A 57,671-nucleotide genomic window follows, 5' to 3' on the forward strand; every position below is an offset into this window, starting at 1 on the left:
AACTCCTTGGCGACCTGCGCCGGCGTGCGGAATGAGTCACCGGCGGGACGGATGGCCTCATGGGCTTCCTGTGCGTTCTTCGCCTTGCCCTTGTAGACGCGGCGGGAATCAGGAACGTACTCGGCGCCGTACAGCTCGGAAGCCTGGCGCCGTGCAGCGTTGATGGCCTGGTCACTCAGCGACGGCGAATCCGTACGCATATAGGTGATGTAGCCGTTCTCATACAGGCGCTGTGCCACCTGCATGGCGACGCGCGAGGAGAAGCGCAGCTTGCGTGCTGCTTCCTGCTGCAGCGTCGACGTGGTGAACGGCGCGGCCGGACGGCGCGTGTAGGGCTTGGTGTCAACGGACCGGACCTGGAAATCCGCCTGCTGGAGTGCCGCAGCCAGCGAGGTAGCAGCCTCCTGACTCAGGAGGGCGACGCTCTGCGATTTCAGCTGGCCGAGGTCGGTGAAGTCCTTGCCGGTCGCGACCCGGGTGCCGTCGAGCGAGACGAGCTTGGCATTGAAGGACTCGCCCTTGGACGCGTCCTCCGGCGAGAAGGTGCCAGTGAGGTCCCAGTACGACGCCGCGCGGAACGCCATGCGCTCACGCTCGCGTTCGACAACGAGGCGGGTTGCCACCGACTGCACGCGTCCGGCGGACAGACCGCGCGCCACTTTGCGCCACAGGACCGGGGAAATCTCGTAACCGTAGAGGCGGTCGAGGATGCGGCGGGTTTCCTGCGCGTCCACCATGGGAATGTCCAGGTCACGCAATTCATGCATTGCACGCTGGATGGCTTCGCGGGTGATTTCCGGGAAGGTGAGCCGGTACACGGGCACCTTCGGTTTGAGCACTTCGAGAAGGTGCCAGGCAATGGCCTCGCCCTCCCTGTCACCGTCAGTTGCCAGGTATAGTTCGGTGGCATCCTTGAGCGCGGCCTTCAATTCGGCGACGCGCTTCTTCTTGTCGGCCGAGACAACGTAATAGGGCTCGAAATCCTTATCGAGGTCCACTGCAAACTTGCCGAGTGAGGTCTTCTTCAGCTCCGGCGGCAGATCCGAGGGCTGCGGCAGGTCGCGGATATGGCCCATGGAAGCGGTGACTTCGAAGCCCTCGCCGAGGTAGCCCGCAATGGTCTTGCTCTTGGCCGGAGACTCGACAATGACGAGCTTCTTGCCGGCCTTCTTTTCCGTTGCCTTAGCTGGCACTTCTCTCCTCGGTACAGGTGACTCTTTAAATAGCAGGACAAGCTCACTTGCACATTGGTTTGGGCGTCCTGCCCTTCACAGTATGCGGTATGCCCACCTGCACTAGGGTAACGGCTGCTGCGGACGGCGGGCTTTTGCTGGTGCGCAGTTGTGCACAACGGGTCGACGACGGCGGTTGGTTGCGCCTCCGTCAGGCCTGATCCGCCGGAACCAGGAAACCCTCCTCGACGAGGTTGCGGACGTCTGCGAGGAGCCCTGCGCGGAAGCCGTCGTCGTCCCTGTCCAGCAGGGCGGCAAGGGCGCCGATGATCTGCCCGGCGGTGAGGTCGCCGTCGCACGCTGAAACGAAGCCCGCCAGCTCCGTACTGAGCAGCGTGGTGCGGCGAAGGCCCGCGCCCTGGCGCAGGAGGATGACGCCGGGATGCTCGGCGCCCGGCCGCTGGTGCCGCTCCTCCGTGACGTCCTCGGGGATCAGCAGGTGCACTGACTCAAGCGATGCGCCATCATTCAGCCAGTCATGGCGTGTGATGGCCGCGTTGATGTGCGGGCCGACCGGTTGTTCGAGTTCGTACGTGACTTCCTCGAGCCGATGAAGGCTTGCCGGCCCGCCGGCGTTCCGGAGCCAGACCATGCCGAAGCCGATTCCATCCACGTTGCGGGATGCGAAGTCCTGCAGATAATCATTGAACCGGTCCGCGAACTGGGCTGGTTCGCGGTTTTGGGCTGCGTCCCTCAGCCAGGTCTCGGCGTAATGCGTAGGCGAGAGCTGTTCGCGCTGGATGACCCACGCATCGGCCGTCGCGGGCACCCAGCTCCCCACGCGCTGGGCCCAGGTGCCGCCGCTCTGGATCTCCCAGTTGCCCAGCAGTTGCGCCGTGCCGCCTGGCACCAGCACCGAGGGGATCGCACGGACCAGGGTGGAGACAATGTCATCGCCCGGCAGGCCACCGTCCCGGTAGGTGAACTGCTCCCCGGTTGATTCTTCGGGGGTGCGCGGGGTGATGACGAACGGCGGGTTCGAGACCACCTGGTCGAAGCTCTCCCCCGCCACCGGCTCCAGGAGGCTGCCGAGCCGAAGGGAAACGCGGGCTTCAGGATCATCCGGGTCGATCCCGAGGACGCGCGCATTAAGCAGCAGGTTGAACCTCGTGACGGCGAGCGCCCGCTCGGAGATGTCCGTTGCAGTGACGTGCCTGGCATGGGCAAGCAGGTGGAAGGTCTGGATACCGCAACCGGTGCCGAGGTCAAGCGCCCTCTCCACGGGCCCGCGCGCCGCGAACTGGGCGAGGGTCAGCGACGCCTGCCCGATTCCGAGCACGTGGTCCGCACGCAGCACGCCGGGGCGCACGTGGGAACCGAGATCGGAGGCAACCCACAGGTCACCGCCGGCGTCCGATGAGTACGGGCGGAGGTCCAGTGCGGCGCGAAGGTGAGTGCCGTCGTCGTCGTACTCCACCAGTCCCAGCGCCTCCAGCCCTGCCGCGCCGGTGAGCGGCAACGCAGCGTCCAGCTGTTCGCGGGCGGTACTTTGCCCGAGCAGGAAGACGAGAACGACGACGGCGCGCGCGGCCGCGGGGGTGTCGGCTTCGCCTTTGCTACTCGCGGCGCGGGCGGCCAGCAATGCCGGAACCACCTGGTCGCGGCTGAGCGCGGCGTAAGCGTCCGGGCCGACCAGGTCAGCGACACCGTCCACGCTGTACGTGACACCGCGCAGGTCGGAGGCGAGGCGGTCCAGCGCTTCCTGCTGGGTGCTGCGCGGGGCGTCGGGCACGGTATCGAAGTTCATCACGGGGGCAAGTCTATTTGCGCAGTTCCGAGTACCATTGACGCATGCTCTCCAGCCAGCGATTTATCAGCCCCCGGCCGCTTCCCGGCCGTGAGGGCTCCGCGCTGCGCAACTGACTCCAGCTAAGTCCACACGGTGTCTGCGGCCGAGGGTTCCCTCCCGAACCCTCCCGACACAGCACAAGGACCAGCTCATGTATCTCACCATTTCCGAACTCAGTACTGCCCTGTCCGTCCGCGATCTCAGCGACCCGGCACATGGCCCGCACGCCATACAGGCCCTGCTCGCCGCCGTCGTTGATCGGCTGACGTCGGTCTGGGCGGTGCAGGCCACCGCGCACCGCACTACTCCGCTGGTGTCGACGGCTGACAACTACGACCGCCTCGGTTACGCGCCCGATGACGTCACCCGCGACACCCGCTACTCCCGCCATGTCAGCCCCACGGTGATGCTGCGGAGCCATACCTCGGCGGGGATTCCAGCGGTGCTGGATTCGCTTCGCGCGGTCGAGGACTCCTATGACCACCTGCATGTACTGCCCGGGCTCGTCTACCGGCGGGACGCAGTCGACCGCACGCATGTGGGGACGCCCCATCAGGCCGACCTCTGGCGCTTGAAGGCCCGGGGGCTGCTGACGGATCGCGACCTGCTGGACTCAGCTGGCGCCGTCGTCGACGCCGTCCTGCCCGGTGCCCGTTGGCGGGCGGTTCCGGCGAAGCACTCCTATACCTCGCACGGACTGCAGATTGACGTCGAAACTCCCGCCGGGTGGCTGGAACTCGCCGAGTGCGGTCTGGTGGGCGCCGGGGTCCTTCGCGGTTCGGGGCTGGACCCCCGACGCTGGGGCGGACTGGCACTCGGGATGGGCTTGGACCGGGCGCTCATGCTGCGCAAAGGGATTGACGACATCCGGCTCCTCCGGTCGGCGGATCCGCGCATCGCCGGGCAGTTGCTGGATCTGGAGCCATGGCGGCCGGTGTCGCTGATGCCCGCCGTGCGTCGCGACCTGTCGATCCTGTGCGGCGCCGACGACGACGAGGAGACGCTCGGCGACCTCGCCCGCGAAGCGCTGGGTCCAGATGCCGAGGTGCTCGAATCGCTGGTGATCCGGGCCCGGACGCCGGTTGAGCAGCTGCCGCCTGCCGCCCGGGTCCGCCTGCAGCCCGCGCCGGGGCAGGAGAACCTGCTGATTAGGCTGACTCTGCAGGCGCTGGACCGTACGCTCACTGACAGTGAGGCGAACACGCTGCGGGACCGGGTATACGTAGCACTTCATGAGGGTCCCGTGCTGGAACTGACTTAGGTACCGGTCAGATCCCGCCGACCGCGGTGGCCTCAGCTTCTTCCGACTCGCAACCCTGCGGACAGCGCAGGGTTGCCGGACTGGCCGCGCAATCCGCACAGTAGAGGGTGAGGTTACGGCAGCTCAGGTTCGAGCAGTTTTCGAACTTGTTGGTGGGCGATGAGCAGCGCACGCATTTGCCGATGGTCTTCGCGTCTTTCGAGAACTCCACGTGCATGCGCTTGTCGAAGACGTACAGTGAGCCCTCCCACAGCCCGGCGTCCCCGTAGGTCTCGCCGTAGCGGACAATCCCGCCCTGCAACTGGTAGACCTCGTTGAACCCGCGGTTCATCATTAGGCTGGACAGCACCTCACAGCGGATGCCACCGGTGCAGTAGGTGACAACGGGCTTGTCCTTAAGGTGGTCGTACTTGCCTGAATCGAGTTCACGGACGAAATCGTGGGTGGTGTTCACATCCGGCACCACGGCATTCCTGAACCGGCCAATCTGCGCCTCCATGGCATTGCGGCCGTCGAAGAACACGACGTCGTCGCCGCGTTCATCCACCAGCTGGTGCAATTGCTCCGGCTTGAGGTGGGTTCCACCGCCGACGACGCCGTTCCCGTCCACCTTCAGTTCGCCGGGTGCACCAAAAGAAACGATTTCCTCGCGGACCTTGACGCTCAGGCGCGGGAAGTCCTCCGCACCGCCATCGGACCACTTCACATCGAGCTTCCTGAACGCTGGATGCTCGCGGGTGGTCTTCACGTACTGCTTGACCGCGTTCAGCTCACCACCGACGGTCCCGTTAATACCGTCCTTGGAGATCAGGATCCTGCCGCGCAGCCCGAACTTCTCACACAGCGCGCGCTGCCACAGCCGGACGGCCTCGGGATCGGGCAGCGGCGTAAACGCGTAATAGAGCACAATGCGGTTCATTGACACCCATCAAGGTTACCGGCGCAAGTACGTCAGGTATCAATACGGCAACCTCCCCTCCTGGCTATGTTCAAGCGGACCCCCGCGCCACTATCGTTCATTCATGAGCGCCACTCCCTCCGAAGAACTCGTCAGGACCTGGATTGACGGCTGGGCCGCATGCCGCGGTTACGAGCCCCAGGATCATGGCCGTTGGACATCTGTTCTGCTCACCGATCAGCAGAACCATCTCGAAGACATCGTCTACGAACCCACCATCGGCGAGTTCCTCGAGCTCGCGCAGGAGACCAGGACGGACCACTACAGGGTGCTCACCGTCGTCACGAACCGGATGCAGGACCTCATCGACGCCGCTGCGCCGCTCGGCATGCGTGTATCTGACCGGCAGCAGGCCCTGATGTGCTTATCCATGGATGGGCAGGACGTTGAGGATCCAAGGCCGCCCGACGAGGAATTCCACCTGGAGCACAGCCGCGAAGGCGCCTGCAGGCGGGTGTCAGTGACCGCAAACGGGGAGGAAGCTGCCCGCGGGTCAGTGGCGAAGCAGGGCGAGTACGCCGTTTATGACCGGATCGTGACGAATGAACATTACCGGCGTCGGGGACTTGGCAGCTTTGTCATGCGCGCCTTGACGGCGGCCGTGCTGGAGGACGACGTCGAGACCGGGCTTCTGATGGCATCGGCTGACGGCCGGCACCTGTACCAGTACCTCGGCTGGACCCACCTGGCGGACGTGTTCGTTATTCGGCGCTGACGGAAGCAGCCGCGAACCCACTCAGGCCGCACACTCAGGCACCCCTGCCTCTTCGCGCTCAGCCAAAGCGCCACCGTTCCAGAGCTCGGGGTGTCAGACTTACTTGGTGCCCGCCCATGATTCCCTGCTACCGCTGCTCGGCGGGGTGGATCCTGAGCAACTGGTACACGTACGGCACCTGCCTGCACGCGAAGCTCAATACGCGCCCTGGCCCGGCTGGGTGCACCCAGATGTGGTCTCCGCTTACCAGGCTCTGGGTATTGCTGAACCCTGGACGCATCAGAGCGAAGCGGCAGATGCCGCGCATGCTGGTTCCCACGTTGTCATTGCCACCGGAACCGCGTCGGGGAAATCGCTGAGTTATCAGCTTCCGGTCCTCGACGCGATCCACCGTTCGGCGCTCACCGATCAGGTATCACTTGAGCCCACCGGTGCCGTGGCGCTCTATCTTTCCCCGACCAAGGCGCTTGCGGCGGACCAACTCTCGGCGATCAACTCGCTGGGTCTTTCCACAGTTCGGGCGGACACCTACGACGGCGACACAGACCCTGGCGCGCGGCGCTGGATCCGCGATCATGCCAACCTGGTCCTTGCGAATCCGGACATGCTGCACTATGGGATCCTGCCGAACCACGCCTGGTGGGCGCGGTACTTCCGCCGGCTCTCCTATGTAATCGTGGATGAAGCGCACAGTTACAGGGGCGTGTTTGGTTCCCACGTGGCGAACCTGTTGCGAAGACTGCGGCGGGTGTGCGCATCATATGGCGCCTCCCCCGTGTTTATCGGCGCCTCTGCAACCTCCGCCGCCCCCGCGGAGTCATTTGGAAAGTTGATCGGCGCCCAGGTGACCGCCTTTACCGAGGATGCTTCACCGCACGGCTCCACCACCGTGGCGTTCTGGGAACCTCAACTGACTGATCTTCGCGGGGAAAATGGTGCACGTCAGCGGAGAACGGTTATCGCTGAGACCTCGGACCTTCTGACCAACCTGGTTTCGAGCCAGGTCCGGACCATCGCGTTCATCAAGTCCCGCCGCGGAGCAGAATCCATCGCTGCCAACACCAAGCGTTTGCTCAGTGAGGTGGACGGAAGCCTACCTTCCCGCGTTGCGGCCTACCGATCGGGCTACCTGCCGGAGGAGCGGCGTGAGCTGGAAGCGGCGTTGCGCTCCGGCCGGCTGCTGGGCGTGGCGAGCACCTCCGCACTGGAGTTGGGGATCGACATATCCGGCCTGGACGCGGTGCTGGTGGCCGGATGGCCCGGGACCAGGGCGTCACTCCTCCAGCAGATCGGGCGCGCCGGGCGGTCCGGACAGGACGCGCTGGCTGCGTTTGTTGCCAGCGATGATCCGCTGGATACTTTCCTGGTGCACCACCCCGAGGCGGTCTTTGACGTGGGCGTGGAAGCGACTGTTTTCGACCCCTCCAACCCCTACGTGTTGGGACCGCATCTCTGTGCCGCCGCTGCGGAGATTCCGCTTACGTCAGAAGACCTTGACCTGTTCGGGGAATCGGCGCGCGGCCTGTGTGACCAGCTGGTTGATCAGGGGTTGCTGCGCCAACGCCCGGCGGGCTGGTTCTGGACGCACCCGCAAAGCGCCGCAGGAATGGTGAACCTCCGGGCGGATGGCGGTGGACCCATCAACATCATCGAATCATCCACCGGCACGGTGCTGGGGACCATGGACTCGCCGCAGAGCCATTATCAGGCCCACACCGGCGCTATCTACGTCCATCAGGGCCAGAGCTACGTTGTCGATGAACTGAATGAACAGGACCATTGCGCCATGGTCACCCGGTCCAATCCCGACTACTACACCCAGGCCCGGGATGTGACACAGATCGAGGTCATTTCTGAACACCGCAGCGTTCCCTGGGGCCCAATCCGGGTCTGTTTCGGCGAGGTCAAGGTCACCACTCAGGTGGTTTCCTTCCAACGCAAAGCCTTCGTATCAAATGAGATCCTCGGCGAAGAGCTCCTTGAACTTGGTGCCAGGGATCTGTTCACGAAGAGTGTGTGGTTCGAGTGCGACACCCGCCTGCTCGAGAGCTCCGGCATCACCCCAGCCGATCTTCCGGGTGCGCTCCACGCTGCGGAACATGCTGCCATTGGACTCCTTCCGTTGGTCGCTTCGAGTGACCGATGGGACATTGGTGGCGTCTCGACGGCGTTGCATGCGGATACCGGACTGCCGACTATTTTCGTCTATGACGGGCATCCCGGCGGAGCCGGCTTCGCTGAGCGTGGTTTCGAGGCGGCAGCTCTCTGGCTTGGGGCTACGGCGCAGGCAATAAGGTCCTGCGGGTGCGACGACGGCTGCCCCTCGTGCGTCCAGTCCCCGAAGTGCGGTAACAGGAACAACCCCCTGAGTAAGCAGGGCGCCCTGACACTGCTGGAAATGCTGTTGGCGCAGGCCCGCCTCGTTGAGCCCACGCCAGACAGTGTTTCCTGAGCACGCTCACTGACGCAGGAAGGCTGATCCTTACCCGGAGCCGTCCGATGGCACCGGCGGAGGGCCGGCTCTTGCGTGGCCCTGTGCAGCGGGTAGGGCCGGCACTGACGCGACCTCCGTGCTGACGGAGACTATGTGGCCGGCAGGCCCTTGAACATTGCAGTCCGTCAGGATTGCCTGATTCTGCGTTGCTACTTCTTCGGCGACCACGCAAGGATTCCCGTCCCGGAGCCCCCTCGCCGCGTCCGCCGCCGCGAGGGCCGCCAGATCCGCAGCAGTGGCTGCCCTGGACGCTGCCACTGACGCCTGTGCAAACAGGATGACGATCAGCAACAACAGCAGCGCGCTTAAGGCCACTCCGGCCATCAAGGCTGTTCCGGCGCCGGCTTCCCCTCCCTTTGGGCGAAGCCGGCTGAACCGGGACAGCCGTGTTCGGGTTGCCGGGGTACGGCTCATGGGAACTCCGGTGTGGCAACGGCTTGAGCTGACAGATCAAGCTCGAACAGGTCCAGTCCCGGCAGATCCACGCCGGTGGATACGACGACCGTGGAAGTGATTCCACCAGCCTGAACGGAGATCACCGCACCGTCTCCGGCTATCCGCCGGACCGTAGCGTTAACGCTCTCCGGTGATTCGCCGCGCATGATCTCGCGGGCACCGGCGCGTGCTGCCTCTTCGATCCGGAGCTGGGTCATGCCCACGGTGGCCGCTGCCAGCACCACCGCAAGCAGGGCCACCACAGCCGGGAGCGCCACCGCCACTTCCGCCGTCACAGCGCCACCCTCACGGACGGAGTGGCCGGTGCGCCAGCTTCGAGCCCCCAACACCGACGGATCAGCCGAAGCTCAGGGCGGAGGAGATCAAGGACATGAGCATGCCCCTGATCTCACCACTGGAAAGGACGGCCACGAGCAGCGCCGCGAAACCTACGGCCGCGAGCGTGGCAATCGCATACTCTGCCGTCGCCAGGCCCGCGTCCGAACGCATCAGCGCCCGACGCCGGCTCGGCTGGGGCGCTGCCTGCAGGTCCGCCCGTATGGGGGTGACCGAGGCGCACCCCGGCGATTCAGAACTCGCCTCGACCGGCTCATGGGCTCGGCTGGCTTCGAACTGGGGAAATGACATGTTGACTCCTTGTCCTGGTGATCGGGTAATTCGCCGGGCTTCCACTCGGTTACCTTCCGAGGAGACGCCCATCAGGCGGGCCACCGAAGCGGCTGATTCGAGTCTGGTCCGGGCGGTGCTTCAACGGGTCGCCCAACCGCGCTAAGTGGATAACTTCAGCAGCTTCGGGCCACCTGTGGAGCACTGGACGGATCATCCCTACTTGAAGGAGGGGAAAAGACCTACAAGTATGGGAATCACGCCGAGGCAGACGAACGCAGGCAGGGAGCACAGGCCAAGGGGAACCACCAACCGCACCCCCAAAGCGGCTGCCCGCCGCTCCGCCTCCCGGTTACGGCGCCGCCTGAACTGCGCGGCATGGGCGCTGACGATCGTTGCCGATGGAGCGCCGGTGGTACCGGCGAACCGGAGGGCGCGGCCCAGTTCGGCGACTGAACCGGCGCCGGACGTCCCAGCAGCTGACCAGGCGACGTCCCAGGAAGCACCCACCGCAAGTGCCGTTTCGACTGGGACAAGTACGTTCCCGGTAGCCGCTGACGCCGAACGACGAAGGACCGACAGACCGCGCTCGACCGATGTTCCCGACGCGAGCATCGCAGCCATCAGATCCATCATCAGTGCCGGGTCATCCAGTCCAACGCCCTGACCCGCCTTGGCAACGCCAGCCCGAACAAGAATCAGCTGGCGCGACACGGGGGGCGAACGGTGGAGAAGCCAGCACCCCAGCCACAGGATGCAGCCGACGAGTATCCCGGTCATCTGGGTTCCTCCTCGGCTGCCCGCACCAGCCTGCTGGACCACAGCCGTCCGGAGACCAACAGCAGGATCCCCGTCATCAAAGCGGCCATCCCCGGTGGAGAACCAAGAAGTACCGCCAACGGATCCACACCAATCAAATAGGCCAACAGGAGCCCGAACAGCGGGAGCCACGAGAGCAGGCGGACGGTCGCTTTGGGGCCGGCGAGTGCGGTGTTCCGTGCTGCGTCGGAGTCGAGCTGGGATTCACGTTGGGCGGCGTACCTTGCAAGCACGCCGGCCAGCGGGGCGCCGCTGCGCTCCGAGACCTCGATGCACGCAGCAAGGTCCACCCACAGCCCCCGCAGCGCAGCGTCAGGTGACCGCGCTGCTGCCTCGCGGAGTACCTCCGGAACGCTGATTCCGAGTGTGGCCGCCTGGCGGGCAGATTCGAGGACTGGGCGAGCGGAAGCTGAGAATCCGGAGTTCGGTGAATCCTGATGGACTTCGAGGATGTCCTCCCACAACTGAAGTGGGGACCGCCCAGCCTGGAGCAGACCCGCCAACTGGTGAACGAACAACGGGAATTCATGTGGATCCGCTCTCCTGCGGCCACGCCTGAATTTGCTGGGGCGATTGGAAGACGGGCCAGGCTCGGTGCCCAGCGTCAGCTTCGGCGCTGCTCGAAGCGGCAACTGGGTCAGCCAGAATGCCGTCAGGAGTAGCGCTCCGATCAGGACTCCAGCCATCAGCGCCTCCGTTCCAGTTTGGCGGCCAGTTCCTCCCAGGCGGGTCCCCGGGTGCAGGTTGGAGTTTGACCAGAGTCAGTACTGCCGCGATGAAGCGCAGAGCGGACCAGCAAGTTGCCATCGGGTCCCAGGCTGAACAGACCAATCTCAGAGACCGTACGGCCGGTCGCTTCACGGGAAACATGGATCACCACGTCCAGGGCATTTGCCACCTGTTGGGCGAGTGACCGCGCTTCCATGCCCGCCAGCGCGCCGAGGGCACTGAGCCGGGCGGGAACGCTCGACGCGGAGTTGGCGTGGATGGTTCCACCCGCGCCGTCGTGTCCTGTATTCATTGCCGCAAGCAGTTCCCTGACTTCCGCCCCACGGCACTCCCCGACCACCAGACGATCAGGGCGCATCCTCAGCGCCTGTCGAACCAGTTCCGCCAGATCCACGGCTCCGCTTCCCTCGAGGTTGCCGTGCCGGCTTTGCAGTCCGATGGCGTGCGGATGGGCAGGGCTCAGTTCAGCGGAATCCTCAACGGTCACCAATCGTTCGTCGGGGCTACTGAGGGAAAGCATCGCCGAAAGCAGGGTTGTCTTGCCGGTACCCGTTGCCCCGCTGACCAGGAAGTTGAGGCGGTTCTCAACGATGCGGCGCAGGACGGCACTCATCTGGGGGTCGACCGCCCCCGCCGTGACAAGTTCCTCCAGCGAGAAGTTGCGCTGGCGCTTGATGCGGATGGACAGCAGGGTCCCGGTGGTGGACAACGGAGGTAAAACCGCGTGGACTCGGAACCGGTCCAGGCGCACGTCCACGCAGGGATTGCCGTCGTCGAGCCGCCTCCCGCCCGCGGCAATGAGGCGCGATGCCAGTGCCCTTACCTCGCCGTCGTTCCCGAAGGACAGCCCGGTTCGCCGCAACCCACCACCGTCATCCACCCAGACAGCACCGGGTCCATTGACCAGAATGTCCGTGATGGAGGGATCTTCCGCATAGGGCTGCAGGGGGCCGAGGCCCTGAAGCTCAGCCCTCACACGGTCGAGGGTCCGGAAAGTGCCCTCGGATCCAAGCAGGCGCCCGGTGGACTGCACTGCCGCGGCGAGCCGGGCCCCCGTAACCGGAGCCGCTTCACTGATCACTGCGTCGCGGACCCGCGCCACCATTTCGATGTGATCACTGGGATTCTCGTTCCCCGGACGGGTTCGGCGCGGACGAAGGTGGTCGCTCATGCTGTGGTCAGGGTGGACTGGGGAAGCACGGAATCCAGCACCAACCGGCAGAATGAGCGGACGGATCGATGGCGTGACAGATCGAGCACCCGGCCCTGGTTTTCAGCGCTGCCCGCCCCGCGCAGGTGCGGCAGGTAGCCGACGCAGGGTATTCCGACAGCGTCAGCCACGCGTTGGGGGTCCAAGCCTGGCCCGAGCGGACCCCGGACAACAGCATGGACAGGCAGGGGCTGCAACTGGGTAACCGTGGTCCGGGCCGCTGAAATGGCCCTGACTCGCCCCGGAACCACCAACAAGATGCTGTCGCAGTAGGGCAGCAGCGAGCCGTCGGCGGACCAACCGCGCGCAGCATCCACCACAGTCAGCTCAAACGCGCTGCGCGCAGCCTCCATCACCGAACTGACCGCCGCGGTGCCAAGAATGCCAGGATCCGGTGGTTCGACTCCCATGGATAACAATGAGAAATCCTCCTTCCGAGGGATGGCCTGGACGAGCTGGTCCGGGTTGAGTGTGCCGCGGACCTCCAATAGATCCGGCCATCTGACCCCCGCGAGCAGTTCGCTGCCCAGAGTGAGTTCAATCCCGCCGCCCAACGGGTCTCCATCGACCAGTAGCGTGCCGACCCCGCTCCGGGAAGATCCCGCCGCCAACCAGCAGGCGGCTGATGTAGCCCCAGCACCACCGACCGCTCCCAGCACGCCAACAACGCGGCCCTGAATACGGGGATGCCTCAACCGGCCAAGATGTTCAGCCAGCCAGCCAGCCGCCTGCGGAAGGATCGCCACCCGGTCAGCGCCACAGCGGGTTGCTGCTGACCAGGCGAGTTGCTCCTCCCCGTCCAGCCCGACCACCACGACGGCGGCGCTGGTCACGGTATGGCGCGCACTGTCCGGTTCCAGAAGCACGACGGCGGGACGAAGCGACAGCGCTTCAGGAACCGTTGCGGCCAGGGTCAAGTCCAAACCTGCGGCCAATGCCACCCTCGCCACCTCATCGCGAAGAAGCTGGGAGGCAGCAACCAGCACAACTGCGCCCGACTCGGACGACGGAATCCACGAAGACATGTCATCAGCCTGCGGCGATCGGCGCGCAATACTCCACCGAAACGGCGCTATGTGGATAACTCCAGCGAATGTGCAGGAACGGTCAGCCGACGTCGTAGGTGAGAATGGGAGTGTGTACATCGTCCTGGCGCCACCGCCCAGCGCCTTGCGCCTCGACGGCGTGGATGGTGCGCAGGTCGCCTTCCGCCCCGTCGACCCTTCGGGCGAGACCGTGGGGAGCACCGCCGTCGTCGGTTTGGGAGACCTTGTCTCCCAAGTCTCCCAGCTTGAGCGGCCCGGGGTCCGCTGGGTGTGGGACAGCACCCGGCCCTGGTATCAGGCCATCCTTGCGGCCGGGATCACGGTTGAGCGGTGCCACGATATCGCGTTAAGCCGCGAGATCATGCGCCATTCGCCGTCCTGTGCCTCTACGCAGTATGGAAGCCAACTGCAGGATCACCCGGTTGAGGCCGATGACCCCCTCATACGCGCGCTACCCGCGGCGGCGCCGTCGCCGCTTCAGGACAGCCTTTTTGACACCGGGTTTGATACCGGGTTCCATGACCGTGGTCCGGATATCGACACCGTTGCCGGGGAGTTTGCGCTGCAACAACAGGCGCTCAAGCGCTCCTCCGATCCCCAACGGCTGGCGCTGCTCCTCGCTGCCGAGTCTGCCGGCGCCCTGATTGCAGCGGAGATGGAGTTCCACGGAGTTCCGTGGCGTGCGGACCTGCACAATGCGTTGCTCGAGTCCCAGCTTGGACCGCGTCCACGGGAGGGCCACCGGCCTGCCGGGCTCGAGCTGCTGGCGGAAGAACTTCGTACAGCGCTGGGCAATCCGAGGTTCAATCCGGACTCTCCGCAGGAGCTGTTGCGCGCGCTGCACCGAGCGGGAATCGAGGTGTCCTCTACCCGCTCCTGGGAGCTGGAACGGCAGAAGCACCCTGCGATAGCACCGCTGCTCCGTTACAAGAAGCTGTCCCGGCTGATGACCGCCAATGGCTGGACCTGGCTCGACACCTGGGTGAATGAGGGGCGGTTCCGTCCCGAATACGTGGTGGGTGGCAGCATGTCGGGGCGCTGGGCTTCCCGCGGCGGTGGGGCCCTCCAGATTCCGCACCAGGTGCGTGACGCCGTCCGTGCTGACCCCGGCTGCGTCCTGGTGGTTGCAGACGCAGCCCAACTTGAACCGCGGGTCCTTGCCGCGCTGGGGCGGGACTCTGCCCTCGCGTCAGCCGGACGTGGACTCGACCTGTATCAGGGAATCGCCGACCAGGGGTTCGGTGGTGACCGATCGAAGGCGAAGCTCGCCATGCTCGGCGCAATGTACGGAGCCACCACCGGCGAGTCCGGCCGCCTCATGCCGCAGCTCACGCGAACTTATCCCCAGGCAATCGCGCTGGTTGAGGAAGCGGCACGCACGGGTGAGGCCGGCGGTGTTGTCGCAAGCTACCTGGGCCGCGGCTGCCCGCCTCCGTCCGAACGATGGCTGGCTTCCCAGCAGACCAGCTCAGCTGCCGAGCAGCAGCGCGCTGACTCACTTGCCCGCTCGCGCGGGCGGTTCACCCGAAACTTCGTGGTGCAGGCGACGGCCGCGGAGTGGGCCTTGTGCTGGCTTGCAGAATTACGACGGCGGCTCCGGGCGGACGCTGCAGCGCTAGCCAACGCCCACATCGTGTTCTTTCTGCACGACGAGGTGATGCTCCACGTTCCCGAGGAGCAGGCAGAGAGGGTCGCGGCGGTTGTAAACGACGCTGCCCGGGCGGCGGCAAAGCTCATGTTCGGTGAGATTCCGGTGGACTTTCCGGTCAACGTTGTCACGGTGAACTCATACGCGCAGGCGAAGTAACCCTGTGCAGGAGTAGTCGGGCGGACTTTTCAACAGTTTCCCAACCCTCGTGGCGGGCGGCTGAGCTGCTTCAGTAGCGTCAGGGGAGACCGCTGCATGGGCAGAATCAGAGGGGAACCCATGACCATACTGACAGTCGATACAGACAGATACGCCGCGGCGGCACGCTGCGCGGCCTCAGCGGCGCGTAGCCTGTCTGCTGCGGGCACCACAGTCCACGCGACCCTGACTAACGGAGCCGGAATGGCCGGTTGGGATTCAAGCGGGACCGACTGGGCAGCCGCCTACGAACCTGCAGCACAGGAGACCCTTGCAGGGCTCCAGGGTCTCACCGCCGCCAATTCCGACAGCTCCCTGGCCCTGACCCTGGCCGCTGAGGGCTACAGCAGCGCAGAACACGTGGCATCGCTCGGCACCAGCGCGCTGGTGGTGCCGACGATGCCCGAAGTTCCGGCCGAATGCCTGGCACTTGGGTTACCCTCAGCCGTAGGCGACAACCCGGTGTTCCTCCCCGAAGGCTGGGACATCGTGACGAACATTGCGGGTTTCGTCTGGCCCAATGGCAATCCGACGGCCTTGCGTGAGGCGGCGCTCGCCTGGACCTCGTTTGCCGATGAGGTCGAACTTTCACGGATTACCGCCATGGGCCAGGTCAGCCAATCCGTCGCGGGGTTGAACTCTGCGGACCTCACTCTGCTGGCTGCGCGCTCAAGCGTTGCGGATAACGCAGCAAGGAACATCGAGGACGCGGCGCGGGAACTGGCCCGCGCGAGCCGGGAATACGCCGACGGCATCGAAGCCGCGCATCATGAGCTGATCGAGGAGACCGTTGCCTTCGCCGCTGAGTGCGCTGTGGTCTTCGGAGCGTCGGCCGTTCTGAGCTTCTTCACCCTCGGTGGTTCCGCCGCGATTGGTACCGCAGTTGGCGCATTCCGCACCGGCCAAATGGTTATGCGCGTCACCGCCACCATGAGCAAACTAGCTGCCAGGGCACTCACCGCCAAACCGTTGCAACACCTGGTGACACCGGTCTCGCGCATCGTCACCAGCCTCGCTTCGCGCGGAAGCCTGCGCCTTGCCGGCGCACGGACCCTCCAGGACTTGACCTTGGCAATCAAGGCGGCAGACAACGGCATCCTTGCCGCTGCCGGCCTCGGAGCCAGGTTCCTCTCCCCCGCTGTCACTGTGCTGAACCGGCCCACTTTGAAAGCTGCCGGGAAAGTTCTGGACGAGGGCACCTCCTTCATCGCGGCGGGCCCCACGGGATATCTGGGCGGCAAGATGAAGGACCTGTTGAAGGACAGACTCTTTCCTGCCGCCGCCGCAATGTACCCGCGGGTTCAGGGCAGGTTCCCTACGCTGAACCGGGCATTTGCCTTCCACAAAGCAGGAACGGAAACCGGTGCGTTCAAAGTTGTCATGTGGAGCAGGGCCGCACGGGATCGCCTTGACACTGCCACGGGCCTGATTGACCGGGCCAAAGATCCCGGCAGCCTCCTTCGCACGCCAGGCGGTGGGGTAAGAGCACCGCAAGCCTCAGTACATACCCCCGAACGCGTCACAACGGTGCATCGCGCTCCCTTGACTCATCCCACGGTCCGGCCCAGCCCAGTCCGTCAAACAACCGTGCCAGCAGCAAGCCTGTAAAACCCCAGATCGTGACTCCCTGCACGTCGAAAGCAGGTGTGCGGTGCACTCTGTCACCGCGGCGAACCACCGCGGTGAACCGGGTGCCATCAGCGAGGAGATCGGCGACGGGCGCCCGGAAGACGTGGGCGGATTCACCATGGTCAACAACCCGGACCGGTGTTGGCGAAGCCCACCAGGCAAGCACGGGTGTGACCAGGTAGTTACTGACCGGAAGGCCCACTTCCGGAAGTTCGCCCAGGATTTCCACCCCGGACGGATCCAACCCGGTCTCCTCCACAGCCTCACGGAGTGCCGCCGCGGAAGCGCTCGGGTCGCCGTCGTCAATTCTTCCGCCCGGGAAAGCCACCTCACCCGGGTGATCCCGCAGCGAACCCGCCCGGGTGACAAAGAGGACATCGAGATCATCCGGAACCGCAATCGAATGGGCCTTTGCAGGCTCATCATCGAGGTGCCCGAAGAGAATCAGCACGGCAGCGGGCCGGGCGGTGGCGGGGTCGAGTCCGCGAAGCTGCCAGGATTCACTGGTCCGGGCGCCTGGACCAATAGCCTCGGAGCGCTCCGCGAAGCGTTTGAGTTCGGCGTAAGCGCTCATGCGCCGAGGCTGTATCCTGCGCTCTGGAGCTCGGCCCTGTTAGCGCCTGCGAGCATTCGGGCGCGGAGTTCTTCCCTGCCCGGCGCCATTTCGTACTTGAGGAGTTTCGCTGCCTTGACCGGATCAACTTCACCCTCGCCGTAGGACGGACACAAAGCCGCAACCGGGCAGACACCGCACGCGGGCTTCTTCGCGTGGCAGATTCTCCTGCCATGGAAAATGACCCGGTGGGACAGCTCTCCCCAGTCCTTGCGTTCGAAGAGTGCGCCGACCTCGAACTCGACCTTGACCGGATCTTCCTCCTGCGTCCACCCGAAGCGCCGCGACAGCCGGCCAAAGTGGGTATCAACCGAGATACCCGGTATCCCAAAGGCGTTGGCCAGCACCACGTTTGCGGTTTTGCGGCCTACCCCGGGTAGGGTCACCAGGTCCTCCAAACGCCCGGGTACCGCTCCATCAAAGTCGTCGACCAGCCGGGTTGAGAGCAAAAGCAGGCTCCGCGCCTTCGCACGGAAGAAGCCTGTGGGCCGGATCATCTCCTGAAGCTCAATCTCCGCAGCCTCGGCAAGGCTTCTTGCGTCCGGGTAGCGCGCAAACAGCGCCGGCGTGGTCAGGTTCACCCGAACGTCCGTTGTCTGGGCAGAAAGTACCGTCGCCACCAACAACTCGAAGGGGTTACGGAAATCCAGTTCCGCCACCGCGTAGGGGTAGGTCTGCGCGAGCTCACGGTGAATCCGCCGCGCACGCCGCTTCAGCGCAACTGGCGATGGCGCCTCGTAAAGCACGTTCCGTCCCCTAACTGGCCTGCCCGCCGTGGCCCGTCACTCCTGCGGAGCGCGTTCAATGTTGCGCAGATCCCGCATGACGCCGATCCGCCCGGTGCGCTTGTCCTGGACCAGGAACTCGTTGCCGCGGTCCTCGATCCCAACCTCCCAGTCTCCAGGCTGGAGCACGAACAAAGGCGCGCCGGTCTGTTCGTCGACGACGGAGCGTGGCGTCCCCACGGCGAACCAGAAAGCCTCGACCAAAGGCTCATCATCCTCCGCCTCACGTGTTGCGGAAATGGATTCAGTGCGCGAAGGGGTTTGCGCTGGCTCCTCGCGCGTGTCCTCCTGCACCGCGGGATGGGCCATCGTGGGTGCGGGTGTTTCCGGAACGTTCTCGTGGTCATCGGATGGGTCAGCCTCCACTTCCGCACGAGGAGAAGCTTCCTGTTCCAGCTGATGGCTGGACGGGGAACCGACCTCCGGTTCCGTTCCTGCCGCAGGTTCCACGGAGCTCTCAGAGGCAGGGGAACGTTCAGCAGCAGCTCCCTGTGCGGCGGATTGTTGGCCAGCCGCGTAGCCCGCCACAGCGTAACCCGCCGATCGGCCTGCGCTGCTTGGCCCGGTATCCGCTCGGTTTGATGACGCAGGTGTACCTGCCGTCGCATTATCTGGGTCCTGCCAGGCTTTCACCTGCTCCGCCGGTACCGGCTTAGGCGGGCGTGGCTTGGCCGGAAGCGCCTGGCGGGCGATCAGGTGCGCTGGCGTTGAAGGCCGTCCGTCGAAATCGGGCTTGAAGATGCTCAGGTGCGGGCCGCCGACAGTCGCAGCCAGGAACCCAACAGAACCGAGGAGCGCGATGAACTGGCCGATACCGAACGTGGTGACCGTTTGAATAAAGAAGAAGCTGGTGGCCAACGCTGCCGCCACCGACGCGAACTGGTCAACCGACAGTGACCCGACCCTCAGGTTTTCCGATCCCAACCGGCGGCCCACCAGCAGCGCAAGGGAAGCAACGGGCAGCAGAATGCCGATCCCGAGGAAGAACAGTGCAGACGTCCTCCACAGGTTCACGCCCTCGGTGAAGGGGAGGATGGTGCCGATGAGCATGACCAGCACCGATCCGCCAATCACTGCCTCGCGCAGTGTGAATGGACCTGCAACGGCATCGCTCGTGGTCTCACCCGAGGACCCGGCGTCGCGCGAACGCTCCTCCGCCTGCTGCACAGGCGAGCTGCTCGCGGGGCCGGTGCCGCCGTCGTACTGGCGCGGTTCGGTCATGTCGGGACTCCATTCAAGACAGTTTTACAACAGCGGCGCATGCCGCGGTTCAGAAGCCGACGGCGGTGAGCCAGGTTCGGATTCTCTGACAACACTAGTCAACGCCATCTTCCTTCACTACCCATGATCGGCCGCGTCGACGCTTAGCCAACAGCGCCTGAGCGCCGTTCGTCGCAGAAACAGGCCCTCTTACATCCGGATTGTGACGGCAAGCACATGCTTACGGGTGCTGCCTACTAAAGTGGGAGACAGCACACGCGTACGGGCTGGCGTCTGTTCAAACCCGTAGCGCTCCGATCGGCCGAAGGGGTCCACCATGTCTGAAGACACCCAAACTCATGCGGGAGACGCGTTCGAAAACCTCCTGCATGAGGAGCGCAAATTCCCACCCACCGAGGAATTTGCTGCCAACGCAATAGCCACCGCGGACCTGTATGAAAAAGGCAAGCAGGGTCCCGAATTCTGGGCGAAGCAAGCCCGTGAGCTACTTACCTGGCATGAGGACTTCACCCAGGCCCTTGACTGGTCCGATGCCCCGTTCGCCAAGTGGTTCGTCGGCGGGAAGATCAACGCCGCCTACAACGCGCTGGACCGCCACGTCGAAGAAGGCCGCGGCGATAGAGTTGCCATCCATTTCGAGGGCGAACCGGGAGACACCCGCAGCTTCACGTACGCCGAACTCACCATCGCGGTGAAGAAGGCCGCCAATGCCTTCGAATCACTCGGGGTGTCCAAGGGCGACCGCGTGGCCGTTTACCTCCCCATGATCCCTGAAGCGGTCATCACCATGCTGGCCTGTGCGCGGATCGGCGCAGTGCACTCCGTAGTCTTCGGCGGCTTCTCGGCTGACGCGCTTCGCAGCAGGATCGACGACGCCGAAGCAAAGCTCGTGGTCACCTCCGACGGCACCTACCGGCGCGGGAAGCCCAGCTCCCTCAAGCCAGCGGTCGACGGCGCACTCCAGCGTCCCGGCCACACGGTGGAGAACGTCGTGGTGGTCAAGCGCAACGGTGAGCCCGTTGAGTGGACCGAGGGCCTGGACGTCTGGTGGGACGACGTCGTCGGCCCCGCAAGCGAAGAGCACACTGCTGAGGGACACGACTCCGAGCACCCGCTCTTCATCCTCTACACCTCGGGAACCACGGGGAAGCCCAAGGGTATCCTCCACACCACCGGCGGTTACCTCGCGCAGACCGCGTTCACGCACAAGAACACTTTCGATCTACACCCCGAAAGCGACGTCTTCTGGTGCACTGCCGACATCGGCTGGGTGACCGGCCACAGCTACGTGACCTACTCGCCGTTGGTCAACGGCGCCACCCAGCTGATGTACGAGGGCACCCCGGACACACCGCACCAGGGCCGCTGGTGGGAGCTCGTGGAGAAGTATAAGGTGTCCATCCTTTACACGGCGCCCACTGCGATCCGGACCTTCATGAAGTGGGGCCGCGACATCCCCAAGAAGTTCGACCTCTCCTCAATCCGTGTGCTTGGTTCCGTTGGGGAGCCCATCAACCCCGAGGCCTGGATGTGGTACCGCGAAGTCATCGGCGGCAACGGCGAGCGTGGACAGACACGCGCGCCCATCGTTGACACCTGGTGGCAGACCGAGACGGGTGCGCACATGATTTCGCCGCTGCCCGGCGTCACTGCCTGCAAGCCAGGTTCGGCCCAGGTCGCCATGCCTGGAATCGCCATTGACGTTGTCGACGAGATGGGCCAGTCCGTTCCCAACGGGTCCGGTGGTTACCTCGTGATCCGGGAGCCGTGGCCCTCCATGCTCCGCGGCATCTGGGGTGATCCGGAACGGTTCAAGGAGACCTACTGGTCCCGGTTCGAAGGCATGTACTTCGCTGGCGACGGCGCCAAGCGGGACGAGGACGGCGACATCTGGCTCCTCGGCCGGGTTGACGACGTCATGAACGTCTCAGGCCACCGCCTCTCGACCACGGAGATCGAATCCGCCCTGGTGAGCCACCCCTCGGTGGCGGAGGCCGCCGTCGTCGGCGCAAGCGACGAGACCACCGGAGAGGCAGTGGTGGCGTTCGTGATCCTCCGAGGGTCAGCAGTGGAGGACGACGACGTCGTCACCACCCTGCGTAACCACGTGGCCAAGGAGATCGGGCCGATCGCCAAACCGCGCAACATCCTGGTGGTCCCGGAGTTGCCGAAGACGCGCTCAGGCAAGATCATGCGGCGCTTGCTGAAGGACGTAGCCGAGGGCCGCGAGGTAGGAGACGCGACCACGCTCTCCGACCCGACGATCATGCAGCAGATTGCGGCGTCCCTGCGTAAATAGCTGAGTTTTTGTCGCCTACATGCTGTCCAAACGGGTTACGAACAGCATGTAGGCGACAAAAACTGTGAGCTGGGTCTATGCACCCTGTGACGTTGCCGGGATTTCATGGCAGCGGGCGGTCCGGTACGAGGACAATTCTGAAACGTGTCCTCCTCAACATCCTCCCCAACCCTGGCAGCGCCGGCCGTACGCCCCGGAATGGCCCGCAAGACGGCGGCAGCGTCCTTCGTCGGTACGGCGCTTGAGTCGTACGACTTCTACGTGTTCGGCACAGCTGCCGCACTCGTGTTCAACGAGGTGTTCTTTACCTCCCAGGACCCGCTCGCCGGCACCCTCTCAGCGTTCCTGGTCTTCGCGATGGGGTTCGTTGCCCGTCCACTGGGCGCGATCCTCTTTGGGCATCTCGGCGACCGGATCGGCCGCAAGAGGACCCTTATCTGGACCATCCTGCTCATGGGACTGGCTACCGGATCAGTGGGTCTCCTGCCTGACTACTCCGTGATCGGCGTCTGGGCACCCATCATCCTCACCGTGCTGCGGCTCCTGCAGGGGCTCTCCCTCGGAGGTGAGTGGGGCGGCTCCATCCTCATCGCGACCGAGCACGCCGGCCCACGCCGGCGCGCACTTTATGCAGCCATTCCGCAGATCGGGTCCCCGGTCGGGACGCTCCTCATCTCCGCCGTCTTCCTCGCCCTTACCCAGCTGGTGCCCCCGGAGATCATGACGTCCTGGGGCTGGCGCATTCCGTTCCTGCTCGCGTTCCCGTTCCTTGCCGTCGCGCTCTACCTGCGCCTGGCCATTGACGAAACACCGGTCTTCCGCACCGCCCGGAAGGTTCGCATCCCCCTCCTTGAGGTTCTGCGGGGCCAGCGTGCCGCCGTCGTCATCGCTACCGCTTCAGCGGTACTGGGGATCGGTTCCTACTTCCTCATGGTCTCCTACACCCAGGCCTACGGGACCGAGCGGCTGGGCTTGTCGCAGGCCACGGTGCTCAATGCCGCGCTGGTGGGCTCACTACTGCAGCTTGTTACCATCCCGGCGTTCGGCTGGCTGGCGATGCGTATCGGTTCGGCGAAGGTGGTGCTGGGCGGTGCGCTGGGTACGGCGTTGATCGCCTTCCCGCTGTACTGGGTGATCAGCATCGCCGATGCCCCGCTGTACATCACGGCGATCCTCTTGGGCGGAATCCTGCCGACGGCAAGCTGGGCCGCCCTCGGGGGACTCATGGCGGACCTGTTCGAACCGAGCACCAGCTTCACCGCACTGTCCTTCTCGTACAGCATCGCGGCGATCGTCGCCGGGTTCGCGCCGTCGATCACGCAGGCGTTCGGCACGGCGACAGACGGCGCGTGGTGGCATCCCGGCGTCGTACTCGCGCTGATGAGCCTGGTGACAGTTGCGGGCGCCGCGGCTGCCGTAAGGGCACGACGCCGGGTGCCCAGCCGTTCCTAAGGAGGCCGTCCCTGTACGGCATAGTTAAGCCATGGCGACCACCACCCTGCTGATCCTCAACGGCCCAAACCTGAACCTGCTTGGCTCGCGCGAGCCCGGGATCTACGGTTCACAAACGCTCGACGACGTCGAGGAGCTGTGTGCATCGGCTGCGGGCGCGCACGGCTGGGCCGCGACCTGCGTTCAGTCGAACCATGAGGGTGAGCTGGTGGACGCAATCCAGGCCGCTGTGAAGACTGCTGACGGCATCGTGATCAACGCGGGCGCCTACACCCACACGTCGGTAGCGCTCCGTGATGCTCTCGCTGGCGTTGGCCTGCCCGCGGTCGAGGTGCACATCAGCAATGTCCATCAGCGCGAGGAGTTCCGGCACCACTCCTACCTCTCCGCCGTGGTCGACGCCGTCATCGTTGGCGCGGGGGTGGACGGTTACCGGCTGGCCATTGACCATCTGGTCCGAAAACTGACGTCGGATGGCCAGCTGCACCCCACTTATGAGGGACGATAGGGCTATGACGGAAATCACCTCCATCGACAATGCTGTCGGTGACGCAGAGAACGCACCCATGCTCGAAGTGAAGAACCTCGCTGTCAGCTTTCGCACCACCTATGGCGAAGTGTCGGCAGTTGAGGATGCCAGTTTCACCCTCCACCGGGGGAAAACACTGGCGATCGTAGGCGAGTCGGGGTCAGGCAAATCGACCACGGCAATGGCCTGCATCGGTTTGCTGCCCAACAATGGCCGGATTACCAACGGCAGCATCATGTTCGAGGGCCGGGACCTGGTGCCGCTGCCGGAATCGGCAATGCGCACCATCCGGGGCCGAGCCATCGGCCTTGTCCCCCAGGACCCGATGTCCAACCTCAACCCCGTGGCGAAGATCGGCACCCAGGTGGCCGAGACGCTCCTGGTGCACGGCCTCGCGGACAAAAAGAACGTCAAGGAGCGCGTGATCGAAGTGCTCTCCGCTGCCGGACTGCCCGACGCCGGTGAACGCGCCAAGCAGTACCCCCACGAATTCTCGGGCGGCATGCGGCAGCGGGCGCTCATCGCCATCGGGCTCGCGTGCCGGCCTCGCCTGCTCATCGCCGACGAGCCCACCAGCGCCCTCGACGTGACGGTGCAGCGCACCATCCTGGACCAGATCGACACCATGACCGAGCAGCTGGGAACCTCCGTGCTGCTGATCACCCACGACCTCGGGCTTGCTGCCGAACGCGCTTCGGAGCTGGTGGTGATGCACCGCGGGCGGGTGGTCGAGACCGGCCCCGCCGCACAGCTCCTCAATGATCCCCAGCACCCGTACACCCAGTCCCTGGTCCGCGCGGCACCAAGCGTCGCCGCCGTCCGGCTCCGCCCGGGCGCCTATCACGAGGACGCCGCGAAGCGCGCCAGCCTCGCGCAGGCTGCCTTCAAAGAGCACCAGGCCGAACCTGATTCCGCCGCAGAGGCTAAGTCGACCGACAACATCGTGGAGATCCGCGATTTGACCAAGATCTACAAGCGCCGGGGCTCCTCCGAGGATTTCTACGCTGCAAAGAACGTCACGCTGGACATTCCGCGCGGCCAGACTGTCGCTATCGTGGGCGAGTCAGGGTCCGGCAAAACCACCACGGCGCGCATGCTGCTGAAACTGATCGAACCGACGTCGGGCTCCATGACCTTTGACGGCATGGACGTTGCGACGCTGAACAAGTCACAGCTCGACGATTTCCGCCAACGCGTGCAGCCGGTTTTCCAGGATCCTTACTCCTCGCTGAACCCGATGTTCACCATCGAGCGCATCGTCGAAGAACCACTCAACGCCTACAAACGCGGTTCAAAGAAGGAACGTGCCGCCCGCGTGCGGGAACTGATGGACCAGGTGTCCCTCCCCCACAATGCGTTGCGCAGGTACCCCTCAGAGCTTTCAGGCGGTCAGCGGCAGCGTGTGGCGATCGCCCGCGCACTGGCGCTCAAGCCCGAACTGATCGTGTGCGACGAGCCCGTTTCCGCCCTCGACGTGCTGGTACAGGCGCAAATCCTCAAGCTGCTCGGCGACCTCCAGTCAGAGCTGGGCCTGAGCTACCTGTTTATCTCCCACGACCTCGCCGTGGTGCGCCTCATCTCCGACTACGTGTGCGTCATGAAGGACGGCGAGCTGGTGGAGGCCGCGACCTCCGAGGAAGTCTTCCAGAACCCGCGCCACCCGTACACGCGCACGCTCCTGGCGTCCATCCCGGGCAACGAACTGAACATCGCCTGAGACTTCCCGCAGGGAAGCCACGGTACGACGACGGCCGGTCACCTTCGCTGAGAAGGTAACCGGCCGTCGTCGTACTTTTCAAGCTCCGTGAGTGTTCAGATAATCGCCTTCTGATCGCGCCAAAGCACTGTTATCTGCGCACTCAACGCCGAATACAAACTGTGCTGGTTACTTCTGGCGCGTCTTCGGATCAAGCGCCTCGCGGAGGGACTCGCCCAGCAGGGTGAACCCAAGCGCCGTGATCGCGATACAGGCGCCCGGTAGGAACGCCAGGTACGGCGACGACGCCAGTTCAGCCTGAGCGGAGGTCAGCATGCGGCCCCATTCGGCGGTCTGCGGGAGCCCACCGCCGAGTCCCAGGAAGGACAGCGCAGCAGCATCGATCACCGCGGTTGCCAGCGACAAAGTGGCCTGCACGATGACCGGACCAACGCTGTTCGGTAGCAGGTGGCTCATGGTGATAGTCCGCTTGCTCAGACCGAGCGTCTGCGCCGCCAGGATATAGTCGGAACCGCGCTGGGAGAGCATCGATGAACGCAGCAATCGAGCGAAGATCGGGACCTGCGAAGCGCCGATGGCGATCATCACCGCGTACGGGCCCTGTCCAAGGATCGCAGCGATACTGACCGCGAGCAGCAGGTTCGGGACAGAAAGCAGGATGTCCACGAAGCGCATGATCACGCTGTCCACCCAACCGCCCAGTCCGCCGGCCAGGAGACCCAGCAGCATGCCGCCCATCAAGCCCAGGGCCGTCGAAATCACACCGATCAGCAGGGAGGCCTGCGCGCCCCAGATCAGCTTGCTGAAAACGTCTCCGCCGAAACGGTCCAGGCCCAGCGGATACGCTTCGATCTCGCCCGGGCCGGGAATGTTCGTTGGAGTGATTTCCGTACGGCCTGGCAGGGCCTCACCGCCATAAGGCGCGAGAAACGGGGCCAGGGCCGCAACGAGCAGGAACAAGCCGATAATGACCGCGCCAGTGATGGCCTGTGGATTGCGCCGGAGCCTGCGGAACGCGTCCTTCCAGAGGCCGGTGCCACCGCCGTCCGCAAGAGCCGGCTCGGCGGTTGGCGAGGTTGATCCGCCCGCAGCGGGAGGCAAAACATTGCTCATTGCACACGCACCCTCGGGTCGATGATTGTGTAGGACACGTCAACAATCAGGTTGATCAGCGCATACAGAATCGCGATGAAAATGATGAACCCCTGCAGCACTGGATAATCGAGTTCGAAAATCGCGTCGCGCAGGAAGCGCCCAATGCCGCTGAACGCGAACACAGTTTCCGTCAGAACCGCACCGGAGATCAGCAGGCCCGTCTGCAGGCCGATGGTCGTGACCACGGGAAGCATGGCGTTGCGCATGATGAACCGGCTTCGGATGGTCCTTTCCATGAGCCCCTTGGCACGGGCTGTGCGCACATAGTCGGCGTTCTGCACTTCGAGCACCGACGCGCGGGTGATGCGCACAATGATTGCCAGCGGGATGGTGCCGAGCGCGAGTCCCGGAAGGATCAGGTGGAGGAACGCGTCCCATGCGGCGTCGTACTCGCCGGTGAGGAAGCCATCCAGCACGTAAAAGTCAGTGACATGGGTGGCGTTGATCCTTGGGTCCTGTCTTCCGTCGGGCGGCAGGATGGGCCACTGGATCGCGAAGAGGTACTTCAGGATGAAAGCCAGGAAGAACACCGGGATGGTTATCCCGATCAGGCTGAGGACCACCGAGCCGTGGTCCAGCACCCGGCCGTAGTGGCGGGCAGCCAGGTAACCGAGCGGCACCCCGACTCCAATGGCGAAGATCAACGCGATGACGCTGAGCTCGAGGGTGGCCGGGAAGCGGGTCGCGAACTCAGCGAGCACGGGCCGTCCGGTCATGATCGATGTGCCAAAGTCTCCCTGCAGCAGCTTCCCCATGTAAGTGAAGTACTGCAGCAGCAGAGGCTGGTCGAAGCCGTACAGCTCATTGACGCGGGCTACCGCCTCGGGGGTGGCGCGTTCGCCGAGCAGCGCAGTGGCGGGGCCGCCGGGCAGGCTGCGGACCCACAGGAATAACAGGACCGAGAGCCCAAAAAGGGTGGGAATCAGGAGGGCGAGTCGTTTACCGATAACGCGAAGCACAGTGTCCTCTCAACACGAATGACAGCAAGGCAGACAAAAGCGGAGGGACCTAAGGTGGCTGGTCCCTCCGCCAATGGCTTCTACTCGCTGAGTTCGATCAAGTTGAATACCTCGTCGTTGACCGGGCTCGCTGGGTAGGAATCTACCCGCTGGGCGAAGGCCAACGACGGCGCTGGGTGCGCCAGCGGGATAGCCGGGTTGAACTCGGCGATTTGCTCGTTGATCTCCTCGTAAAGGGCGGTCTGCTCTTCGCGATCGGTCATGCCGCGGGCTTCGCTGAGGGCGTCGAACAACTCGGTGTTGTTGAAGCCGAACTCCGGCTTCTCCTGTCCGAAGAAGACGCCGATGAAGTTGTCGGTGTCGTTGTAGTCGCCGGTCCAGCCCAGGAGGTGGATGCCGTGGTTCTCGGTTCCCTGGATGCGGTCAAGGTAGTCCGGGGTCCAGACGTCGGGTGCCGGGGTGACCGTGATGCCAACTTCTCCGAGCTGTGCGCTCAGGTTGGTGAAGACCTGCTCAGGGGTAGGCATGTAGGGCCGTGACACGTCGGTCGGGTAGTTGAACTGAACCTCGAAGCCATCCGGGTAGCCAGCTTCGGTGAGAAGCTCGCGAGCACGCTCGGGATCATACTCATAGGTGGTGACGTCCGTGTTATAGCCGTCCACTACCTCGGGGATGAACTGCGTTGCCAGCTGGGTACCCTCTGGCAGCGTCTGGTCGATCAGGGCCTGCTTGTCGATAGCGTGGTGGATGGCCTCGCGTACCAGCGGATCGCTGAGTTCCTCAACCTTGTGGTTGATGCCGAGGTAGAGGATGGTGAACGGATCGCGGGGGATGATCTTGAAATCGTCGCCTTCGAGAACCGGAATGTCGGCCGGCGAGACGAGGTCGAAGCCGTCGATGGTTCCTGCCTGCAGTGCCTGGGTGCGCGCCTGCGGGTCATCAATGATCCGGAAGATGACCTGCTGGACGTCTCCCTGGTCTCCCCAGTACTCCGGGTAGGCGGAGATTGTCAGGTCTTCGCCGACGTTCCACGAATCAAACTTGAACGGACCGGTGCCCACGGGGTTGCCCTGTGCGTACTCACTGAGCTGGGGCGCTTCGGCGGACCCGCCGATGTCGTCGGCGTTGAATTCCTCGAGCGCCGTGGGGCTCTGCATGGCGAACGCGGGCAGCGACAGTGCCGGAATGAAGCCTGCGAACGGCTTTGCCAGCGTGACCGTCGCCTCAAGGTCGCCGTTCACCTCGCAGGACTCGTAGACAGCGGCGTCCGCTGAATCCGCGAAGCCACGGAAGAGGTTGTTGTAGTAGTAGGAAACCGATGGCGCCTGAGCGAGGCCGGTGAAGTTGTACCAGCGGTCAAAGTTGAAGCACACGGCTTCGGCGTTGAATTCGGTGCCGTCGTGGAAGGTGACACCTTCCTTCAGCGCGAAGGTGTAGGAGAGGCCGTCTTCGGAGGTCTCCCATGATTCTGCGAGAAGCGGCGCGGGGTCTGCGGTACCGGCTTCGACGCCCACGAGGCCCTCGAAGATCTGGCGGCTCACGCGGAAGGATTCGCCGTCGCTGGCGAACGCCGGGTCAAGCGATGCGGGGTCCGATGACGCTGCGAAGACGAAAGTGGAATCCACTTCCTCGCTTGCGCCAGTGCCGCCGTCGTCCTCGCGTTGGCTCTGGACGCAGCCGCTGAGCAACAGTGCGCTGATGGCGGCACCAGCAGTGATGGCGGCGGCGCGTGTCCTTGTGGGACGCGACCGGCGCTCCGATTTGCTTGTGAACATTGATTGCTCCTGATGATCTGTTACCTGGCAGACACGTCATTGTGCCCGACGGCGCACGGCGAGCCGTGGTGCCTTTGTGTGACGAGCCTAACTCTCAGGAGTGCTCTGTGCAGTATTTTCAGTCAGCAACCGGTCACGATTTGGTTACACCCGGCTAACCGAAATCAGCGCTGCGTACACTGGCCTGCCGATACCGTCTCCGTCAGGCCCGCGACGCGTTCGACGACGGGACGCAGTTCTTCGAGCGTGAGCGCATATCCCACCGGGAGATCGGCTGTGGACTTGGCGAAGATGACGCCGGCAACGCGCCCCTGCATGTCGAGCAATGGACCGCCGGAGTTGCCCTGTTGCACGTTCGCCGCGAGGGTGAAGACGTTCACGGGCGTTGGGTCTGCACCGTAGATGTTCTCCACCAGAACGTCCGAGCGGTTCTGCACACTGGCAGGCTGGATCTGGAATGGCCCGCCCGCGGGATACCCGGCGAACGCAGCGGTCTCCCCGTTCTCGAGGGCACTTCCGAGCGGGAGCGGCGCCCGGTCCAGACCGTCCACCGCGAGCACAGCGATGTCCCTCACCGGGTCGAGGTAAACCACCCGGCCGGGCAGTGCACCTCCGCCTGGGAACTCCACGACGGGCTGGTTCACTCCGGCGACAACGTGGGCGTTGGTAACCACCTTGCCGTCAGCGATGACGAAGCCGGAGCCGGTCTGGTTCTGCCCGCACTGGAACGCAGTGCCAGCGATGCGAAGAACCGACTGGGACGCCGCTGCAAGCTCCGGTGTATTCACGGATTCGTCCGGGATGGGAGCGGGCGTAGCCGGAGCGATCTCCTCAAGCAGGGTAGGAATGCCATCCGCGACCGCGATGGAACGGATCTGCGCCATCCAGGACCGCACGGGTGACGGCGTCAGGGTGTCTATTCCGGTGATCAGGCGGGACGACGCTATGGATTGCGACAGGAAGGGAACGCCCATGGTGCTGATGCTGAAGGCCAGCATAGCGAGCACCAGCGCCGCCACGACCACGTTGGTGAATCCGCCGAGCAGGCGGTCAATAAACCGGACCGGACCGGATTCCGAGCGGCCACTGATTGCCCTGCCCAGGGCTGAGCCGAGGGCTTGCCCGATGACCACCAGCAGGAGGGCCGTAGCGATGACGGCGGCAAGACGCCAGCTGTCCTCCGTAACCCAACTGCTGACGAGGGGAATGGCGAAGAACGCAGCCACTGCGCCGGCGCCGAAACCGATGATGCCTCCGAGGGTCACAAAAAAGCCGTTGCGCAGCCCAGCCACGAGGTACCCGACGAGCACCAGGACCAGAATGATGTCCAGGAGGGTAAAGCCGAACACTTTTCTCCACTTCCGAAGAAGCCCCGCACTTCCCCTACTGTCCCAACGATTCTACGTTCCGCGGCTGACAATTCGCGGAGAAGTGGTGGCCGCCGACGCTTGGAGGGCGAACCCATCTCCTATCCCTTCGGCGAACATGCGTGTATCAGGTGTCACATCGCGTTTGTGTACGGCAAGATGGGAATAGATAAAACAGTTGGTTTTGCATCACGTTATAGGAGCTTTCATGGATATCGAGGTACTGCGCCGGGCGCCCCTTTTCGCTTCGCTGGGCGACGAGGTGTTTGCTGCCCTCACCGATGAGTTGACGGAAGTTGACCTTTCGCGCGGCGCTTCGGTCTTCAGGGAGGGGGACCAGGGGGATCAGCTCTACTTCATCGTCTCCGGCAAAATCAAGCTCGGGCGCACTGCGCAGGACGGCCGCGAGAACCTTCTGGCCATTCTCGGCCCAGGCGAACTCTTCGGTGAGATGGCTCTCTTCGATCCCAGCCCCCGCACCGCTACGGCCACGGCTGTTTCCGAGACACGCCTCGCAGGCCTGAAGAACGAGAACCTGCGTGCGCTGCTCGAAACCCGCCCGGAAGTCTCCGCACAGCTGCTCCAGGCGCTTGCCCGGCGCCTCCGCCGCACCAACGAATCGCTGGCTGACCTGGTGTTTTCCGACGTTCCGGGCCGCGTTGCCAAGGCGCTGCTGGACCTGGCCGACCGCTTCGGACGCCCAGCTACCGACGGCATCCTTGTTGCACACGAGCTCACGCAGGAAGAGCTCGCCCAGCTGGTTGGAGCTTCGCGCGAGACGGTCAACAAGGCGCTCGCCGAGTTCGTCCAGCGCGGCTGGCTGCGACTCGAGGCGCGTGCCGTCGTCATTCTCGACATCCAGCGCCTGCGTCAGCGCAGCCGCTGACTTCTGCGGGAAGCGCACGACGGCGGGTGGTCACCTCGGTGGCCGCCCGCCGTCGGCTTGCGGTACTAGCGGCCGCGCTGCTCTGAGCCTTCGGTCGCGGTGGAGCACTCGACCTCGATGCGCGGCTCAGCATCCACTTCCACGAGCCTCGGTGAGAACACCTTCATGGGCCGTTTGTGGGAGAGATACGCGATGCACCCGCGGGAAGAGCCGATTTTCTCGAGGATGAGTTCGACCGCCGGGACGGTCAGCTCATCCAGGGTGCGGCCGGTTGTGTTGGGCTGTGACACTTCGTCGCCGAGCCTGGTGGTCCCGCGCTGGTTAATTTCTTCTGCCGACCAGCGCCAGCTGCCCCAGACACCCTTGCTTTCGAGAAGGGAGGGCTCCTGGTTCACGGGTTGGGCTGCGGCGAAATACCGGGTGTCGAACCGGCGATGCGCAAAGTCCGGGCTGAGCCACGCTGACAGCGGTTTGATGAGGTCTGTGCGCAGGCCCAAGCCACGCTTGGTGAGGATCTCGGCGAAGGTTTTGTCCCCTGCCGCCATTGCTTCGCGCGCTTTCATCCAGTCGGGGTGCCGCGTTCCCTCGATGAGGCTTGAAGCATCGGGGCCGGCGAGCAGCACTCCGGTCTCTTCGAAGAGTTCGCGTATCGCGGCGGTAACGAACCGGCGCGCCGTTTCGTGGTCATCGGTAGCGAGCGCCAGCGCCCATTGGGCGGGTGACGGGCCGTACCAGGCAATGGGGTCCTCGTCCTGCTGCTCCACACTCCCGCCTGGAAAGGCAACCACGCCGAGCGGCGATTCCCCGCGGCGGTAGGAGAGGTAGACCTCTGTGCCTACTGCGGCGTCGCGAATCAGCACGACCGACGACGCCGGACGTGGCTTCATGGGGGTGCGCTCGCCGTGGTCTATCCAACTGCGAGCGGCGCCCTGTTGCTCTTCCGGTACAGGAAAGAGCCTGGTGCTGGATCGGTTCACGAAACTAGACCTACTAGACAAACTCAGCAATTATTTCGACTTCAACGGGCGCATTCAATGGTAGTACTGCAACGCCGACGGCGGAACGGGCGTGGGCACCGGCTTCGCCGAGTACCTTGCCAAGCAACTCGGAGGCGCCGTTGATGACCGCGGGTTGACCGGTGAATGAGGGCTCGGAAGCCACGAATCCGACAACCTTCACGATCCTGCTGATGCGGTCGAGGTCGCCGATCTGCGACTTTACTGCGGCCAGGGCGTTTACCGCGCAAATGGCCGCGTACTCCGCTGCCTTCTCCGCGCTGACCTCGCTGCCCACTTTGCCCGTAGCTGGGAGTTCACCTTGAATAAAGGGCAACTGGCCTGAGGTGTAGACGTAGTTGCCGGACACCACTGCGGGCACATATGCGGCTACTGGAGGTGCGACCTCGGGGAGCGTGATTCCGAGGTCTTGCAGCCGGCTTTCTACTGCTGACACCGCTTCATCTGTGCTGGTCATTACGCGTTCTTCTCCCGTTTGAGGTACGCGACCAGACCCTTGCCGTCCGGGCCCGGGACTACCTGCACCAGCTCCCAGCCGTCCTCGCCCCATTGGTCAAGAATCTGCTTGGTGGCGTGGATGATGAGCGGAATTGTCGAGTACTCCCATTTGGTCATGGTTCACAGGTTAGCGCGTGCTTGTAAACTGGAGTACATGGCTGCTCGTAAATCTCCTCTCTTTGACACGGCAACCACTCTGGGGAAGATCATTGCATTTCTAGGAATCAGTGGACTTAGCGGGGTGCTTGCTGCTGGCCTTTTGGTGCCCATAGCGGCTGCTGCCGGCACCGGCGCTACCGCCTCCATCCAGTTCTTCGAGGATCTTCCGGCGGAGCTGGAGCGCGGGGCGCTCGCTTTGCCGTCCACCATTGTCGCGGCTGACGGGTCCAAGATTGCCACCCTCTATGAGGAGAACAGGCAGCCGATCACCCTGGATCAGGTCTCGGAAAACATGACCGACGCGCTGCTGGCGATCGAGGATGATGAGTTCTATGATCACGGCGGCGTTGACCTGCAGGGAATCATCAGCGCGGCGCTCAGCAACCTGAGCAGCACCAGCACACGTGGTGCTTCAACGATCACGCAGCAGTACGTGAACAATGTTCTGATCGACGGTGGCGAGGTTGATCTTCGGACGCAGAAGACCATGGGTGACAAGCTGAGGGAAGCCAAGCTGGCCATCGCAGTGGAGAAGGAACTTAGCAAAGACGAGATCCTCGCGGGTTACCTCAACATTGTTCCGTTTACTGGCAACACCTTTGGCGTGCAGGCCGCTTCCCGGTACTTCTTCAACGTCGAAGCCAAGGACCTCAACATCCAGCAGTCGGCGCTCCTCGCAGCGGTGGTCAACGGTCCCTCGCTGTACAGCCCCGAGGCGAACCCCGAGCTAGCCCTCGAGCGCCGGAACCTGGTGATGTCCCGGATGCTCGATACCGGGCGGATCACGCAGGAAGAGTACGACGCCGCAGTCGCCACCGATCTGGGCCTCGCTATCACCCCGGTACTGAGCGGGTGCGTCGGGGCTGAGCAGGCACCCTACTTCTGCGACTACGTCACGCACCTGATCCTCAACGATCCTGCCTATGGCGAGACGCTGGAGGACCGCGAGAACGCGCTGTACCGCGGTGGCCTGACAATCAAGACGACCCTCGATGCGAGGGCCCAAGGCGCCGCTCAGACGGCTATCAACGAGACTGCTAATCGGGAAACCACCGATCCTTCTGTAGGCCACTCAATGGTGAGCCTCAAGCCTGGCGCGGGGGACATACTCGTTATGGCTCAAAACACTCGGTACATGCCGGGCGAGACTCCCGGAGATTCCGTTCAGAATTTCAATGTAGATACCTACTATGAGGGCGATGCCAACAAGCCAATCGGTGGTCTGGGCGGGTTCCAGCCTGGTTCAACGTTCAAACCTTTCACCGTGGCCGCCTGGCTGGAAGACGGCCGGGCTCTGAACACAGTAGTTGATGGCAGCAAGAAGGCGTATCCCGTCGGCGACCGGTGGGAGGCAACCTGCTTGCCTCAAGGACATTACGAGATCATCGACGCCGATCCGGATTACACCTACGAGCCGCAGAACTATGGGGATATCAACTACGGGAACTACTCTGTTTTGGAGGGTTTGGCGCAGTCCTACAACACCGTCACCTTCGAAACAGCGGAGCAGCTTGACCTCTGCAAGATCCGCGATATGGCTTTCGACATGGGCGTGCACAACGGAAAGAGCTCCGAAGGAGAGCCGTTGCCGGTCGACTTGAACATACCGATGGTGATCGGTGGGTCAAGTGATGTTGCGCCTATGTCGATGGCCACTGCATACGCCACCCTCGCGGCTGAGGGCCTCAAGTGCGAACCCCGAGCCCTCGTCGAGGTTACGGCTGTCAATGGGGATACTTATCCCGTGCCACCTCAGTCCTGCGAGCAAGTCATCTCGAAGGAAATCGCTCGTGGAGTAAATTACGCCACGGAGGCCGTCATGGACCGCGGCTCTGGACAATTGCTTGAGTTCGGGGACATCCCGATGGCTGGCAAGACCGGTACCAATGACCAGCGGTCACAGACGTGGTTCGTCGGTTACAACAGTGCACTGGCCACCGCCTCTTGGATCGGTAACTGGAAAGAAGGCAACACTGGCCTCGGCGGCATGCAGATTGGTGGGCGCGAGTATCCGGAGATTGACGGTTCTTTGATTGCTGCTCCCTCTTGGGCGCGCTTCATGCAACAGATTCCGGGTGCTTATCAGCCAAAGCCTTTCGTCGATCCGCCGTCTAACATGATCAACGCTTCCCGCCAAACGCAGGTCGATCGATCCCCGAACAACAATGGGAATAACGGCGGAAATACCGGCGGGGGAAACACCGGCGGCATCACCCTTCCACTCCCGCCGAGCAACGGTGGAGGAAGCACGCTGCCCACCACTCCCCCGGACAACAACGGTGGAAACAACGGCAATGGGAATGGCGGCGGTAATAACGGCGGCGACAATGGTGGCGGCAACGGAGACGACGGCTGATCGTGGGAGCCACTAGAGAAGGCGCCCGCACGGGCGTCGCGATGACGCTCGGCCTCACGGCAGCAACTGGCGCAGCAACACTCGGTTACGCAGCCCTGGTTGAGCGCAACTTGTTCGGACTTCGCCGCGAAAGCCTTGCCATCCTCCCAGCTGGAAGCCGGCCGCTCCAGATCCTGCACCTCTCCGACATCCACATGGTGCCGCGCCAGGCTGCCAAGACCAAGTGGCTGCAGGGACTTGCCGAGCTGAAACCCGACCTGGTGGTCAACACTGGCGACAACCTCAGCCATCCAAAGGCCGTCGAACCGCTGCTGGAAGCACTTGAGCCGTTGCTGGCATTCCCGGGCGTCTTCGTCCCCGGATCCAATGACTATTACGCACCGCGCATCCAGAACCCTTTCAAGTACTTCGGGGGCCCTTCGTTCAAGGAATCAAACAAGCCGCCGAAGGAACTGCCCTGGCAGCAGATGTTTGCGCAGTTTGGCTCAGCGGGCTGGATTGACCTCACCAACCGCTCGCAGTCCGTTGCCGTCAATGGCCTTCGAATGGACCTCAGCGGCGTCGATGATCCGCATTTGAAACGGGACCGGTTTGCCGGTTTCCCAGCGGGCAGCAGCACCGCAGCAGAGGCACCGCACCTTCGCGTCGGCGTCGCGCACGCGCCGTACCAGCGCGTCCTGGACACCTTCACCGACAACGGTGCAGACCTGATCCTTGCCGGCCACACGCACGGTGGCCAGGTTTGCCTTCCTGGTTACGGCGCACTGGTCAGTAACTGCGACCTCCCCACCTGGCGTGCCCGCGGGCTCACCATTTGGGAGCACAACGGCGCCACTTCTCCACTCAACGTTTCAGCGGGAATCGGCACTTCGCGCTTCGCTCCGGTGCGGTTAGCATGCCGTCCTGAAGCAGTGCTTCTCACCCTCACGTCACGCTGACCGAGGCTGCCCCAGAAGCCGCCTCAGCGACGGCGCCGTCGCGCGAAGAATGTGACCACTGGCATAGGATAGTTGCTAGGGGACACGAAACCTCGGCTTCCCCATAACCTCTACTGCCAAGAGACGAGCATGCCGACGCAAACAACGCTGTGGGAATCCCTCGGCCGCCTCTATCCACATCTGAAGCCAATTCTTCTCCGCCTGATCCTCGGTCTCTTCGCCGCACTCGGTGCCAGCCTGATGGCGCTCGCCATCCCCCAGGTATTCCGAGTCCTCGTGAATGATGCCCTGGCAGAAGGGCAGGCGACCTCTACGATCTGGATCGCGTCCGGCGTCGTACTCCTGTTCGGCATCATGGAGGCAGCGTTCGTGGCGCTGCGCCGCTTCCTCGTCATTGCCCCGGCAACCACGGTGGAGACCAACCTGCGCACGTCCTTCTACCGGCACCTCCAGAACCTGGCAGTGGCGTTCCACGACCGGTGGGGCAGCGGCCAACTGCTCTCCCGTGCCATGACCGACCTCAACCTGATACGCCGGTGGATGGCGTTCGGGGCAATCATGCTCGTGGTTGACTCGATCACTGTGACGGTTGGCGTGGCCATCATGTTCTTCATGAGCTGGCCCCTCGCTCTGATCTTCATGGCCGCCGCCGTTCCTGTCATGATCTACGGATTCCGCTTCCGAACCACCTACAGCAAGGTCTCGCGCAAGAGCCAGGATCAGGCCGGCGACCTCGCCACCACGGTCGAAGAATCGGTTCACGGTATCCGCGTGCTCAAGGCCTTCGGGCGGAGCCGCGAGGCACTGGACTCCTTCAACGACCAGGCTGAAGAGCTACGCCAGACCGAAATCCACAAGGCCCAGAGCCTGGCCCGGTTCTCGCTGGTGGTCACGCTGCTTCCGGAGCTGGCACTCGGCGCTTCGCTGGTCACGGGAATCCTGCTGGCGGTCAACGGGGATGTCAGCATCGGCGGGCTGGTGGCGTTCTTCGCGACCGCAGGCCTTGTCACCGCCCGGGTTGAGTTCATCGGACCGCTGCTCGCCATGACGTTCACCGCCAAGACCGCAATCGACCGGCACTACGAAGTGATGGACACCGAAGACACCATCACCGATCCAGCCACGCCGCAGAGCCTCGCTGAACCTCACGGCGTGGTCACCTTCGACCGCGTCCACTTCCGCTACCCGGATGCTGAGGACACCTCAACTGACGTGCTGAACGGAATCAACCTCAAGCTCGATGCCGGCGAGACCATGGCCCTGGTCGGCGTCACCGGCTGCGGCAAAAGTACCCTCCTGCAGTTGGTCCCCCGACTCTACGAGGTCACGGGCGGGTCCATCCGCATCGACGGAATGGACCTGCGGGAGTTCACGCTTGAGGAACTGCGCAGCCACGTTGCTGTCGCCTTCGAAGACACCACACTTTTCTCCAACTCCGTGCGCGACAACATCCTGATGGGTGCAGATCCAAAGAACGACGACGACGCCAGCGCCATCCTCGAGGAGGCACTCGACGTGGCGCAGGCCCACTTCGTGTACTCGTTGCCCAACGGCGTCGACACCCTGATCGGTGAGGAAGGGCTGAGCCTCTCCGGCGGGCAGCGCCAACGTGTGGCGCTTGCACGCGCCATCGCAGCCAAGCCCAAGGTACTGGTCCTCGATGATCCGCTCTCCGCACTCGACGTCCGCACCGAGGAATTGGTGGAGGAACGCCTCCGCGAGGTCCTGCGCGACACCACGACGCTGATCGTGGCGCACCGTCCCTCGACCGTGGCCCTCGCTGACCGTGTTGCCCTCATGGAGCATGGACGCATCGTGGACGTCGGCACCCACACCGAACTGCTGGCCCGAAGCGACCACTACCGCTACGTGATTGCGAGCCTCACCGAGGAGCCCGTGGACCTGGACACCGAGCTCGAAGAATTAAGGCACGACGACGAGGAGGCACGCGCGTGAGCACGTCACCCAAGCCTGGGAAATCGGGCCGCAAGGCGCGCGGTGCCCGGCCGTCGTCGTCGGCTGAGGCCCCGCAAGAGTCCCCGCAGGTGTCCTCCGGGGTAATGAACGAGGATGACGTCATCCTCAACCGGGCGCAGAACAAGTCAGTGCGCTCGCGCTCCTTCCGCCTCCTCGGTTCGCTGATCCGGCCCAACCGAAAGCAGTTCGTCTGGACCGCTTTCCTGGTGATTTTCTCCCAGATCGCGCGGGTAGCAGGGCCAGCGATCATCGCTTTTGGAATCGACCATGCCCTGCCCGCGCTGCAGGGCGGCGATCCCGCGATGCTCTGGGCAGCCGGCGCCACCTACCTGGTCGCCGCTGTCCTCGCTGCCACGCTGACCTCCGGGTACGTTCGCGCTGCAGCAAAGCTCAGCCAGGAGATGCTGCTGGACCTCCGCTTGCGGGTCTTCAGGCATACCCAACGGTTGAGCCTCGAATTCCACGAGAAGTACACCTCCGGACGGATCATCTCCCGGCAGACTTCCGACCTTGAGGCGTTGCGCGAACTGCTCGACTCGGGTGTCAGCTCACTCGCATCCGGGGCCATGTACATGGTGTTCACGGCAGTCACCATCTTTGTGCTTGATTGGCCCACCGGCATGCTGATACTGGTCGCGGCAATCCCCATGGCCTTCCTGGCGCGCTGGTACCAGAAGCATTCGCAGATTGCGTACCGCTCCTCCCGCGTGGTGTCGGCACGGTTGATCGTCCACTTCATCGAGACCATGACCGGCATCCGCGCCGTCAAGGCATTCCGCCGCGAGAAGGTCAACGCTTCCCGGTACGACGAGCTCGCCGAGGACTACCGCAAAGTCACCGTCCGCTCCATCAACCTGAACGGGGTTTTCCAGCCGGGCCTGGTGCTGATCGGGAACGTGACAGTTACGGCTGTGCTGCTGTTCGGCGGGTTCCGGGTGCTTGATGGCACGCTTGAAGTTGGTGCACTGCTGGCACTCCTCCTCTACAGCAAGCGCTTCTTCCAGCCCGTGGATCAGATGGCGATGTTCTACAACTCATTCCAGTCGGCCTCCGCTGCTTTGGAGAAGGTGTCCGGGCTGCTGGAGGAAGTACCGACCGTACGTCCGCCGAAGAACCCGGTGCCTCTGAAGGATGCGAATGGCCGGATAGAGTTCGACGGCGTCGAGTTCCGCTACGGCGACGGGCCCGTCATCCTCCCGCGCATGGACCTCACCATCCCGGCAGGTCAGACCATCGCCCTGGTTGGCCAGACCGGTGCCGGAAAGTCCACGCTCGCGAAGGTGATCGCCCGGTTCTACGACGTATCCGAGGGCAGCATCACGCTCGACGGCGTTGACCTAAGGCAACTTGCCCCACGGGACCTCCGCCGCGCCGTCGTCATGGTCACGCAGGAAGCGTTCCTGTTCAGCGGGAGCGTGGCGGACAACATCGCGCTCGGGAAACCAGAAGCGAGCCGCGAGGAAATTGTCGGCGCGGCCAAGGCCGTCGGTGCACACGAGTTCATCGAAGCACTTCCCGATGGATACGACACCGACGTGAACAAGCGCGGCGGCCGGGTGTCCTCGGGTCAACGCCAACTCATCAGCTTCGCCCGTGCGTTCCTCGCTGATCCGGTGGTGCTGATCCTGGACGAGGCGACGTCATCACTGGACATCCCGAGCGAGCGCCTCGTGCAGCAGGGGCTCCAAAAGCTCCTGGGTAACCGGACTGCACTGATCATTGCGCACCGGCTGTCGACCGTGGCGATCGCGGACAGGGTGCTGGTTGTGCACGACGGCGTGGTGGTTGAGGACGGCACTCCGACCGACCTCATCAGCGGCAATGGGCGGTTCGCCACCCTGCACGCGGCCTGGCAGGAGTCGCTGGTCTAGTTCCACGTTTAGTTCGTCTGCGGCTGGATTCTCCGTTATCCTTGAGAGGTTGCTTTCACGGGCAGTTTGAGCCTGAATTCAGCCGTGGAACAGAGTAAATCGGGGTGTGGCGCAGCTTGGTAGCGCGCGTCGTTCGGGACGACGAGGCCGCAGGTTCAAATCCTGTCACCCCGACCAAAAAGAAAGGCTGTCCACGCGAAGTGGACAGCCTCTTTTCATGCCCGTTGAGTGTTCAGATAATTACCGAATGCGACTGCGTAAAGGGGTTTATCTGAACACTCAGCGGGGTTGGAAGTGGGGCTAGCTGAACGTCCGCCCCGTCAGCCGCTCGTAGGCCTCGATGTACCGCGCGCGGGTCTTCTCAACGACGTCGTCCGGCAACGCAGGCGGCGTGGACTCACGGTCCCAGCCGGACGCATCGGACGTGAGCCAGTCACGCACGAACTGCTTGTCGAAGGACGCCTGCGCCTGGCCCGGCGAGTACAGCGAAGCGTCCCAGAACCGGGAAGAATCGGGTGTCAGGACCTCATCGCCGAGCGTCACCTCGCCGGCCGGGGACATCCCGAACTCCACCTTGGTATCGGCGAGGATGATTCCGCGGTCGCGGGCAATCGCTTCCGCCTGCGAGTAGATGTCCAGCGTCAACGACTTCAGTTTCGCGGCGAGATCATCGCCCACCATCATGACGACGGCGTCGTAGGTGATGTTTTCATCGTGCTCCCCCACCTCAGCCTTGGCCGACGGCGTGAAGAGCGGCGTTTCCAGCCGCGAACCGTCAACCAACCCCGAGGGAAGCGGCAACGAGCACACCGTCCGGGATTCTCGGTACTCGGCCAACCCGGAACCGGTCAGGTACCCGCGCGCTATGCACTCAACCGGATACATCTCCAGCCGCTGGCAGATCATGGCCCGCCCGGCTACTTCCGCCGGAACATCAACTGACAGGACGTGGTTGGGAATGCCGGAGAGCTGCTCGAACCACCACAGGCTCAGCTGCGTCAACACCCGTCCCTTGTCGGGAATCTCGGAGGAAAGCACGTAGTCGTACGCGCTGATGCGGTCACTGGCGACCACCAGCACCCGGTCAGTCTCACCGGTCAATGGCTCGTACAGGTCCCGGACCTTGCCCGAGTAGATGTGCCGCCAGCCAGTAATTTCCTGCACCATGCTCATGCCCCGCTCGGTTCGGTAACAACGATGTCGCCGCGGGCGGCCTTTGCTGCGATGTCCGTGCGGTACTGGCCGCCTTCAAGCTTCAGGCGCGTCACGCCGTCGTACGCTTTCTCCCGCGCGTTCGCGAGGTCATCCCCGAGCCCGACGACGGCGAGCACCCGCCCACCGGCGGAAACTACGGCACCGTCCCCGGCGAGCGCCGTTCCAGCGTGCAGCACGTGCACGCCGTCCAGTTCCGCGATGTCATTCAGGCCGAGGATGGGATCGCCGGTGCGTGGGGTGTCCGGGTAGTTCGCCGAAGCGAGGACGACGGCGACGGCCGTCTGGGAGGACCAGTGCAGGTTGTCGACGGTGGAAAGTTCACCCTTCGCTGCTGCGAGGAGGACGCCACCGAGCGGGGTCTTGAGGCGGGCAAGCACTGCCTGCGTCTCGGGATCGCCGAAGCGGGCGTTGAACTCGATCACGCGCAGCCCGCGGGAGGTGAGCGCCAGCCCGCAGTAGAGCACGCCGGTGAACGGCGTTCCGCGGCGGGCCATTTCGTCGATGGTGGGCTGGGCCACGCGGTCGATGACCTCATCGACCAGTCCCGCAGGCACCCACTCGAGCGGCGAATAGGCGCCCATGCCGCCGGTGTTCGGGCCCTCGTCGTTGTCGAAGATTCGCTTGAAATCCTGGGCGGGCGCGAGGGGAACCACGGAGACGCCGTCGGAGAGAACGAACAACGACACCTCCGGACCGTCGAGGAACTCCTCAATGACAACCGACCCACCGGCGTCGAAGCATGCTTGGGCGTGGTCCAGGGCCTCAGCCCGGTCCGAAGTCACCACAACTCCCTTGCCCGCGGCCAACCCGTCGTCCTTCACCACGTACGGCGCGCCGAAAGCGTCCAGTGCTTCCCCGGCCTCGACGTCGTCGGTGGCTACCCTTGCCATTGCCGTCGGCACCGATGCTGCGGCCATGATCTGCTTAGCGAAGGCCTTTGACGCCTCCAGCTGGGCCGCAGCCTTCGTGGGACCGAAGACCGGGATGCCCGCCTCAATCAGGGCGTCGGCAACGCCGGCAGCCAGCGGAGCTTCCGGTCCGACAATCACCAGGTCCGAGCCCAACCGGGAAGCCAACCCAGTGACCATCGCGGGGTCACTCGCGTCGATGCTGTGCGTGGGGACTACCTGCGCAATTCCGGCGTTCCCGGGGGCGGCGTGCACCTCGCTGACGAAAGGGTCAGCCAGAAGCGCTCGGACAATGGCGTGTTCGCGGCCTCCGGGGCCAATCACAAGAACCTTCACAGTAGTTCAGGGTACTGGCTCCACGCTCGGCCGAACCACTGAAGGAAGTTAGTGTGAAGCGTCAGCACCCATACCCGAACCCCGTCTCTCCGAATGAAGAGTATGAAAGCCGCCCGGAAGCCCACCCGAAAACCACCGCTCCTGCCCATGCTCTCGGGCATCCTCGCCGCTGGCCTGGTGCTGGGCGTGGCTGAACTTGTGGGCTCGTTCTTCTCGACCCGTTCAGCACCGCTGATCGCCCTTGGTTCGACGTTCATCGACTTCACGCCGCCCTGGCTGAAGGATTTCGCGATCGCAACCTTCGGCACGAACGACAAGCTCGCACTCTTCGTCGGCATGGCCGTCACCATCATCATCCTCGCCGCCGTGCTGGGCTATGTCGCTTGGCGCCGCTGGATTCTCGGGGTTGCCGGCGTTCTGCTCATGGGCGCTGTGATGGTTGCCGCCGTCGTCTCCCGCGCCGGAGCCTCGCTGCTCGACGCCGTCCCCTCGGCGATCGGGACCCTCGCCGGCCTTGCGGCGCTTCGCTGGATGATCCAGAAGCTCCGCGCTTCGGCCCCGGTGGCAGCGGCTTCCCAAACAGCAGCCGACGACGACGGCGCCTTCAGTACCGGGGGATCCCACAACGTCGGGGCCAAGACCGGGACCAGCCGGCGTGCCTTCTTCGCAGCGGCCGGTGTCACCGCCGTCGTCGCCGGCGCCGCAGCCGCGGGTGGCACGATAATCAGCGGCATCCGCAACACCGTCAACGTAGCCCGCGAGAAGCTCAGCTTCCCGGCTCCGGCGAGCCCATCCGCGCCGGTCCCGCCGGACGTGGACGTGAACGTCGAGGGAGTGCAGCCCTGGCTGACCCCTAACCCTGACTTCTACCGGATCGACACGGCCCTCCAGGTGCCCACAATCGACGTCGACACCTGGGAACTTCGCATCCACGGAATGGTCGAGGAAGAAATCACCGTCAACTTCCAGGACCTGATGGATTCCGAGCTGATCGAACGCCACATCACGCTGACCTGCGTTTCCAACCCTGTGGGCGGGGAGCTCGTTGGCAACGCGAAATGGTTGGGCTACCCGATCCGCAACCTGCTGGAGCGTGCCCGTCCAATGGAGGGCGCGGACATGGTCCTTTCCACCAGCACCGACGGTTTCAGTGCCTCCACTCCCCTGCCCGTCCTGCAGGATGAACGCGATGCCATCCTCGCCATCGCCATGAATGACGAACCGCTTCCGCTCGAACACGGCTATCCGGTACGCATGGTGGTTCCCGGTCTGTACGGCTATGTTTCGGCGACCAAGTGGGTGGTGGATCTCGAAGTCACCCGATTCGCTGATGCGAGGGGTTACTGGACGGACCGCGGCTGGTCCGAGCGAGGTCCCATCAAGACCCAGTCCCGGGTCGAGGTTCCGCGTTCCTTCGCCAGCGTTCCCGCCGGCACCTTCCGGATCGGCGGCACGGCCTGGGCCCAGAACCGCGGGATCGAGAAGGTCGAGGTCCAGGTGGACGACGGACCGTGGGAAGAAGCCACCCTTGCGGGCGAGCACAGCGTCGACACCTGGCGCCAGTGGACCCACGAGGTCAAGTTCGACGCCGGGTCGCACCGCATCCGCTCACGCGCCTACGATCCCGATGGCGTCCAGGCCGAAGAGCGCGCCGACACTGTTCCCGACGGCGCTTCAGGCTGGCACACCGTCCAGTTCTCGGCGGAATAGCTTTCGCGCCCGTCCCCCCTTGTGCCCACCGGATGCCGTTCACTCCGGTGGGCACAAGCTCCACTGCTCTGTAGAACCACGACGGGTAATCACAATGGGTAATACTGGAACCATGCCCTCCACCTTCACATCATCCGACGCTGTGGACCTCGCGGTTCTCGAGCGAAACGGTTTCATCGAATCGCGTCATGTGGGGTCCGCCGTCGTCCTCGCTGCCGACGGCTCCGTAGTGACGGCGTTGGGCGACATCGACACCCCGATCTTCCCGCGGTCAACGTTGAAGCCATTCCAGGCCCTTGCAGCGATGCAGGCTGGGGTCCCGCTGCGGGGTCCGCAGGTGGCCCTCGCCGCGGCGAGCCATGTGGGCAGCCACGAGCATATGGACGTCGTGAAGGGCATGCTGAGCGCCGCAGGCGTAACCGAGGATGACCTGCAGTGCCCGGCCGATTGGCCCCAGGATGAGGAAGCCCGCAACTGGCTGATCCGCACCGACAAGGGGCGTCAGCGGATCGCCTTCAACTGTTCGGGCAAGCACGCGGCCTTCCTGTGGGCCTGCACCGAGAACTCCTGGGATCACGCGACATACCTCGACCCGCAGCACCCCCTGCAGCAGCGCATCGCCGCCCTGGTCGAGGAATACACGGAAGAGAGGGTTGCGCACTGGGCGGTGGACGGCTGCGGCGCTCCGCTCGGTGCGGTTTCGCTGACCGGGCTGGCCCGCGGCATCGGCAAGATCGCCAAAGCGCCCAGTGACAAGCACGCAGACGCCAGGGCAGCAACCATCGCCACGGCCATGCTGGACTACCCGTGGGCTGTGCATGGTCGCGGCCGTGAAAACTCGATCGTCATGGAAGACCTCGGCATCCTCGCCAAGAACGGTGCGGAGGGTGTCCTGGTGATGGCAGCGCCAACAGGCGTCTCGATGGCACTGAAGATCCTCGACGGCAACATCCGCGCCACGTCCCTGGTCGGCCTGACCCTGCTGGCCGCGAGCGGTGCGCTCGACGCCGAAGCGGTGGGGCCGGTGCTGGAAAAGATTGTCCAACCGGTCCTCGGTGGCGGAGTTCCGGTGGGCAAGCTTCGTTTGGCCGCCCCCGTGATGGCACTGCTGGACTGATCATGGCCCGACGGCGCATTTCAGCGGCAGCAGGAGACGCCGCGGTTCGCGCCGTGGCTGCCGGCAGCACAGACAGGACGGAACGCACGACGGCGGTCCGCTACTCCCTCGAAGAACTCGCCTTCCGCGCGCCGGGAAACAGCGTGGAAGTCCGCGTGCCTCCGCTCGGCGTGACGCAGTGTATTGAGGGTCCCCGCCACACCAGGGGAACCCCGCCAAACGTCATCGAGACCGACGCCGAGACTTGGCTGGCGCTGATCCTCGGCTCCCTCTCCTGGCCGGCTGCCGTAGCTGCCGGACGCGTTGCAGCCTCCGGACAGCGCGCCGACCTCTCCGCCGTCCTGCCGCTCTTCGGCGGACGCTATTCCGGGAGCGCACCTCACACGGAGGAGCCGCCGGGATGATCCTCGAACGTAACGGCTCCTCCCAAGCCGGTGGAAAGCGCCAAGGCCTACAGCGCCGGTTACGGGGCACCCTGCAGAGGGGAAGTGCGGCGGTGCGCCGCCAACCCGCCGAGGCCTGGGTGGCGGCAACGGTCATTACCGCGCTGTACTGCGTCTTCTCGGTTGCCCAATGGAACCGACTGGACACTCCGTCCTGGGACCTTGGAATATTCACCCAGCTTGCAAAGGCCTACGCGGGTTTCGACGCTCCGATCGTCCCGATCAAGGGCCACGAGTTCAACCTGCTGGGCGACCATTTCCATCCCCTGCTCATTGTGCTGGGGCCGGTGTACGCCCTCTTCCCCTCCGGGTTGAGCCTGTTGATCCTGCAGAACATCCTTGTTGGTCTGTCGGTGTTCATCATCACCCGCCTCACGGTCCGTCACGTGGGCAGGGTCAGTGGCCTGCTCATCGGCTCTGCCTACGGACTGTCCTGGGGCGTGCAGTCGGCGGTCGCTGTCCAGTTCCATGAGATTGCACTTGCCCTTCCCCTGCTCGCCGTTGCGCTGGAGGCTTACATCGAGAAGCGGCTGCGCACCGCCGTCGTCGCCAGCGCCCTGCTGGTGTTCGTCAAGGAGGACCTGGGGCTGACGGTCATGGCGTTCGGCCTGGTTCTTGCCTGGCGGCACAGGGCCAGCCGGTCCTCTCGTGCAGGCCTGGCCCTTGCGCTGTGGGGACTGGCGTGGATGTTCCTCTCTGTGGTGGTGATCCTGCCCGCGCTCAATACGGGCGGCACCTATGACTACGGCGACCGCATCGATGTGGGCGCGCTCCTCGCGAACCCTGTCGACACGATTCTCATCATGGCAACCGCCGTCGAGAAGTACGAGACGCTCTGGCTGTTGCTGCTCGCCGGCGGGTTCCTGTTCCTCCGCTCGCCGTTGGCCCTCGTGATGGTTCCCACGCTGCTTTGGCGCTTCGTTGCCTCAAATGATTCCTATTGGGGCCCGGACTGGCACTACAACGCAGTCCTCATGCCGGTTCTCTTCGCAGCGCTGGTGGATGCCATCCTTGGCGCGCGGCAGAGCAGGCGAAGGTGGTTGCGCTCCTATAGCGCCGCCGTCGTACCTGTGGTGAGCGTCGTGGCGCTGATGTTGTTGCCGGGGCAACCGGCGGGCACCCTCGCGAAGCCCGGGACCTACGCCCAATCGCCGCGGTGGGACGCTGCGCACCGCATGATGGCACAGATCCCGGAGGGTGCAACAGTTGAATCCGGTGTCGTGCTGATGCCGTACCTGGTGCCGAAGACCGAGGTGTACTGGATCGGGAACGAGAACCCGGCGCCCGAGTACCTGGTGCTCGACGCCGAGGACTGGAGCTGGGGGGCCACGCGCCCCACAAGCGCAGAACAGCACGCGGAAGAGACATGGCCCGGTGAAAGTTACACCCTCGTTTACGAGGAGGCGGGTTACCAGCTGGTCAAGCGTGAGCGCTGATCCCGGTAGCCTTGAATCATGAGTTCGCCCCAGCCTCCCGAGCGCCGACAGGTCACCCTCCGCCGGGCTCCCAAGTTCGCTCCCTTCATGGGATTGGGAGCGGTCATCGGGTTCATCGCAGCGTTGGCTGTCGCCTACACCGGGGACGCTGACCCCACGCTGACCCGGGAAGCGGTCCTCGGTTTCTTCACCGTGGTCTTCTCGCTGCCCGGGCTGCTTATTGGAGCTCTCGTCGCCTTACTGCTGGACTGGATCAGCGTGCGCCGAGCCCGTCAGATGACGGCCGAGCGCACCCACGACGACGACTGAACCAGCCGACAACTTTCCGCAGACTCCTGCCGGTAAGAAAGCCCCGGCGGCGCCGTGAGAGAATGTAGTAATGGTGCGCGGTGACGGACAGCTTTCCCATGATCTACTCCCCAACGAAAAAGGCCCCCAGGATGCCTGTGGTGTTTTTGGCGTCTGGGCCCCCGGCGAGGAAGTCGCCAAACTGACGTACTACGGGCTGTACGCGCTGCAGCACCGCGGCCAGGAGTCCGCCGGCATAGCCACCAGCGACGGCAAGCGCATCAACGTGTACAAGGACATGGGCCTTGTCTCGCAGGTCTTCGACGAAACCACGCTCAACACGCTGACCGGGCACATCGCCGTCGGGCACTGCCGCTACTCCACCACCGGGTCCTCGAACTGGGCCAATGCGCAGCCCACCCTCGGCGCTACTGCCGTTGGAACCGTGGCCCTTGCCCACAACGGCAACCTGACCAACTCGGCTGACCTGTACCAGATGGTCCTCGACCGCCACGGCAAGCCCCGTTCCGGCGAGATGGCCCAGGGCAACACCTCGGACACCGCACTCGTCACCACACTGTTGGCCGGCGATGATGGGCGCTCCCTCGAGGACACCGCCATGGATCTCCTTCCCGGCATCGAGGGTGCATTCTGCTTCGTGTTCATGGATGAAGGAACGCTGTATGCGGCGCGGGATCCGCACGGCGTGCGCCCGCTGGTCCTTGGGCGGCTGGAGCGCGGTTGGGTTGTTGCTTCCGAGCAGGCGGCGCTGGCCACTGTCGGCGCCAGCTTCATCCGGGAGATTGAACCCGGTGAGTTCATCGCGATCGACGAGAGCGGCGTGCGTTCGCGCCGCTTCGCACCGACGACGGCGGCGGGCTGCGTCTTCGAGTACGTGTACCTCGCGCGTCCCGACGCCGCCATCGCAGGCCGCTCGGTCTACGACTCCCGCGTGGAGATGGGCCGCCAACTGGCGCGGGAGAACCAGGCGGACGCCGACGTCGTCATTCCCGTCCCGGAGTCCGGCACCCCTGCGGCGGTCGGGTTCGCGGAAGAGTCCGGTATCCCGTTTGCACACGGTTTCGTGAAGAACGCCTATGTGGGCCGTACCTTCATTCAGCCCAGCGAGACACTCCGGCAGCTGGGGATCAGGCTCAAGCTCAATGCACTGGAGTCTGTCATCCGTGGGAAACGGATTGTGGTTGTTGATGACTCGATCGTCCGCGGAAACACCCAGCGTGCCGTCGTCCGGATGCTGCGCGAGGCCGGCGCGGCATCCGTGCACGTGAAGATTTCATCGCCGCCCGTACGCTGGCCGTGCTTCTACGGGATTGACTTCGCGTCCCGTGCCGAGCTCATCGCCAACGGTGCGGCTGTCGATGAGATCGCCAATTCGATCGGCGCGGACAGCCTCGCCTACATTTCCGAAGACGGCATGATCGCCGCCACCAAACAGCCTCGCGAACGCCTGTGCACCGCGTGCTTCACCGGCGAATATCCCATCAGATTGCCTGAGGAAGACCGCCGCGGGAAGAACCTTTTGGAGCGCGCCGATCCCGCCGAGAAGCCCGGCGCCACGGGGTGCGACCCCGGGCCCGGCGCTGAACTCGAGAACCTCCTGACCGAAGAAGACAAGAAAGAGCGGGTATGACCTCCAACCCCATCACCTATGCAAGCGCCGGAGTAGACGTCGAGGCTGGTGACAAGGCAGTGGAGCTCATGAAGGATGCTGTCAGGGCTACCCATAACGCTCACGTTGTAGGCGGGGTCGGCGGATTCGCTGGCCTGTATGACGTCTCCAGGCTCCTGACCTACCGGAAGCCTCTGCTTGCAACCTCCACCGACGGCGTTGGAACCAAGGTCGCCATTGCGCAGGCCATGGATATCCACGACACCATCGGGTTTGACCTCGTAGGCATGGTCGTTGACGACATCGTGGTGGTTGGCGCGGAACCGCTCTACATGACGGATTACATCGCGTGCGGCAAGGTCGTGCCGGAGCGTATCGCGGGGATCGTTCGCGGTATCGCCGCCGCGTGCTCGGTGGCCGGAACCGCTCTGGTTGGCGGCGAAACTGCCGAGCACCCCGGGCTTCTCGGCGAGCATGAGTACGACGTCGCGGGTGCGGCGACCGGTGTTGTTGAAGCCGATGCGCTGCTCGGCCCTGACCGTGTGCGGGAGGGGGACGTCGTCATCGGCATGGCATCCTCCGGGCTGCACTCGAATGGCTACTCTCTGGTGCGTCGCGTGATCAACCAGGCCGGCTGGGCACTGGACCGCCAGGTTTCGGAGCTGGGCCGCACGCTGGGTGAGGAACTTCTTGAGCCCACGCGGGTCTATGCCGCGGACTGCCTCGACCTCGCCCGTCACCTTCCTCTGGATAACGACGGCGCCGTCCACGGCTTCAGCCACGTCACCGGCGGTGGGCTGGCGGCCAACCTCGCGCGGGTCCTCCCGCAGGGCTTTGAAGCGACCGTCGATCGCTCCACCTGGTCCCTGCCTCCCATATTCAACCTCGTGTCTGAATTGGGCAGCGTGCCCCTTCCTGACCTGGAGCGCACACTGAACCTCGGCGTCGGAATGGTGGCCATTGTCGCCAAAGCCGGAGCCGACGCAGCTATTGCACGGTTGACTGAGCGCGGTGTGCCTGCCTGGGTCATGGGCAGTGTAGCCGCAGCGTCAGGCGGAGTCACTGACGGCCCCGATTACGTTCAGGGTGCCAAGGGTGTGGACGGCGGTTCTGTGCGCCTGGTTGGCGCCTACGCCTAGGTTGTTCTAGTTTCAGGTGTTGCGCGCACCTAAATCGGGAGTTGGCCAGGAGCACACGCATCCTTCTCCTCCCGTTCATGCGAGCGCGAAAAGGTGGATGGTGTTCCCCGCCCACTCTCAGGAAGTACAGCTATCGTGCGCCTATCCTCTTCTCGGCAAAGAACCCGTCATTCCATCCGACAACGCCTGGCCGCCGTCGTCGTCGCTTCGCTGGCCGTCAGCTCAGCGGTCGTGCCTGCAGCCACCGCGGCGCCCGCTGCGCAGGAAAACCCAACACTGACCGCGTCACCTCTTCAGATCACGGAGGTGACGCCGGACACCTCCAACATGGGAGGCGCCGATGCCTTCGAATTCATCGAGGTGTACAACGCCTCCGCAGAGCCCATCGATTTCAGCGACTACACCCTCCGCTACCTCTACCCCCGCCCTGATCTGACCAACACCAACGTGGTTGATTGGCCCTCCGTACCACGGGACGTTTCCATAGCCCCCGGGGGCACACTGGTCTTCTGGATCAAGAACGGCAAGAACGATTCGCTGACCGAGGCGGACTTCAACGCCAAGTTCGGAACTTCCCTGGTCATGGGTGAGAACCTCGTGGAGGTCTTCATCGGCGGCATGGCAAACGGCTCACCGCGCGGCCTGGAGATTGCCACAAACACAGGCTTCGCCCTCAACCGGGCCTATTACAACCTCGACGGCGCCGACAACACCTTTCCTGACCAGGGCATCCAGTACTCGGTTGATCCGGAGGACCCGCTCCGGCAGACACTGGCCGGTACAGCCCGCGCAACGCCCGGCACCGTTACCCCGAACCAGGTTCCCGCGGAGCCCGTCGTCCTTCCGGCTGACTCGGTAGCCCCTTCGGTGACCGACACAACCGGACAGACAGTCAATCCTGCGGCGGACTTTGCTTTCACAGCAACGGCCACCGACGACCAGCTGGTCCGAACGGTCAAGCTGAGCCTGCGAAGCGACGTAGACGCTGAATTCAGGACCCACTACCTGAAGGCTGGACAGGACAACCAGTACGAGCACATCCTCGACGTGTTCGACCCCGTGGACAAGCTCTGGTACGAGTACTTCCTGACCGTCTCGGATGGCACCAATACCGTCAAGACCGAAATTCGACGTATCTCGGTCGAGGGCGCCGACAGTCCACCGGCTGAGGGCAGCTGGGCCGCTACAGCCTACCGTGGTGGCGTTGAAGTGATCGAGGCTGCCGGACCGGCCCAAACAACCCTGGACGGAACAGTCTTCAATGACAAGAACAGGAACTCCACCCAGGACCGCGGCGAACAGGGCCTGGGTGGCGTGACGGTCTCCAACGGTCGGGACGTCGTAACCACCGATGGAAGGGGACGCTACGAGCTGCCTGTCTTCGACAACATGACGGTCTTCGTTACCCAGCCGCGCGGCTACCAGGTTCCGGTGGACGAGGACAATGTTTCGCAGTTCTTCTACAACCACCTGCCCGAAGGCTCTCCGAAGCTGAAGTACGGAGGCATCGCCCCTACGGGTGCCCTGCCCGACAAGGTGAATTTCCCTTTGGCTAAAAGCAACCTGACCCAGTCCCCGGAACAGCAGTGCGTTCTGGGTGCCGATGTCCAGACCTACAATCAGCAGGAAGTCAGGTTCGCCCGGAACGGTGTATTCGCCGACCTGGCTGGCCGCACCGATTATGCAGGCTGCGGCGCCCTGTTCCTTGGCGACATTGTGGGCAACGATCTGTCGCTCTTTGCGCAAACCCGAAACCTGACCTCCATGCTCAATGGTCCGGCACGGTTCCTGCCGGGCAACCACGACCTGGACTTCGATGCGCTCGACGGCGAACACGAGTTCGATTCTTACCGCGCGCAGTTTGGGCCCGAGTACTACTCCTACAACGTAGGGAAGGCCCACGTTGTGGCGCTGAGCAACATCGTGTACCCGGGACCATCGGGCGCCAACTATGACTCCGGCTTGCATGAGCAGCAACTGGAATGGCTCCGCCAGGACATCGCCTCCGTGCCGAAGAACCAGGTCATCGTCCTGGCATCCCACAGCCCCTTGCTCGAGTTCTACTACAGCGATACCCACGAAACGTATCCGCTGAAGGAGATCTACGAGATTCTCCAGGGCCGCGAAGTCATTTCGGTGGCGGGCCACACCCACATGTCGGAGAACCTCCGGAAAGGCGACCTCATGGCCGGCTGGCACGACGTGGTCGGCGATGAAGGTCTGCCGTTCACCCACCTGACTGTTCCCGCTGTGTCCGGCCAGTGGTTCAACGGGCGCGTCCTTGAGGAGGGGTACCCTACAGCGGTGCAGCGTGACGGCACTCCTCCCGGCGTCCTGACCCTGGATATCAAGAACACCGAAGTCCGCGAGCGGTTCACCGCTACTGGTGACGACGGCACTGCCCAGATGGCCGTCGGTATCAACTCCCCCACCTACCGCGCCTGGTACAACGAATACAAGACCCTTGCGGGCCGGGCCCCCGCACCGGAGAATCCGAATGCGGTGGCCCAGAACGAACTGGCTGACTCCTGGCTCACCACGAACTTCTGGATGGGCTCCACCGGGTCAACAGTGTTGGTGTCCATCGATGGGGGGCAGGCCACCGAGGCCACACGCACCCAGACGATGGCGGCCGGCGATGTACCGATGATCGGTGCCGAATTTACCGATCCGGTGGCCACGCTGGAGCAGTTGGTGCACGGCGGCGGAGTCCACGACCGGACTTCCCACCTGTGGCGGTTGAAACTGCCTGCTGACCTGGCTATCGGAGAACACACCGCCGAGGTCACCGCTACCGATGTCCACGGCCGGGAGTACGTCGAGACGATCACCTTCGAAGTCACGGAGTAGCCTGCCGTTCAGTACAACGACTTACGACTAACACACGCCGAAGCCCCCGCCCTCCGAAGAGGGCAGGGGCTTCGTCACGTAACCCGGTCAGGACTTGCCTGCCTGCTTTCGGGTAACGATCACGTCGAATGAACTTGTGCGGATATTGCCCGCCTCGTCCGTCGCGGAGCAGCTGACCGTAGTGCTGCCGACGCGGAAGCGCGTCCCCGGTGCGGGTGCACAGGTCAGTTGCACTACGCCGTCGAGCGTGTCGATGGCCGAAGGCAGCGGGTACTTCACTTTGGCGCCGCTGGCACCCTTCGATACTGCTTCAACATCCGCTTGATCAGCTATCCGTGGCGGCAGTACATCAGCGGGCCGCGCAGGAAGCCTGGAAGGATCCACAATTCCCCAGTAGGCGGGTGTGACCTGCAGGTCATCGTCGAAGGGCAGCGGCTGTTCCCACGGCCGCGCCATGGGCCACGTCCGCAGCCACGTCCGCGCATTGCTGATGCCCCAAAAGGTGACCGAGTCAACCGACGCATTATGTGTCCGTAGCATCGCGAACAAATCCCGGTAGTAGTAGCCAACCTCGGCGGCGGCGTCCTCGTCGTTCTCGAACGCCGGACTGTAGGGGTCAACCGGATTCCCGCTGACATCGGCGCCCTGGTTCTCTGTGGAGGCATTGACGTCGAGTTCCGTGATGGCCTGCAGGAGCTCAGGGTCCAGCGCCTCCACCGCCTTAATGGAGTCTTCCAGCCACTGCACCGGGCGTGCGACGTCCACGTGGGCCTGGTGCCCAACCCCATCAATAGGCACGTTCCGGGCCTCAAGTGCTCCGATCAGCTCCACGTAGTCCGCTCGTTTCGCCGGAAGTTCCGTGTTGTAGTCGTTGATGAACAGCGCCGCCTCCGGGAAGTAACGGTCGGCAAGCCGGAAGGCCTCGTCCACGAATTCCTCACCAAGGACCTGGAACCAACGGCTGTCGCGCATGTCGTGTGGATTGGCTGTGTCAGTGTCAGCGATAACCTCGTTGACCACGTCCCAGGCCCAGATGGGGCTGTCCCCGTTGGGGTAACGCGCGTCGATGTGATCGGCGATCCCCTTGATATGGGCTTCCATGCGCGCCTTGAGGAGCGCTTGGTCGGCCGGGCTGTTGGTGAGGTCCCGAGTGCCGTCCCTGAAGAACCAGGCTGGGGTCTGCGAGTGCCAGGCGAGCACGTGGCCGTACACCTCGATGTCGTTGGCATCAGCGAAGTCCAACAACTGGTCAAGCTGCGCGAAAGCGAACTGGCCTTCCACCGGCTGCACGCTCTCCGGCTTACCCGCATTCTCGGGGGTGAAGGCGTTGAAGTGCTTGCGCACAAGATCCGCCGCTGTTCCCACGGTTTCCCGCGCGTCTATGGCTACACCAACGTGCTCTATGCCCTGGGCGCCGAGGACGTCCTTGAGCCCAGGCACCTCGGTCTGGATAGGCTTCTCGACGATCCGAGCGAGGCTGAAATCGTCAAGCAGGAAGTCGACGCCGGCTGGACCCTCCACGTACACCTGCAATTTGTCGGCGGCTGCACCGAGCGTGTAGGTGCCCTTGAGCTGGGTCCAACCGGTGGTGGTGACCGAAGCGCTGGCTCCGGCAACGCCGTCGTACGCGCTTCCTCCACCGTTGTCACGCTGCACCGACACTTTGAGCGACGCCGGAGCCTGACCTGGTGCTAGCTTCGCCCACACCAATACCTCTACCGCAGTCCCCACCGGCAGGCCGGCCGTGATGTCGAGGGCGGCCCCGTGCCAGGGCTGGGTGCGGTTGGATACCAAGAGGCTGCCGGTGCCGGTGCGGGCATCCGTGCTCGGTGCTATCTGAACCCCGTCGCCGCGGGCCGTCCAGCCGTCGGTACCCGTTTCGAACCCGCTCCTGATCGGGTCCGGTGCTTCGGCAACGCCACCGCGGGGAAGAGTGAAAGTCCAATCCTCGGCAAGCCTTTCAGCCAGGACTGTTGTGACAGCCTTGACCGTGTTTGACCGGTCACCGCCGCCGTCATGCGCGAGCACCACCGCGCCAGGGGTGAACGCCGCGCGCAGGTTAGCCGTGAGGGTGGCCTCGCTGAGATCATTGCCGTCCCAGTCGGAGATCACGTTGCCAAGGCCCAGCGGCTGCATACCGAGTGCTGCCGCCACCTCGCCGGTAACCCCCCAGCTACCGTTCGGGGCCCGGAAGTAGGGCACCTTCAACGACGGATTGCTCGTGGCTTCTCTGATGATTCGCAGGTTCTCCTTGAGATCCGCCTCGACCTGCGCCTTCGTCCATGAGCCCATGTCCGCAAAGGAGGTGCCGTGGTTGCACAGCGTGTGCCCCTCGGCGACCATGCGCCGCAGCAGCTCGGCACCACCCGGCGCCTGCACGTTCTGGCCGATGACGCAGAAAGTTGCGGTGACCCCACTGTTCCGCAGGAGGTCCAGGACGGCGGCCGTCTCGCCGGGGTTCGGGCCATCGTCAAATGTGAGAGCGGCTGTGTTTCCCGTGCCGCGCGCAGAGGCGAGGGGCGTCGTCGTCGGATTGTCAGCTCCTCCCGGTACGAACCCGGGGTCTGGCGTGGGCTCCCAGCTGCCATCGCCGTCGGATGCGGCCGTTCCGGTGATCACGACGTCGTCCACGAGGTAGTCATAGGGCGCCCCGAGATCCCCGGTTCCGAGGTAGGCCCGCAGTTTCGTCGGGTCGGCACCCGCCGGGGCGTTGAAGGTTCCGCTCACGGTGGTCCAGGCATCCGCCGAGACAGTGGTATTGCCTACCCAGCTGTAGGCAGGTTCGACGACGAAACGGGCCGACGTCGTCGTACCGGCTGCCACCGAAAGCTTGACCTGCGCGGAGAAGGTGTATGCGCCTCCGGCCTGCAGGAGATTGGCCGGTGTCTTGATGCCGTCGTAGTCGTTCGCCCTGCCCTGCACCAGCAGCGCTTTGTTGACATCACCACCGTCGCCATCGGCGTCGACCACCGACAACGCCGGCTCTCCGTTCTGTGCCAACGGGCTGAAGGCTCCGTCCTCGAAGTCCTCGCTGAGAAGCACCACGGGTTCACCGGCCTGGGCCACCGGTAGCGCGAGCGCGCCAGCGCCTGCGACCAGGCCGAACGCTGTGACGCCGGCAATCAGACATCGTTGTCTCATAACTCTCCTTGTTGATTGGGCTCTTGCCCTCGAAGGTGGCCAGCGGCCGGAAGTACTGAAGTGAGCGCGGCGTCTAGCGGTTGCCGCGCCCGGGTGAGGCCTGCTCGAGGGTGTCCTGGAGCGCGTAGTACGCGGGCTTGCGGATGAAGTCGTTCCACATGACCGTCGCCTCGCCTTCGCCGGCGAAGAACACCGGCACCCACGAGTACTTGTCAGTGAAGCCCCAGATGGTGAAGGAATTACACTCCTCCACGAGCACGCACGCCTCGAGGGCCCGCTGGTAGTAACCCGCCTGCTGCTCAAGCTGCGCTGCGGTGGGTGTAGTTCCCGCCGCGACGTCCATCCGCACGTCCAGCTCGGTGATCGCTGTCTCAAGTCCGAGGCTGTCGAAGCGTTGGAGATTTGCCTGGAGGTCGCCGGGGAATCCGTACCGGGTGCTCAGGTGACCCTGAATCGCGAAGCCATCCACCGGGACGCCCTGCGCCTGGAGCTGCGGAATGAGTTTGAGGTACGCGTTACTCTTCGCATTGATGCCCTCCACACCGTAATCATTGAAGAAGAGCTTGGCTTTGGGGTCAGCCTCGTGGGCCCAGCGGAACGCGTCCGCGATGATTTCTGGGCCAAGTTCGCGGATCCAGATGTTGTCCGTGGTGCGCAGGGTGCCATCACCGTTGAAGATTTCATTGGCGACGTCCCACTGCTGGATTTTGCCGGCGTAGCGGCCCACGACCGTCTGGATGTGGTCCTTGAGAATTGCTCGCAACTCATCCTTCGAGAAGTTGCCCTCTTCCAGCCAAGTCGGGTTCTGGCTGTGCCAGAACAGGGTGTGCCCACGGACCACTTGCTTGTTCTCCTGGGCAAACTTCACGATGGCGTCCATCTCGGCGAAGCGGTATGTGCCCTGTTCCGGGTGCACGAATTCCCATTTGAGCTGGTTCTCAGGGGATACCGAGTTGAACTCAGCGGCGAGCCGCTGCCGATACTCCTGGTCGAAGGTGAAGGGATCAGGATAGGGCTGGTCCACGTGGTGCCCGCCGCCCGCGACAGCCGTTCCGATCTTGAGATCCTGCGGCGCGACCCAGCGGAGGGTGTCCT

At 64.1% G+C, this 57,671-nt stretch carries 46 protein-coding genes and 1 tRNA gene (2 of these 47 cut by a window edge); 23 read left to right on the forward strand and 24 right to left on the reverse strand.

Annotated features, from left to right (window positions below; genetic code table 11):
- Both topA and ACWA1U_RS00300 read right to left on the reverse strand, forming a co-directional pair.
- Positions 1-1,193 carry the beginning of a type I DNA topoisomerase gene (topA, locus tag ACWA1U_RS00295; protein WP_463723357.1) on the reverse strand. The gene continues 1,579 nt to the left of window position 1, outside the view, so the window shows 1,193 of its 2,772 coding nt (coding positions 1-1,193); the start codon lies at positions 1,191-1,193; its stop codon lies beyond the left edge, outside the window.
- 190 nt (positions 1,194-1,383) lie between these two features.
- Entirely contained in the window at positions 1,384-2,979 is a 1,596-nt protein-coding gene (locus ACWA1U_RS00300; protein WP_463725090.1) for a DUF7059 domain-containing protein, read from the reverse strand.
- Positions 2,980-3,172: 193 nt separating this feature from the next.
- Here ACWA1U_RS00300 and srmL point away from each other — a divergent pair, with 193 nt between their 5' ends.
- On the forward strand, positions 3,173-4,282 hold the full coding sequence (gene srmL, locus ACWA1U_RS00305) for a PheS-related mystery ligase SrmL (protein ID WP_463723358.1): 1,110 nt from the start codon (positions 3,173-3,175) through the stop codon (positions 4,280-4,282).
- A gap of 7 nt (positions 4,283-4,289) precedes the next feature.
- Here the strand turns inward: srmL and trhO are convergent, their stop codons facing one another.
- Positions 4,290-5,207 (reverse strand): oxygen-dependent tRNA uridine(34) hydroxylase TrhO, encoded by a 918-nt coding sequence (trhO, locus tag ACWA1U_RS00310; protein WP_463723359.1) that lies wholly within the window; start codon positions 5,205-5,207, stop codon positions 4,290-4,292.
- Between the two features lie 97 nt (positions 5,208-5,304).
- Between trhO and ACWA1U_RS00315 the strand changes: the two genes are divergently transcribed.
- Entirely contained in the window at positions 5,305-5,955 is a 651-nt protein-coding gene (locus ACWA1U_RS00315; RefSeq protein ID WP_463723360.1) for a GNAT family N-acetyltransferase, read from the forward strand.
- Positions 5,956-6,061: 106 nt separating this feature from the next.
- The gene (locus ACWA1U_RS00320; RefSeq protein WP_463723361.1) at positions 6,062-8,407 is read left to right on the forward strand and encodes a DEAD/DEAH box helicase; all 2,346 of its coding nucleotides are present in this window, start codon (positions 6,062-6,064) and stop codon (positions 8,405-8,407) included.
- Between the two features lie 30 nt (positions 8,408-8,437).
- Here ACWA1U_RS00320 and ACWA1U_RS00325 read toward each other — a convergent pair whose 3' ends face one another.
- From ACWA1U_RS00325 to ssd, 7 genes are all read right to left on the reverse strand, one after another.
- Positions 8,438-8,863: an Rv3654c family TadE-like protein gene (locus ACWA1U_RS00325; protein WP_463723362.1), complete on the reverse strand. Its 426-nt coding sequence runs from the start codon at positions 8,861-8,863 to the stop codon at positions 8,438-8,440.
- Positions 8,860-9,180, reverse strand: a complete 321-nt coding sequence (locus ACWA1U_RS00330) for a TadE family type IV pilus minor pilin (RefSeq protein ID WP_463723363.1) — start codon at positions 9,178-9,180, stop codon at positions 8,860-8,862. The genes ACWA1U_RS00325 and ACWA1U_RS00330 overlap by 4 nt, the downstream gene beginning before the upstream one ends.
- A gap of 61 nt (positions 9,181-9,241) precedes the next feature.
- The gene (locus tag ACWA1U_RS00335; protein WP_463723364.1) at positions 9,242-9,532 is read right to left on the reverse strand and encodes a DUF4244 domain-containing protein; all 291 of its coding nucleotides are present in this window, start codon (positions 9,530-9,532) and stop codon (positions 9,242-9,244) included.
- 198 nt (positions 9,533-9,730) lie between these two features.
- On the reverse strand, positions 9,731-10,291 hold the full coding sequence (locus tag ACWA1U_RS00340; protein WP_463723365.1) for a type II secretion system F family protein: 561 nt from the start codon (positions 10,289-10,291) through the stop codon (positions 9,731-9,733).
- The gene (locus ACWA1U_RS00345) at positions 10,288-11,016 is read right to left on the reverse strand and encodes a type II secretion system F family protein (protein WP_463723366.1); all 729 of its coding nucleotides are present in this window, start codon (positions 11,014-11,016) and stop codon (positions 10,288-10,290) included. Before ACWA1U_RS00345 ends, ACWA1U_RS00340 begins: the two co-directional genes overlap by 4 nt.
- Complete coding sequence (locus tag ACWA1U_RS00350; RefSeq protein WP_463723367.1) at positions 11,016-12,230, reverse strand: TadA family conjugal transfer-associated ATPase; 1,215 nt, start codon at positions 12,228-12,230, stop codon at positions 11,016-11,018. Before ACWA1U_RS00350 ends, ACWA1U_RS00345 begins: the two co-directional genes overlap by 1 nt.
- Complete coding sequence (ssd, locus tag ACWA1U_RS00355; RefSeq protein ID WP_463723368.1) at positions 12,227-13,294, reverse strand: septum site-determining protein Ssd; 1,068 nt, start codon at positions 13,292-13,294, stop codon at positions 12,227-12,229. Before ssd ends, ACWA1U_RS00350 begins: the two co-directional genes overlap by 4 nt.
- A 112-nt stretch (positions 13,295-13,406) precedes the next feature.
- Between ssd and ACWA1U_RS00360 the strand changes: the two genes are divergently transcribed.
- Positions 13,407-15,122, forward strand: coding sequence for a bifunctional 3'-5' exonuclease/DNA polymerase (locus ACWA1U_RS00360; protein WP_463723369.1), 1,716 nt, complete (start codon positions 13,407-13,409; stop codon positions 15,120-15,122).
- Between the two features lie 120 nt (positions 15,123-15,242).
- Complete coding sequence (locus ACWA1U_RS00365) at positions 15,243-16,769, forward strand: hypothetical protein (protein WP_463723370.1); 1,527 nt, start codon at positions 15,243-15,245, stop codon at positions 16,767-16,769.
- On the opposite strand, the gene ACWA1U_RS00370 is transcribed toward ACWA1U_RS00365, so the two are convergent.
- The 3 genes from ACWA1U_RS00370 to ACWA1U_RS00380 are packed head-to-tail and all read right to left on the reverse strand — an operon-like array spanning position 16,681 to position 19,409.
- Positions 16,681-17,364, reverse strand: a complete 684-nt coding sequence (locus ACWA1U_RS00370) for an NUDIX hydrolase (protein ID WP_463723371.1) — start codon at positions 17,362-17,364, stop codon at positions 16,681-16,683. The two genes, ACWA1U_RS00365 and ACWA1U_RS00370, sit on opposite strands and share 89 nt — an antisense overlap.
- Positions 17,361-18,149, reverse strand: a complete 789-nt coding sequence (gene nth, locus ACWA1U_RS00375; protein ID WP_463723372.1) for an endonuclease III — start codon at positions 18,147-18,149, stop codon at positions 17,361-17,363. The genes ACWA1U_RS00370 and nth overlap by 4 nt, the downstream gene beginning before the upstream one ends.
- Positions 18,150-18,185: 36 nt before the next feature.
- The gene (locus ACWA1U_RS00380) at positions 18,186-19,409 is read right to left on the reverse strand and encodes a hypothetical protein (RefSeq protein ID WP_463723373.1); all 1,224 of its coding nucleotides are present in this window, start codon (positions 19,407-19,409) and stop codon (positions 18,186-18,188) included.
- A 316-nt stretch (positions 19,410-19,725) separates the two neighbouring features.
- On the opposite strand from ACWA1U_RS00380, the gene acs reads away from it, so the two are divergent.
- The 4 genes from acs (at position 19,726) to ACWA1U_RS00400 (ending at position 25,406) form a co-directional block, all read left to right on the forward strand.
- The gene (gene acs, locus ACWA1U_RS00385) at positions 19,726-21,708 is read left to right on the forward strand and encodes an acetate--CoA ligase (protein WP_463723374.1); all 1,983 of its coding nucleotides are present in this window, start codon (positions 19,726-19,728) and stop codon (positions 21,706-21,708) included.
- Positions 21,709-21,852: 144 nt separating this feature from the next.
- Positions 21,853-23,160 (forward strand): MFS transporter, encoded by a 1,308-nt coding sequence (locus ACWA1U_RS00390; protein ID WP_463723375.1) that lies wholly within the window; start codon positions 21,853-21,855, stop codon positions 23,158-23,160.
- Positions 23,161-23,191: 31 nt separating this feature from the next.
- A complete protein-coding gene (gene aroQ / locus ACWA1U_RS00395; protein ID WP_463723376.1) occupies positions 23,192-23,668 on the forward strand; it encodes a type II 3-dehydroquinate dehydratase in 477 nt (158 codons plus the stop codon).
- A 4-nt stretch (positions 23,669-23,672) separates the two neighbouring features.
- Positions 23,673-25,406 carry a dipeptide ABC transporter ATP-binding protein gene (locus ACWA1U_RS00400; RefSeq protein WP_463723377.1) on the forward strand — a complete coding sequence of 578 codons (1,734 nt, stop codon included), beginning with the start codon at positions 23,673-23,675 and terminating at the stop codon, positions 25,404-25,406.
- Positions 25,407-25,574: 168 nt separating this feature from the next.
- Here ACWA1U_RS00400 and ACWA1U_RS00405 read toward each other — a convergent pair whose 3' ends face one another.
- The 4 genes from ACWA1U_RS00405 to ACWA1U_RS00420 form a co-directional block, all read right to left on the reverse strand.
- Positions 25,575-26,519, reverse strand: coding sequence for an ABC transporter permease (locus tag ACWA1U_RS00405; RefSeq protein WP_463723378.1), 945 nt, complete (start codon positions 26,517-26,519; stop codon positions 25,575-25,577).
- The gene (locus ACWA1U_RS00410; RefSeq protein WP_463723379.1) at positions 26,516-27,520 is read right to left on the reverse strand and encodes an ABC transporter permease; all 1,005 of its coding nucleotides are present in this window, start codon (positions 27,518-27,520) and stop codon (positions 26,516-26,518) included. The genes ACWA1U_RS00405 and ACWA1U_RS00410 overlap by 4 nt, the downstream gene beginning before the upstream one ends.
- Before the next feature lie 80 nt (positions 27,521-27,600).
- The gene (locus ACWA1U_RS00415) at positions 27,601-29,295 is read right to left on the reverse strand and encodes an ABC transporter substrate-binding protein (RefSeq protein ID WP_463723380.1); all 1,695 of its coding nucleotides are present in this window, start codon (positions 29,293-29,295) and stop codon (positions 27,601-27,603) included.
- A gap of 164 nt (positions 29,296-29,459) precedes the next feature.
- Entirely contained in the window at positions 29,460-30,644 is a 1,185-nt protein-coding gene (locus ACWA1U_RS00420; protein ID WP_463723381.1) for a MarP family serine protease, read from the reverse strand.
- 226 nt (positions 30,645-30,870) lie between these two features.
- On the opposite strand from ACWA1U_RS00420, the gene ACWA1U_RS00425 reads away from it, so the two are divergent.
- Positions 30,871-31,548 carry a Crp/Fnr family transcriptional regulator gene (locus ACWA1U_RS00425; RefSeq protein ID WP_026544229.1) on the forward strand — a complete coding sequence of 226 codons (678 nt, stop codon included), beginning with the start codon at positions 30,871-30,873 and terminating at the stop codon, positions 31,546-31,548.
- A gap of 65 nt (positions 31,549-31,613) precedes the next feature.
- Here ACWA1U_RS00425 and ACWA1U_RS00430 read toward each other — a convergent pair whose 3' ends face one another.
- From ACWA1U_RS00430 to ACWA1U_RS00440, 3 genes are read right to left on the reverse strand one after another with little or no spacing between them, the layout of a single operon-like run.
- A complete protein-coding gene (locus tag ACWA1U_RS00430) occupies positions 31,614-32,525 on the reverse strand; it encodes an NUDIX hydrolase (RefSeq protein ID WP_463723382.1) in 912 nt (303 codons plus the stop codon).
- Between the two features lie 13 nt (positions 32,526-32,538).
- Positions 32,539-33,021, reverse strand: a complete 483-nt coding sequence (locus tag ACWA1U_RS00435; protein ID WP_463723383.1) for a RidA family protein — start codon at positions 33,019-33,021, stop codon at positions 32,539-32,541.
- A complete protein-coding gene (locus tag ACWA1U_RS00440) occupies positions 33,021-33,179 on the reverse strand; it encodes a DUF4177 domain-containing protein (protein WP_463723384.1) in 159 nt (52 codons plus the stop codon). Before ACWA1U_RS00440 ends, ACWA1U_RS00435 begins: the two co-directional genes overlap by 1 nt.
- A gap of 37 nt (positions 33,180-33,216) precedes the next feature.
- Between ACWA1U_RS00440 and ACWA1U_RS00445 the strand changes: the two genes are divergently transcribed.
- From ACWA1U_RS00445 to ACWA1U_RS00465, 5 genes are all read left to right on the forward strand, one after another.
- Positions 33,217-35,577, forward strand: a complete 2,361-nt coding sequence (locus tag ACWA1U_RS00445) for a transglycosylase domain-containing protein (RefSeq protein ID WP_463723385.1) — start codon at positions 33,217-33,219, stop codon at positions 35,575-35,577.
- A 41-nt stretch (positions 35,578-35,618) separates the two neighbouring features.
- Positions 35,619-36,515, forward strand: a complete 897-nt coding sequence (locus ACWA1U_RS00450) for a metallophosphoesterase (RefSeq protein WP_463725091.1) — start codon at positions 35,619-35,621, stop codon at positions 36,513-36,515.
- 129 nt (positions 36,516-36,644) lie between these two features.
- Entirely contained in the window at positions 36,645-38,471 is a 1,827-nt protein-coding gene (locus ACWA1U_RS00455; RefSeq protein WP_463723386.1) for an ABC transporter ATP-binding protein, read from the forward strand.
- A 104-nt stretch (positions 38,472-38,575) separates the two neighbouring features.
- Positions 38,576-40,363: an ABC transporter ATP-binding protein gene (locus ACWA1U_RS00460; RefSeq protein ID WP_463725092.1), complete on the forward strand. Its 1,788-nt coding sequence runs from the start codon at positions 38,576-38,578 to the stop codon at positions 40,361-40,363.
- A gap of 100 nt (positions 40,364-40,463) precedes the next feature.
- Positions 40,464-40,540 (forward strand) — tRNA-Pro (locus ACWA1U_RS00465).
- 123 nt (positions 40,541-40,663) lie between these two features.
- On the opposite strand, the gene ACWA1U_RS00470 is transcribed toward ACWA1U_RS00465, so the two are convergent.
- Positions 40,664-41,536 carry a phosphoribosylaminoimidazolesuccinocarboxamide synthase gene (locus ACWA1U_RS00470; RefSeq protein ID WP_463723387.1) on the reverse strand — a complete coding sequence of 291 codons (873 nt, stop codon included), beginning with the start codon at positions 41,534-41,536 and terminating at the stop codon, positions 40,664-40,666.
- Positions 41,533-42,822 (reverse strand): phosphoribosylamine--glycine ligase, encoded by a 1,290-nt coding sequence (purD, locus tag ACWA1U_RS00475; RefSeq protein ID WP_463723388.1) that lies wholly within the window; start codon positions 42,820-42,822, stop codon positions 41,533-41,535. The genes ACWA1U_RS00470 and purD overlap by 4 nt, the downstream gene beginning before the upstream one ends.
- Positions 42,823-42,924: 102 nt before the next feature.
- Between purD and ACWA1U_RS00480 the strand changes: the two genes are divergently transcribed.
- The 8 genes from ACWA1U_RS00480 to ACWA1U_RS00515 all read left to right on the forward strand — a co-directional run bounded on the left by ACWA1U_RS00480 (position 42,925) and on the right by ACWA1U_RS00515 (position 53,435).
- Positions 42,925-44,532: a molybdopterin-dependent oxidoreductase gene (locus tag ACWA1U_RS00480; RefSeq protein ID WP_463725093.1), complete on the forward strand. Its 1,608-nt coding sequence runs from the start codon at positions 42,925-42,927 to the stop codon at positions 44,530-44,532.
- 112 nt (positions 44,533-44,644) lie between these two features.
- Entirely contained in the window at positions 44,645-45,649 is a 1,005-nt protein-coding gene (locus ACWA1U_RS00485) for an asparaginase (RefSeq protein WP_463723389.1), read from the forward strand.
- 2 nt (positions 45,650-45,651) lie between these two features.
- Entirely contained in the window at positions 45,652-46,053 is a 402-nt protein-coding gene (locus tag ACWA1U_RS00490; RefSeq protein ID WP_463723390.1) for a sterol carrier family protein, read from the forward strand.
- Positions 46,050-47,528, forward strand: coding sequence for a DUF2079 domain-containing protein (locus ACWA1U_RS00495; protein WP_463723391.1), 1,479 nt, complete (start codon positions 46,050-46,052; stop codon positions 47,526-47,528). The genes ACWA1U_RS00490 and ACWA1U_RS00495 overlap by 4 nt, the downstream gene beginning before the upstream one ends.
- An 18-nt stretch (positions 47,529-47,546) precedes the next feature.
- Entirely contained in the window at positions 47,547-47,837 is a 291-nt protein-coding gene (locus ACWA1U_RS00500; protein WP_463723392.1) for a hypothetical protein, read from the forward strand.
- Positions 47,838-47,907: 70 nt separating this feature from the next.
- Positions 47,908-49,467, forward strand: coding sequence for an amidophosphoribosyltransferase (gene purF / locus ACWA1U_RS00505; RefSeq protein ID WP_463723393.1), 1,560 nt, complete (start codon positions 47,908-47,910; stop codon positions 49,465-49,467).
- Complete coding sequence (gene purM / locus ACWA1U_RS00510; RefSeq protein WP_463723394.1) at positions 49,464-50,585, forward strand: phosphoribosylformylglycinamidine cyclo-ligase; 1,122 nt, start codon at positions 49,464-49,466, stop codon at positions 50,583-50,585. The genes purF and purM overlap by 4 nt, the downstream gene beginning before the upstream one ends.
- A 135-nt stretch (positions 50,586-50,720) precedes the next feature.
- Entirely contained in the window at positions 50,721-53,435 is a 2,715-nt protein-coding gene (locus tag ACWA1U_RS00515; protein ID WP_463723395.1) for a calcineurin-like phosphoesterase C-terminal domain-containing protein, read from the forward strand.
- A gap of 87 nt (positions 53,436-53,522) precedes the next feature.
- On the opposite strand, the gene ACWA1U_RS00520 is transcribed toward ACWA1U_RS00515, so the two are convergent.
- Both ACWA1U_RS00520 and ACWA1U_RS00525 read right to left on the reverse strand, forming a co-directional pair.
- Complete coding sequence (locus ACWA1U_RS00520) at positions 53,523-56,576, reverse strand: endo-1,4-beta-xylanase (protein WP_463723396.1); 3,054 nt, start codon at positions 56,574-56,576, stop codon at positions 53,523-53,525.
- A gap of 73 nt (positions 56,577-56,649) precedes the next feature.
- A protein-coding gene (locus tag ACWA1U_RS00525; RefSeq protein WP_463723397.1) for an endo-1,4-beta-xylanase crosses the window boundary here: on the reverse strand, positions 56,650-57,671 show its 3' portion. It continues 118 nt past the right edge of the window; only the last 1,022 of its 1,140 coding nucleotides appear in the window; its start codon lies off the right edge, out of view; the stop codon is at positions 56,650-56,652.

The organism is Arthrobacter sp. TRD_SC_6, assembly GCF_055361185.1.

Excerpts from the sequence above, each read along its gene's own strand:
- ACWA1U_RS00300 (WP_463725090.1), bottom strand. The coding sequence starts at position 2,979 with ATGAACTTCGATACCGTGCCCGACGCCCCGCGCAGCACCCAGCAGGAA.
- srmL (WP_463723358.1), top strand. The coding sequence starts at position 3,173 with ATGTATCTCACCATTTCCGAACTCAGTACTGCCCTGTCCGTCCGCGAT.
- ACWA1U_RS00315 (WP_463723360.1), top strand. The coding sequence starts at position 5,305 with ATGAGCGCCACTCCCTCCGAAGAACTCGTCAGGACCTGGATTGACGGC.
- ACWA1U_RS00325 (WP_463723362.1), bottom strand. The coding sequence starts at position 8,863 with ATGAGCCGTACCCCGGCAACCCGAACACGGCTGTCCCGGTTCAGCCGG.
- ACWA1U_RS00335 (WP_463723364.1), bottom strand. The coding sequence starts at position 9,532 with ATGTCATTTCCCCAGTTCGAAGCCAGCCGAGCCCATGAGCCGGTCGAG.
- ACWA1U_RS00340 (WP_463723365.1), bottom strand. The coding sequence starts at position 10,291 with ATGACCGGGATACTCGTCGGCTGCATCCTGTGGCTGGGGTGCTGGCTT.
- ACWA1U_RS00345 (WP_463723366.1), bottom strand. The coding sequence starts at position 11,016 with ATGGCTGGAGTCCTGATCGGAGCGCTACTCCTGACGGCATTCTGGCTG.
- ACWA1U_RS00350 (WP_463723367.1), bottom strand. The coding sequence starts at position 12,230 with ATGAGCGACCACCTTCGTCCGCGCCGAACCCGTCCGGGGAACGAGAAT.
- ssd (WP_463723368.1), bottom strand. The coding sequence starts at position 13,294 with ATGTCTTCGTGGATTCCGTCGTCCGAGTCGGGCGCAGTTGTGCTGGTT.
- ACWA1U_RS00365 (WP_463723370.1), top strand. The coding sequence starts at position 15,243 with ATGACCATACTGACAGTCGATACAGACAGATACGCCGCGGCGGCACGC.
- ACWA1U_RS00370 (WP_463723371.1), bottom strand. The coding sequence starts at position 17,364 with ATGAGCGCTTACGCCGAACTCAAACGCTTCGCGGAGCGCTCCGAGGCT.
- ACWA1U_RS00380 (WP_463723373.1), bottom strand. The coding sequence starts at position 19,409 with ATGACCGAACCGCGCCAGTACGACGGCGGCACCGGCCCCGCGAGCAGC.
- acs (WP_463723374.1), top strand. The coding sequence starts at position 19,726 with ATGTCTGAAGACACCCAAACTCATGCGGGAGACGCGTTCGAAAACCTC.
- aroQ (WP_463723376.1), top strand. The coding sequence starts at position 23,192 with ATGGCGACCACCACCCTGCTGATCCTCAACGGCCCAAACCTGAACCTG.
- ACWA1U_RS00400 (WP_463723377.1), top strand. The coding sequence starts at position 23,673 with ATGACGGAAATCACCTCCATCGACAATGCTGTCGGTGACGCAGAGAAC.
- ACWA1U_RS00405 (WP_463723378.1), bottom strand. The coding sequence starts at position 26,519 with ATGAGCAATGTTTTGCCTCCCGCTGCGGGCGGATCAACCTCGCCAACC.
- ACWA1U_RS00415 (WP_463723380.1), bottom strand. The coding sequence starts at position 29,295 with ATGTTCACAAGCAAATCGGAGCGCCGGTCGCGTCCCACAAGGACACGC.
- ACWA1U_RS00425 (WP_026544229.1), top strand. The coding sequence starts at position 30,871 with ATGGATATCGAGGTACTGCGCCGGGCGCCCCTTTTCGCTTCGCTGGGC.
- ACWA1U_RS00435 (WP_463723383.1), bottom strand. The coding sequence starts at position 33,021 with ATGACCAGCACAGATGAAGCGGTGTCAGCAGTAGAAAGCCGGCTGCAA.
- ACWA1U_RS00440 (WP_463723384.1), bottom strand. The coding sequence starts at position 33,179 with ATGACCAAATGGGAGTACTCGACAATTCCGCTCATCATCCACGCCACC.
- ACWA1U_RS00445 (WP_463723385.1), top strand. The coding sequence starts at position 33,217 with ATGGCTGCTCGTAAATCTCCTCTCTTTGACACGGCAACCACTCTGGGG.
- ACWA1U_RS00450 (WP_463725091.1), top strand. The coding sequence starts at position 35,619 with ATGACGCTCGGCCTCACGGCAGCAACTGGCGCAGCAACACTCGGTTAC.
- ACWA1U_RS00455 (WP_463723386.1), top strand. The coding sequence starts at position 36,645 with ATGCCGACGCAAACAACGCTGTGGGAATCCCTCGGCCGCCTCTATCCA.
- ACWA1U_RS00460 (WP_463725092.1), top strand. The coding sequence starts at position 38,576 with ATGAACGAGGATGACGTCATCCTCAACCGGGCGCAGAACAAGTCAGTG.
- ACWA1U_RS00470 (WP_463723387.1), bottom strand. The coding sequence starts at position 41,536 with ATGAGCATGGTGCAGGAAATTACTGGCTGGCGGCACATCTACTCGGGC.
- ACWA1U_RS00480 (WP_463725093.1), top strand. The coding sequence starts at position 42,925 with ATGAAAGCCGCCCGGAAGCCCACCCGAAAACCACCGCTCCTGCCCATG.
- ACWA1U_RS00485 (WP_463723389.1), top strand. The coding sequence starts at position 44,645 with ATGCCCTCCACCTTCACATCATCCGACGCTGTGGACCTCGCGGTTCTC.
- ACWA1U_RS00490 (WP_463723390.1), top strand. The coding sequence starts at position 45,652 with ATGGCCCGACGGCGCATTTCAGCGGCAGCAGGAGACGCCGCGGTTCGC.
- ACWA1U_RS00495 (WP_463723391.1), top strand. The coding sequence starts at position 46,050 with ATGATCCTCGAACGTAACGGCTCCTCCCAAGCCGGTGGAAAGCGCCAA.
- ACWA1U_RS00500 (WP_463723392.1), top strand. The coding sequence starts at position 47,547 with ATGAGTTCGCCCCAGCCTCCCGAGCGCCGACAGGTCACCCTCCGCCGG.
- purF (WP_463723393.1), top strand. The coding sequence starts at position 47,908 with ATGGTGCGCGGTGACGGACAGCTTTCCCATGATCTACTCCCCAACGAA.
- purM (WP_463723394.1), top strand. The coding sequence starts at position 49,464 with ATGACCTCCAACCCCATCACCTATGCAAGCGCCGGAGTAGACGTCGAG.
- ACWA1U_RS00520 (WP_463723396.1), bottom strand. The coding sequence starts at position 56,576 with ATGAGACAACGATGTCTGATTGCCGGCGTCACAGCGTTCGGCCTGGTC.